Here is a 57,671-nt window from a genome sequence, read left to right as displayed (position 1 = left end):
TTATTATGATCAGGGAATACAGCAAATAGGCGCTATTAACGTATCAATATATCCAACACTATCAGAACATGAGGTCGAATATATCATCAACGATTCAGGCATTAGAGCAATACTTATAGGCAACACCTTCTTATATAAGAAGGTCCTTAAAATAGCCGATAACTGCAGAAACCTTTCTTACATCATACCGGCATTTGCAGAGTATAAAAAAGTAACCGTACCGGAAGATCTAAATGCGCAGATCATAAGTTTTGAAGAAGTTCTAAGTTCTGCACCCAATCTTGGTAACAAAAGAACTGCAGAAATAGCAAATATCCGTCATAGCCTGAGTCCTTCTGATACTTCTTCTTTGATATATACCTCCGGGACTACAGGAACACCTAAGGGAGCTATGCTTTCGCATTATAACTTTGTCGAAAATGTAAAGGTTTGTCTACAGCAAATACCTGTTATCGATGAAACTGAAACTTTTCTTTCTTTTTTACCCCTATCTCATGTTTTCGAACGTACTGCGACCTATCATGTTTGCTGTGCTCAGGGCTGCAAAATAGCATTCGCACAAAGTCTGGAACTTCTGGCTAAAAACATGGGTGAAGTTAAACCTACAGTCATGAATTGCGTTCCGAGGTTGTTGGAAAAAATCCATGATAAAGCCATTAAAAGTGGTACTTCTGCTGGCGGATTAAAGGCAAAGATTTTCCTTTGGGCTTTAGCAACAGGACAGGACTACCGAAAAAAGAAGGCTGATGGCAATAATCCTGGAATGGTCTTATCTACAAAAAAAGCGATAGCTGAAAAACTAGTATTCAGTAAGATAAAAGAAAAAACAGGGGGCCGACTAAAGTTCATGATTTCCGGCGGCGCTGCCTTGCCCAAAAATGTAGGGGAGTTCTTCGGAAATCTTGGCATTAAAATATTAGAAGGTTTTGGATTAACAGAGACTTCTCCGGTAATGGCAGTTACCGAATACCATAGACAAGTTTATGGCACGGTTGGACGTGTAATACCGGGTATTGAAATAGGCATTCAGGATGTAGAAACTAAGGAAATGATCAATATCCAGACCCATGAATCCTTCAATGAAGATTTTAAATGTCCCGAAGGAGAAATCATCGTCCGCGGACACTGCGTGATGCAGGGATATTTTAATAAGCCGGCTGAAACTGCAGAAGCTATTGATAAAAACAACTGGTTTCATACAGGGGACATCGGCAGATTTTATAAAGGTAACCTGCAAATAACAGATCGTTTAAAGAACATGATTGTAAATGCTTATGGTAAAAACGTATACCCCACCCCAGTAGAGAATGTATATCTGAAAAGCCTCAAAATAGAGCAGTTGTTTTTAATTGGCGATAAACGTGAATATCTGACAGCAATAGTGATTCCTAACAAGGAAAACTTACAGGAAGCTTTTAATCTGCCTGAATCATTTTTCCAAAAGCCAGAACTTTTCATTGAAGAAAAAGAGATCATTGACTGGATCGGGCAAGACATCAGGAAGTATTCAAATGAACTGGCGAAATTTGAACGCATAAAGAATTTCAAAGTGAAACGCAATCCTTTTAGCATGGAGGAGGGTGAAATTACTCCCACTTTAAAAGCAAAAAGAAAGGTGATCGAAAATAAATATGCCGCAACTATCAATGAAATGTATACAGAAACTGTAGACGCAGATTAAAAACAATTACCTATTTTTGCATAAATTTTAAAATTTATATACCAATCAGCTTATACGGTCATACCGTATATCACAAAATATGAGTACAGGACTATCAGAATTAGAACTATTGCGTCGCAATTCACTTAATCAACTACGTGAATTAGGTATTGACCCCTATCCTGCCGAAGCTTTTGAAATTAATGCAAATGCAGCGGACATCTTAGCCAACTACGAAAGAGATAAAACAGCATATAAGAACATTAGCATAGCTGGAAGGATCATGACCCGCCGTATTATGGGGAGTGCTTCTTTCGTTGAGCTACAAGACTCTACAGGGAGAATTCAGGTATACCTGAAAAGAGACGACCTGTGCCCTGACGAAGACAAAACCTTATACAATACTGTATTTAAGAAATTATTGGATCTTGGAGACTTTATCGGCGTGAGAGGTTACGTATTTACCACTCAGACAGGCGAAATATCTATTCACGTTACAGAGTTTAAAATTCTTTCCAAATCTTTAAAACCACTTCCCATCGTAAAACGCGATGAAGAAGGAAATATATTTGATGGATTTACAGATCCTGAATTGCGCTACAGACAGCGTTATGTAGATTTAACAGTAAACCCAGGTTTCAAACAGATATTCATCAACAGGTCTAAGGTAATCAATACCATGAGGAATTACTTTGACAATCAGGGATGGATGGAAGTTGAAACTCCTATATTGCAACCGATCCATGGTGGCGCAGCAGCGCGTCCTTTTGCGACACACCACAATACACTGGACATGCCGTTGTATCTGCGTATAGCAAATGAGTTATACTTGAAAAGACTTATTGTAGCAGGTTTTGATGGCGTATATGAGTTTGGAAAAATGTTTAGAAATGAAGGTATGGATCGTACTCACAATCCAGAATTCACTTCAATGGAAATCTATGTAGCCTATAAGGATTACATCTGGATGATGGGAATGGTAGAAGAATGCCTGGAGAAAATTGCTGTTGCTATCCACGGCACTCCTATCGTCAAAGTTGGAGAACAAGAGATTAATTTTGAAGGCCCATATGAAAAGCTAACCATGTATGAGTCTATTGAGAAATATACAGGAATCGATGTTTCTAACATGACTGAAGAACAGTTAAAAGAAACGTGTAAAAGCCTGAATATTGAAATAGATTCGACTATGGGAAAAGGAAAGCTGGTAGATGAGCTGTTTAGCGAAAAAGTTGAGGCTAATCTAATTCAGCCTACATATATAACAGATTATCCTCTGGAAATGACTCCTCTTGCTAAAAAGCACAGAAGTAAAGAAGGCTTGGTAGAGCGATTTGAGTTATTTGTTATGGGCAAAGAAATAGGAAATGCTTACTCTGAACTTAATGATCCTATCGACCAGCGGGAACGCTTCGAAGATCAACTTACATTAGCTGCCAGAGGTGATGATGAAGCTATGGCAATGGACGAGGATTTTGTTCGTGCGCTGGAGTACGGCATGCCTCCTACTTCTGGTTTGGGAATTGGAATAGACAGATTAGTGATGCTGATGACCAACCAATCTACAATTCAGGAAGTTTTGTTCTTCCCTCAGATGAGACCAGAGAAAAAAGCAAAAGCTACCAGTGACGAGGATTTCGTTAATGCTGGCGTTCCTGCTGAATGGGTTCAGGTGATCAGAAAAATGAACATTAATACAATTGAAGAACTAAAAGCTGCAAATCCTAATAAAGTATTTAACGATTTAGGTGGCATGCGCAAAAAGCTGAAACTGGAAATAACCATGCCTTCAAAAGAAGATGTTATGACCTGGTTCGCTTAACATAAAAATAACAAAAGCTTAAAGGCCTGCTACAAAAAATGTTAGCAGGCCTTTTTATTTTTATGGCATATTAAAATTAAAAATTATGAACAGTTCAAGCCTTGAAATAACAGAGAACGAATACTGCATTAAATTGAGTAAAGAAGCATTTGACCTGACTTTGATTCGTCAGCTAATTACTCGGATTCAGTCAGAACAAAAGTTCTTCAGCAGAAAGAAAGAATACATGGATGATGACATCATCAGCAGATCATCAGATTATGAAAACGGGGAAAACTTTGACAGACTTAGTGAAAAATAAAAAAGCCACATGCTAAGCATATGGCTTTTTTAATATCAAAATTAATACTACCTGTACCTCACTTGTTGCTGTTTATCCATCATTCCCATCTGGTCTTTCATCTGTTTAATCTGATCAGCAAGCAATTTGTTCTTATCGGCCTTTTTTGCTTCTGTCAAATACATTTGTGCTTCTCTTTTATTTCTTTTTGCCATCGCAATACCTGCAAGACTTAATTTTGCAAGGGCAATATTGTGATCCATGTGTAATCCCAAAGAAAGAGACTTCTTAAAATACTTTTCCGATTGCATCGGAGCTTTTCTTGATTCGATCAAACCTATTAGCAGATTATAATAGCCGTGTTGCACACGGATCAATTCCTTTTCATAATTGATTATTTTTCTTAAATAAACTTCAGCTTTAGCCATATTGTCCTTTCTCAAAAACCATTGTGCCAGTAACATGTTTTCATGAAAGAAAAACGTAACGACAACCAATACGCTTAACAAAACTCCTAATATGCCCCAACCCCAAAAACTGGTAAAAAATATAGCTATTGAAGCTCCCAACAGCACACCCCCTATAATCAAACGAACGAAATTTGGCATATTCTTTTATAATTTTTCTGCAAATATCGTGTTTAAATACCAAAAATCAGATTTAAAATTATAATTTCAACAAAAAAAGAAACACCATTAGCGTATGACTTTTCGTTCACCGTTTTTTAGTGATCATTAATGTAACAAACCCAAAACCCTATACTATTGGGAAGAATATTTACAATTGTAATATTGCTATTTACTATGAATGCGAACTCGCAAAATTTGAATAAAAAAATAGAAGATATTTCCCGAGGGAAAACGGTCATGATCAACAAATGTACCCGGGATGCACTTATTTCATTTCCGGATATGAAACCACAATATGATATAGAATACCCTACCTATAAACCAGATTCTGTAACCATCTCCAGGTTAATACCTCTGATAACGGAAAAAAAAGTAACGATTGTATTAGGCACCTGGTGTGGAGACAGCAAGCTGCAGGTTCCGAGGTTTATCAAACTAATGGATGTGCTTAAAGTAAATGAAAATGACATTACCTTCATTTGTGTTAACGGAGCTAAAAAGGCAGAGAATGGTTTGATCGACAACCTTAATATCACCAATGTACCTACCTTCATTCTTTATGAGAAAGAAGAGGAACTTGGCAGAATAATTGAAAGTCCCAAAACGAGTTTAGAAAACGATTTGCTACTAATTTTAGAAAAATAATATGTCTGTAACGTTAGAAAAAAGCTGGCTGGATGCATTGGGAGATGAATTTGAAAAAGATTACATGAAACAGTTGAAATCCTTTTTACTGGAAGAAAAACAAAAAGGAGCAACCATATACCCAAAAGGAACCGATATTTTTAATGCGCTTGACCATACACCTTTTGACAAAGTAGGAGTTGTTATTCTGGGTCAGGATCCATATCATGGGACAGGACAGGCTCACGGTCTTTCCTTTTCAGTGCAAAAAGGCATTACAGTCCCCCCATCATTAAAAAACATCTACAAGGAACTCAATGAAGATATTGAAGGTTTTATAATCCCTCGACACGGAAATCTTACGAAATGGGCTGATGAAGGCGTATTGCTTTTAAATGCGACACTAACTGTCAGGGCACATGAAGCAGGTTCACACCAGGGCAAAGGATGGGAAATATTTACCGATAAAATAATAAGTACCCTATCGGAAAAAAGAAAGGGCATTGTATTTCTGTTATGGGGCAGATTTGCTCAAAACAAAGCTACGCTGATAGATGATACAAAACATACCATTCTTAAAGCAGCTCACCCCTCTCCTTTTTCTGCTTACAACGGCTTTCTTGGTTGCAGGCATTTTTCAAAAGCGAATGAGATTTTAGTAAAACAGGGGCAAAAGCCAATAGACTGGCAAATTACGGATTAATATTCAAGCGGAACGATCGGCTCCTTTTTGGTAGTCGACATGATCATCATGGTCTGGAAAGTTTTAACTACAGAGATCTTACTGATCTTATCCATAATTAAACGTTCATAAGACTTGATATCATTGACATAAACTTTTAAAAGAAAATCTGCCTGACCGGTAACATGGTGGCATTCTGTAACTTCCTTAATCTGATTTACTTCATCAAGAAAAATCTGTATAGTATTATTTTTATGAAAATCCAATTGGACCTGTATAAACGTCTTAATTCCTAATCCAAGCTTTTCCTCGTCAACTAAAGCATGATAACTTTTAATATAACCCGACATTTCCAGCTTTCTCACCCTTTCTAAAGTCGGAGCCGGCGAAAGGCCTATCTCCTGAGATAAAAGTAAATTGGTAATCCTACCATTTTCCTGTAATAATTTCAAAATCTTAAAATCCGTTTTATCTAGTTCTGCTGCCATCTTAAAAAATAATAAGCCCAAAGGTAGAATAAGAAAGCATTAATTACCAAATTTTATTCTAAAAAAGTTGTAAAAATTTATAGTTTATTTCTCTATTATTTTTTTAGATTTGTCTAAACTTTTAGTTAGACAAACAGAAATGCAATCCTTTACAGAAGAGAATTACTTAAAGATCATTTACCATCTCTCATTAAACAACGAAGGGAACGTTCAAACGAATGCAATAGCAGAACGAATGCAGACCAAAGCTGCTTCAGTTACCGATATGATAAAGAAACTGGCCGATAAACAGTTGATAGACTACAAAAAGTATCAGGGAGTCAAGCTCACTGAATCCGGACGATCTTTAGCGATTAATATCGTCAGAAAACACAGGCTGTGGGAGGTATTTCTCGTAGAAAAGCTGCATTTCAAATGGGATGAAGTCCATGACATTGCTGAGGAATTGGAACATATTAATTCTCCGGAGTTAATAGAACGTCTGGATGAATTTCTTTCTTTTCCCAAAAACGATCCTCATGGCGACCCTATACCAGACAAAAATGGAAAATTTGACACCGCAACATTCATCAAATTAAGCAAACTAAAAAAAGAAGAGACAGGGATTATAATGGGGGTTAGCGATCACTCATCTTCATTTTTAAAACACCTTGAAAAATTAGGGCTCACTCTAGGCAAACCATTAAAAATCATAGATGTAATAGATTTCGACGGATCGGTGGAGTTACTTCTTGAAACCAAAAAACTAAATGTCAGCAGAGAGGTTGCTAAACATGTACTTATTAAAACATCAATTGATAACCCTGCCTCCTAGTATTGGCGCTTCAAAAACTATTAAATGAAACCATCGAGATGTTAAAACCACAAGCGGCATAAATAAACCTGATAGCTTCATCACAAAACAAATTTATACGGATGAAAAAAACCGAACCAAAAAAGAATACCGAATCCTTAAGCGAAGTACATCAGAGCGTAGATACAAGTAAGCGCACCGGGTGGAGACGAATCCTTTCATTTATTGGCCCTGCATATCTCGTAAGTGTCGGTTACATGGATCCTGGAAACTGGGCAACAGACATCGCCGGAGGAAGCAAGTTTGGATACCAGTTGATCTGGATATTGTTGATGTCTAATCTGATTGCCCTGCTGCTACAATCTTTAAGTGCCCGCCTGGGTATTGTAAGAGGGCTCGACTTAGCTCAGGCATCTAGAAATGCCTATCCAAAATGGGTAAACATCCCTTTATTTGCTTTAGCCCAGACTGCAATAGTTGCATGCGACCTGGCAGAAATCATTGGAATGGCTATCGGCTTAAATCTGCTTTTTGGCTTACCCCTGATCTGGGGTATTAGCGTTACTATTTTTGATACCGTTCTGCTTTTATTCCTCTTGAATAAAGGTATGCGCAAAATGGAAGCCTTTATTGTATCTATGGTCTTCATTGTCGGTGTATCTTTTTTGGTTGAGATGTTCATCGTTGAGCCCTCACTTAACGAAATAGTGAAAGGTTTCGAACCCTCTATGCTCTCAGGCGAAGCGCTGTACATTGCTATTGGAATCATCGGGGCCACCGTTATGCCACACAACCTCTATCTCCATTCCTCTTTGGTCCAGACAAGAAAATTTGAGAGGGATACAAAAGGTATAAAAGAAGCGATCAAATTCAACTTTATAGATACCGCCGTAGCTTTAAATCTTGCATTTTTTGTTAATGCAGCGATCCTGATACTCGCGGCAGCAGCATTTTACAAAAATGGTTTACATGAAGTGGCAGAGATACAGGATGCACATAAACTTTTGCAAAACATCTTTGGCAATGTTGCTCCCGCTTTATTCGCTATTGCATTGATTGCTGCCGGACAAAGCTCAACGGTAACAGGTACTCTTGCCGGGCAAATCGTAATGGAAGGGCATTTAAAATTGCGCATACAACCCTGGCTTCGACGCTTAATTACGCGTTTACTTGCCATTATACCTGCATTTTTTACCATATTATGGTTTGGAAATGAAGCACTTGGCGGTTTGTTAATTTTGAGCCAGGTAGTGCTCAGCCTGCAACTGGGATTTGCAGTCATTCCATTGATCCACTTTACTTCCGATAAAAAAACCATGAAAGGTTTTGCGATAAAACCATGGGTTCAGATTCTTGCCTGGGTGAGTTCAATCGTCATTGTTTCATTAAATGTAAAGTTAGTGATAGAAGAGATCTCCAATTGGGGAGCAGAAGGCGGATGGTATGTATATGCCATTATAGTTCCTTTAGCAGCCCTTATAGGGATGTTGTTACTGTACATCTTTATTTATCCCCTGGTAAAATCAAGAATACAGGACAACAATGTAGCGCCCCATGGCAATGCACTTAATATTTCAGAAATAGAAAAAATAAACTATATCAGAATCGGCATCACAGTTGATTTCTCTAAAAATGACAGAACAACCATCAGACATGCCCTCATTCAGGGTGGTAAAGATGCACACTATCATTTGATTCATGTGGTTGAAACTGCTGTCGCGAGGTATCATGGCGATTCCGCAATGGATTATGAAACTCAAAGTGATACTAAAAATCTGGAAAAATATCAGGCTAACCTTGCTGAACTAGGCTATAATTCGACCATACATATAGGTTATGGCGGGACAGTCAAAGCAATTGTAGACATTAGTAATGAGACCAATCTGGAATTGCTGGTGATGGGAGCGCATGGACATAAAGGACTGAAAGACCTCATTTTAGGCACCACCGTGAACTCTGTACGTCATAAAGTCTCCATTCCAGTGCTTATAGTAAGATAAAATTCGGATATTAGCACCTCAATGAAAAATGATATCCAGATTAAAAATAAAAGAGCCTATTTTGACTACCACATTGTCGAAAAATACAATGCCGGACTTGCATTGCTAGGCACTGAAATAAAAGCTATAAGACAAGGTAAAGCCAATATGTCCGATGCATTTTGCATGTTCATTGGAAACATCCTGTACGTTCGTAACCTGCATATCTCCGAATATAGTCACAGTTCATTTTACAACCATGACATCAAAAGAGACCGCGCATTACTACTTCAAAAAAGGGAACTCAAAAAGCTTAAAGTAAAAAGTGAAGAAAAAGGTTATACCATCGTTCCGCTTAGAATTTTCACCAATGAGCGGGGTTTTGCCAAAATAGAAATCGCGCTCGCACAGGGTAAAAAAGAATTCGATAAGAGAGACAGCATTAAAGACAGGGAATCGAAACGTGAGATGGATCGGGCCATGAAGATATAAAACTACCAGGCCTGATCTCCTACCAATGGCACAAATCTAAAAGTATCCAACTCGATCCTTTCATAGTCAGTTTCACTGACACGAATTACAGTAACCATTTTCTGAGAATGCTCATCTCCTACCGGTATCACCAATATGCCCCCGATTTTAAGTTGCTTTAACAAGATTTCCGGTACAAATGGCGCTCCCGCAGTCACGATGATCTTGTGGTAAGGTGCATGTTCAGCAATACCTTTAGATCCATCACCAAAAAAGAAATGTGCGTTGTATCCCATTCCAGGAAGCACTCTGATGGTGTGTCTATAAATGCTTTCCTGACGTTCTATCGTATAAACGTTTGCCCCAAGTTCCATCAAAATACAAGTCTGGTATCCTGAACCTGTCCCGATTTCCAATACTTTATCGCCCTTTTTTATGTGGAGCAATTCACTTTGATATGCAACAGTGTATGGTTGTGAAATGGTTTGACCATCTCCTATCGGAAATGCAATATCTTTATACGCCTGGTTCCAGAATGTTTCATCAAAAAAGAAATGACGCGGAACTTTACCTATTGCTTTGAGTACATTTTCATCTTCAATACCTCTTGCTTCCAGATGAGCCACCAACTTCTTCCTAGCTCCCTTTTCCCTATAATTGTCAACAAATTTGTATGCCATACTGTTCCAAAAATAGCCTTTTGAAATCTAATCCGGTTAAATATTTATCCCCAATCCTTCAAAAAACAGCTAATCAACACAGAATCAATTGCAATAAAATCAGTAAGGATCAACGTCAACTTGTATGTTCAATCCCCTAAAGTCCTTTTCGGCCTGAAATTGTAATATGACTTCTTTTAACAGTGATTTAACCTTAGGTAATGAGGTTGTTTTATCACTCTTAATAATTACCTGTTTGATATAGTAATTCCTTACACGAGCCACCAAAGGTTGTTCAGGCCCCAATACCCGTCCTCCCAAATGAGCTCTCAGTTCATTAGCGAATTTCTGGGAAGCCATATTTAGCAAATCAGAATCTTTATGCTTGATATTTATGAAAATCAGCCTTGTAAATGGAGGATAATTAAACTGCCTGCGTTCAGATAATTCCTCGTTGTACATTTCAAGATACTTATTCTCTATCACCTGGTTAATGATGCGGTGGTTGTCATCATAAGCCTGAATGATCACTTTACCCTGCTTATCCCTCCTTCCTGCTCTTCCGGCTACCTGGGCAAGCAATTGATAACTCCTTTCAAAAGCCCTGAAATCAGGGTAATTCAATAGTGTATCTGCATTAATTACGCCTATAAGCGTAACATTATCAAAATCCAGTCCCTTAGCGACCATCTGAGTCCCAATCAGGATATCAGTTTTTTTCTCCTGAAACTCAGAAATGATCTGTTGCAATCCATTCTTAGTACGCGTACTATCCACATCAAGCCTGGATATCTTTGCCTCAGGAAAAATCAGGCTCAATTCTTCTTCCACCCTTTCCGTACCAAAACCCTTTTGCTCAACGTGCACTGACCCACATGCAGGACAAATATTGATGCTGCTCTGATGATAACCACAATAGTGGCAGTGTAATTTGCCGCTGGTTTTATGATAAGTTAACGAGACATCGCAATTCACACATTTAGGTGCATAGCCACAGGTCGCACAAATCAGTATTGTCGCGTACCCCCTCCTGTTTTGAAAAAGTATCACCTGCTCTTTATGCTCCAGCGTAAAAGCAATCTCATCGATCAATTTACCTGAAAAATAAGAAACCATTTTTTTCTTCTTCGTCTCTTCGGAAATACTGATCACTTCCTGAAGCGGCAACTCCACACCTCCAAAGCGCTCATTTATGGTAACCAACCCATATTTTCCACCCTTGGCATTAAAATAACTTTCTATAGATGGGGTAGCTGATCCCAACACCACTTTGGCTTTGTGTAAATGTGCCAGATATACAGCAGCATCACGTGCCTGATAGCGTGGCGCCGGATCCTGCTGTTTATATGATGATTCATGTTCTTCATCTACAACAATTAGCTTTAATTCCTTAAAAGGAAGAAAAACTGCAGAACGGGCGCCAAGTACAACCCTGTATTTTCCATTCAACACCTTATTCCAAATCTCTACACGCTCATTATTATTGAATTTGGAATGGTAAACACCTATAGAGTCCCCAAAATATCGTTGGATTCGCTCTACGATTTGCGTAGTCAGGGCAATTTCAGGCAGTAAAAACAGCACCTGTCCGCCTTTTTCAATTGCATGTTCAATGAGTTTAATGTAAATCTGTGTTTTACCTGATGCCGTAACACCATGTAGCAGCACCACATCCTTTTCAACAAACTCCTGCTCAATTTTCTTTAATGCTCCATCTTGCGCAGCGCTCAATTCAAAATTGAGAATAAAGTCATCGCTATGATCTCTAAGCCTGCTTACGGGTCTTTTGTATATCTTGAATATCTCCTTATCCAATAAAGATTTTAACGCCCCTGGGCCACAATTACTGTCTTCAAGCAACTCTTCTTTAGATATTACATCTTGTTGCTTAAAAAGCTTTAAATAAGCCAAAAGAGCATCCAGCTGTTTAGGTGCTTTTTCTAGAATACCGAAAAGCTGTCTTAGATTTTCTTCGTCCTGATAAAAAGAGCTTAAGCTGACAAACGATTTCAATAAAGGTTTATATTTCTCAACTACTTCTTCAGCAATATAAACCATTCCTTTATCCAGCAAACCATTGATAATGGGATAAACTGTTTTCTGGCCTAATATGGCAGATACATCATCTATAGTTAAGCGCGGCCTGCTCCTTAGCGCTGTAAGCACCACCTCCTCTTTTTCAGTAAACACAACCCCTTCCTCTGGAACTGCATCTTCTTTCAATACAATGATGGTCTCGCTGGCAAGCTTCAAGCCTGCCGGCAAAGCAGCCGACATGACATCACCTTCATTGCACATGTAATACAAAGTCATCCAATCCCACAACTCCAATTGTTCATGAGTAATGATTGGATAAGCATCTACTACGTCTATGATGTACTTGGCTTCATATATTCCGGGAGCTTCGTTACTAACACTTTTAATGAGTGCGGTATATATTTTATTTTTACCAAACTGAACTACTACTCTTTTACCTACTGCCACCTGTCCGTTTAATTCGAAAGGAACCCGGTAAATGTAATTTTTAGCAAGTGACAGCGGAAGTATCACTTCAATAAATAAAGTTTCCCTTTCTACAAACTCTTCATCATCAAACCCAAACATCATCTACCTTTTACTGCTGCTAAAAATAATGATAACCAACCCAATATAAATAAAAGACCACCAACAGGAGTTACAGGACCTATATAGCTAACAAAGGCAAAATTTAAAACACTTCTTGTTGCCAGCAGATAGAGGGAACCTGAAAAAAACAGAATGCCCAATGTAAAAAACCAGTAAGCCAGATTAACAAGCCTGGTTTGCTCAGTTTTAAATTGTGAGAGAAATAACAAGGCAAAGACATGATAAAATTGATATTCTACACCCTTTGCCCATATCTCCAGCGATCCTTCATCTACAACCCTCTTCAATCCATGTGCACCGAATGCACCAAACATCACCGCAACAGCACCCAACAGAGCTGCTGTTAATAATATACGTCTACTCATTATAACCAGCTTTTTTTCAAAACAAACTTAGATAAAATTGGCTATATTTTAACAGCTGTTGCATGGATACTAACATAACTTTATCTAAGTTTGCTTAAACGACAGATGAAAAAGATTTTAGCCATAATAATCACCCTCATTGCTGCCATCATTACCATGGCATATCTATATTTTTCAGGATTAAATTCAGAACTAAAGAACAACGACAGTAGTCTCTATGCTGCTACTACGAATTCAGCCTTTGTTTTCTCCTTCGAAAATGACAAAAGTGTCCTCGATATTCTCAAGGCGCAGGATCTGTTCAAAGAAATAGCGGGAGATGACAAATTCTCAGAACTTGAGTCTTTAAAGACCTATATTTTATCTGTCCCGGAAATTAACTACGCTATTGACAAGCAAGCTGTTTATATCAGTTTAATTCCAGGAAGCGACAAAAATGTAGACTTCCTATACAGTACGCAGGTAAAATCAGGAATCAGCATTGACCAGCTGCGTAAAGTTTTAAAAGACCATTCAATTGAAATAGTTAATAAAGAAAATCTGATAAGTATACGATTGCCAGACAGCAATATTTTTTATCTGGGCATAAAAGACAACCTATTGCTATTATCCAGTACTACAAAACCAATCATCAATGTGCTCTCATCTTCTATCAATAAGAGCAGTAAATTTGTAGATTATATAAAATCAAACAGCCGGATTACAAAAAATAGCGTCGCAGAAGTATATATCAATTTTGAGCTCATGCCTTCACTTTTGAAAGCCGTGATGCCCGGAAAACTAACTGGTGAACTCTCTGTATTAGACAATCAGCATGCATTTGCGAATCTAACTTACAATTTCAGTAAGGAAAAAATACTTCTTACAGGCACGACAACTCCGAATGACGACAACAGTTTTCTCCATTTATTTGCCGGGTTAAAAGCGCAGAAGATCAGCATTACGAATATACTTCCTGAAAATACTGCCAACTATTCGGTTTTTGCAATAGACAATTACACCAACTGGAAAAAGTCATTAAATGAATGGTTTACCGTCGTAAAAGATGACCAGAGTACTTCAAAAATCATTAAGACCTTTAATGAGAAATATAGAATTAATCCAGACCAAATTTTCCCAAAATACTTTAAAAATCAATTCATTACGTTCCAACTAAATACTGCAGAAAAAATCGGAGCAATAGAATTAAGCAATGGAGATAAAGTAACCCAGCTCCTTTTAGATTTAAGCACAGAATATAGCCAGGATATTAAAGTATTAAAAGAAGACAATCTTCTATATGCTTATTTTGGTGAGCCTTTAAAAAAATTCAAAAGACCATTTTATTGTATCATAGACAACTATATGGTTTTTTCCAATAATGCCAGCAGCATACAGTCATTCTTAAATAGCTACAAAAACAATAAGCTTTTAATTAATAACCAGGATTATAGTACTGCAATAGACCAATTAGCAAATACAGCCAACATCAGTTACTTCATAGGTTTGAAAAATTCTTCTGATATTTTCTTAAAGAACTTATACCAACCCTATTATAAACAAATCAAAAATGAAAATGGCTTAAAAAACTATACTTCATTTATCTACCAACTAAGCGGCGACAACGGAAAATTCCAGACCAATGTACTGATTAATAAAAAGATAAAACTATCACCAGATAGCAATTCACTACAAACCGATTCTATAATAAGTATTCCATAGCTACATTATGAACAGAAGATACCTGGTTATTTGCATCGTATTTTTCACAATACAATCAAAAGCACAACAATATGGTTTGTTCAACACAAAGACCCTGTTTGATGGCTTTGAAAATCCTGCACAGAAAACATTCGTACTGGACTCGTCACGTAAATTTGCATCCAACTTTTTCCTTCCATACCTCGGATTTAATGCCTCAAGTAAAGGAAATGAAAGCACTATCCGACGTCTGATCAATGAAGGAGTATATTCAGCCAAAGACATCACAATAGGAAACAATGAAGTAAATCATATTTTTGAAAGCAGCAACATCTACCTGTTTAATTTTAAAATATTCAAATCTTATAAATTTCACAAAGAAATAGGTCTCTCCTGGCAATTGCGTACTGATGGCAATGTGGATTACACCAATGAAACATTTGCATTATTAGACAATTATAATCGATTTGACGCTTATAAAGGACAAGATTTTGATGATGCTTTTAACAACAATGGCTATGCACAATCTTATCACCAGTTTAGTGTAAGCTACCGGGAAAACTACAATAAGAGATTGGCATTTGGTGTCAAGTTAAGTTTACTAAGTGGCATCACGTACAACAAACTCCAAATCGACGAATCTTTCTTCAATCCAGGATCAGATACCCAACCCCTCGTAGCTGCGCTCAAAGGAACATACAGAGCCAACTTCCTTGAAACAGATGAACTCTCCAAGAAAGATTTGGTACCAACATTTAAAAATCCGGGACTTGCCATTAGCTTAGGTACAAGCTACACTTCAAAAACCGGAGTATTTTTAATGGCTAATGTAAAGGACCTTGGTATCATCAGATGGACTAAAAACTCTTATTACAATCGGTTTAACAACATCAATGACCCCTTGATTATTATGGATCCAGAGACCAGCCCTTCATCCATTGAAAGCAGGATAACAGAAATTGCCACCGATGGCGAAACACGAGAGCGTTTTTATAGCGTTACAAATGCAAAAGCTGATTTCATGATCTCAAAGGCATTCAGTATTTCAGTCCCTTACTTCACCTATACTCCTGCCTTAATTGTATCAAAAAACTTGTTTTATAAAGGGGGCGATGCAGCTTTCGTCAACAAATTTAAGTATGATCAATTTTCACTAACAGCTATTCCTTCTTACAATTTCAACAACTTGTTTTTATTTGGTATGCAGGGAATGTATCAAACACCCAATTTCGAAGTCTTCCTCGGATCTGATGATCTTTTTAAAACAGTATCACAAGCCAAAGGAGCAATTAAACAAGACATTACTATTGGAAAAGGATACAATGGTGCCTCATTTTATTTGGGAGTTGGAATCAAGTTTGGAAATACCGTAGAGCACCCTCAGAACAGCAGTACAATGCCGGGAATTAACGATGGCGAATCAAGTTTTTTCAAACGTCTGTTCAGTGTATTCTCAAAGAAGAGATAACACACCTCCAATCTTGATCCTGAATAAATTCAGTGTTAGGGCGTTACCTATACTATTTCTTTTTGGGCGTAGTCAGCACAAAATCTTTAAGATAAAATGGTTCAAAATACGCCACATCCTCAAATTTTGAATGCGAATAAGCGTTATATGCCAATGCACTCATGTTGCTGGCAGAATTAAAATTAGCCCCCGAGAACGAAGCATTTTCATGTCTGATCACATCTTTACACTTTGCAGCACCATCACCAATGAACATCAATACTCCGGAATTCAGTTCTTCTGCAAAGCTGTGCTCGTCAATTATCTTAGCACTCGTATCCACTATCGAATCGAGTTTGGCATTATATACCGCAGTAAAAACCTCCATTCTCCTGGCATCAATCATTGAACAGATGGCTCCCTCATATTCAGGTCGACTTTGCATAAAACCCGCAGCCATCATTTGAAGCGTATCCACGCCAATCAATGGTTTATCCAGTGCAAAGCATAGTCCCTTCGCGGTAGAAACACCTATTCGAAGTCCGGTATACGAACCAGGACCCTTGCTTACTGCCACAGCATCCAGATCTGAAAACTGAAGACCGACCATCCCCATTACTTCCTCAATGAACAAAGTAAGACTGCCTGCATGAATGTTACTTGCCATAAGCTCCTTCACAGCTATAGTCTTACCATCTTTTGATAGTGCAGCAGAACAAACTTGTGTAGCGGTTTCGATTTGAAGTATAGTAGCCATTGAATAATAAAATATAATTAAGGAACTGGGTCATGACCGTGCCCACCCCAAGGGTGACATCTGCCAATACGTTTCAAAGTTAACCAACCTCCTTTAAAAGGCCCATGTTTTTTTATCGCTTCAATCCCATATTGCGAACACGTTGGTGTATACCTGCAACTTGCACCCAACAGCGGCGACAAAAGCCACTGATAAAGCTTGATCAGTCCGAGGAAGAACCAGCCAATAATTTGCTTAAGAAGGCTGATCATTTTCCTGAGTCATTTTAACCTGCAATTCAGTTGTCAGCTTTTTAAAAACTCCTGACAACTTCTTTTCGAAAAAAGAATAATCATAAATCTTCTTGCCTATAAATTGGACGGAAAGTAATAAGAGCTTTTCAGATTCAGGAATCAAAGCGTACAAATCCTTTTGCTTCTGCAGGCGGTAAGCTTCTCTGGTCAGCCTTTTAATGCGGTTTCTATCTACAGCTTTTTTAAAGCGCTTTTTAGATACATTAATTACAACCTGAACGGGAAATTGATGAGAAGTAGCTGTAAGCAAATAAGATACCCTATAGGGGTATAATAAAAAAGAAGAACCGTCTTTAAATAGCAAGTCAATTAACTTCCTGCTACACAACCGTTCTTCTTTGTTAAATGTGTTCATGTTTTTGATCGCAAATTTGCAGATATTCTGATCTGCCAACACTTAAAGTGTTGCAATCAAAAATTATGCTTTATGACGACGCTCGTCAGAAACTGATAATCTTTTTCTTCCTTTTGCACGACGAGAAGCTAATACTCTTCTACCGTTTGCTGTAGCCATTCTTTCGCGGAAGCCGTGTTTGTTTCTTCTCTTTCTTTGCGAAGGTTGGAATGTTCTTTTCATAACTGTATTATATCTTGACTATTTTTTTAAATAAGAGGTGCAAATATAGTTTGATTTTTTTCTAATTGCAAATAGAATTAGAATTTTCTACATGCCTAAGGCTGCTTTTAGTTTAACATATCCTGTTTTGCTCACTGGTAGCCAGATATCAGACTTCAGCAGCACTACATAACTATCTTTTTCCTTGAGCTCTATACGGGTTACTTCCGCCAAATTTATAATATAAGAGCGATGTATTCGAATAAATTGTCCCGGATCCAGTGTCCGTTCAAAAAAGCTCATAGTCTTATTCTTGTGAAAAATTCCTTCCGTAGTACTTAATTTAACATAATCATCATCTGCTTCCAGGTAATGAATATCTCCCACAGCAACAATTTTGATTACTCCATTTTTCTTTACCACCACCCTGTTATTCTGGGCAGGGCTCAACGCTGCTGAATTCAGAAGCTCCTGCGTGGCCTCAGTATCTGCACTATTCAACCGTGCCGGTATTTTTTTAATGGCCTGTTCAAATCTAACCTGTTCAATCGGCTTCAGCAGATAATCCACTGCATTTACTTCAAAAGCTTTGATAGCATATTCATCAAATGCAGTTGTGAATATCACAGCGGGAGGATTCTCTACCAGTTCCAACATTTCAAACCCATTGATTTTAGGCATTTGAATATCCAGAAAAATAAAATCAGGCTGATGCTGTGTGATTGCCTTTAATCCTTCAAAACCATCACTACATTCTGCTACGACTTCAATATCGGGAAAATCACTCAGATAATGCTTTACAATATCCCTTGCAAGGGATTCATCATCAATTAGTATCGTTCGTATCATCAGCTTGAGGTATTTTAAGAGTAGTTATATATATATTTTCCTGAGTAGCCTGGGTATGCAACAATTGTTCATCAGCAAACAGCAAGTACAGGCGTCTTTTAATCGCAGTTAATCCAAATCCTGTTCCTCCAGTAGCTTTCATTTCCGGGTCAAAGGGATTTTTAACTTTTACGACAAGTACTCCACTTTCGACATTAACAGTTATAGCTATTGTAATTGCCGCAGCGGTATTGTACAAGCCAAACTTAATCGCATTTTCCACAATAGGTTGAAGTAAAGTACCGGGCAATTTCAAATTTAAAGTTTCTTTGTCTATTTCAATATCGACACTCAGCCTGTGGCTGAACCTTACTTTTTCAATATCAAGATAAAGCTGTATGTACTCCATCTCCTCACCAACACTCACCCAAACCTCGTCATCCCGTTTCAAAGTACCTCTTAAAAATGCCGCCAGTTTAGTAATCATAGTACCAGCTTCCTTAGGATTTACAATGGTAAGTGCATAAACTGAATTCAGACTATTGAACAAAAAATGGGGCTGCAGCTGATGCCTCAGCTTATTCAATTCGGCTTCCTTAGAAAGGTTCTGCGCCATCAACAACCGCTCCTGAGTTTCTGACTGCTCCTCTAGCCTGTACCACAAAATATTGGCCAGTGCGCACCAGGCCAGGAATACAAACACGATAATAAACCGGACAAGCAGCGACAACCTCAAAAAACTCCTGTATGTTAAATCACTGGGAAATAACATATTCAGGCAGAATTTACTGATAAAAGTGACAATTAAAGCCAACACCAGCGTGAGCATGAGCACAAAAAGAATGGTTTCTTTTTTTGGCTGATAATACCCGAGCATATTGCTCAAAATAAAACACCCCATCGCCATGAGTCCATTGGTAATTAAACTATCAGCAATTGAAACCTCAATACTAAAGTTCAGCGTCACGTAAAAAAGAATTATAAACAAAGAAGCCCAGGCTAAAAAGATAGCACCGGCAACTCTCTGTATTCTTAATATTGATAACGGACTTGTTGTCAAAATAGATTATTTAAGCTGATTTATTTATAACACGCCAATAGCATTATCCAAAAATTCTTTTCGTTTGTCTATTTGTGCTCTAAAATCAAGGGCATCATGTGGTTCGTGTAATATTGAAGTCACCTCTGCACCATCAGTTGGGGTCTGTATTTCATGAAGTCCGGCAATACAAATGAATTTCCACTCTACGAGTTCGCCTTTATAGTTTCTAAAGGGCGGATGAAAATCATCGGCCATACCTTCGGCTTTGCAAATTGCATCATTACCAGTGTCTGCACTAATTAATCTTAGTTGCTCATCAAACTGCACCCTATATCCCCCATCGCCACTAATAATTTCATAAATATACCTTACTAAAAACCATTTCATAACATAGAATTTAAAAATTTCTGATATCCACCCCGCCGAATAAAGCTACCCCTTTAATTATTATCGTCTTTTTGGGCTCAGAAAGCACTTGCCCAAGTGCACGTTTGTCATCTATACCACCAAATATTGCAGTGACTTCTGATTTCACATCCCAGCTTGGAGGAACAACAATTTTAACTCCGCCAAAGATCGCAACCACATCAAGCGATATAGTCCCTTCAAAATCTGCCTGCGAAAGATTGATATCCGATCCACCAAAAATTGCTATAGCATCACCGCCTCTAAAATTTTTAGAATAGATGTTCTGATGACTACCGCCAAATACGTTCACCGTATCCAATATGTCATTCTTGTCTATATCATATGGAGTTTGTGCATTGTCTTCAGCCTGATTACCTAAACCTTCAAAGCCAGCACACTTTTGCGCCCATTTCTTTTTCCAGCGCTTCCCCTGAAAACCACGTCCTTTTGGTTTAATGATCAGAAAAACACCAATTGCGATAAAGATTAGTGCAAAATAATATTTTGAAAAATCTACATTAACAATTGACTCAATCGTAAGAAAACCTCCCACGGCAACAAAAAACATCCACAATCCAACCTCAAATTTGCGCTTATACCCGACCAACAATCCGATCGCAATCAACAATATCGGCCAATCGAAGATCCATTTCGGAATATTAAGCCCTATATTGTCTAGCAGAAAAACTACTCCAATCAAAAGAACCACTAGTCCTGTACATATTCTGCTGGAGTTATTTGTTTTCAAATTTCCCATTTCCTTTCTAATCTAAATATGGCTAACCGCTATTGTTTCCATTTATTTAATTGTATTTGCTTCATCAAAATTATAGACAACTTGTACTATTAACAACACAGCAGCTATGTAGCTATTCTAATCGTCGGTAAACGACACTATTTTATCGGTAAAAAACCAATCAATACAAAAAAAGGCCAATTACTTTTGTAATCAGCCTCTTTTCACTCAGCAAAATTCTCTTATTTATTTTTAAGTAAATCTCTGATCTCTGCCAATAGCACTTCTTCTTTTGAAGGTGCAGCTGGTGCCACAGGCTCAGCTTCCTGTTTACGTTTCATAGAATTAATACCCTTTACCAGCATAAATACAGCCAGCGCTAATAATAAAAAGTTAATGGCTACTGTAATGAAGTTACCATAGGCAAAAATAACAGTATCAGGCACCTTACGTGCCTCCTCCAGTGCGAGATTAGCGGCAACCTCCCCTTTCAGTACAATATAGAGATTACTGAAATCTACGGAACCGATGACCGCTGATATCAACGGCATGATCAAATCCTTTACCACACTATCGATAATTTTACCAAAAGCGCCACCGATGATTACACCGACAGCTAGATCCATTACACTGCCTTTTACAGCAAATTCCTTAAATTCTTTTACAAATCCCATATAATAGTTGTTTTAGTTTATTCTAATTTATAAAAATCGTACCAAAAACAAGAATATTAAAGGCATAATTTATTTCATTATTCTATCATCAAATTAACACGTAAGATAACACAAGTATTGAACTTCTTTATCTTGAGCCCACGATGAGCCCACAGTGACCCCACGTTTTTGATGGTAAAATGTGGGGTCACCGTAGGATTAACTTATGGTTAACATGGAGTTATTTAATAGATCTTATTTATTTTATGTAAATCTAGACTAAGTTGAACCAGTAGGTATGCCAACGTCCACAACCATACCCCTAAATTTAAGAATATACCTTAGGGAAATTGCTTTTATCTGTCCGAAATGTGTATTTTTGGAACGGGTACATAAAATACCTGCTCATCACCTTATGTTAAAACAGCACCTACAACAAAAATTACTACAGAAACTCTCTCCTCAGCAAATCCAATTTATAAAGTTGCTGCAAGTACCGACTGTTGCTTTGGATACGCGTATTAAAGAAGAGCTCGAAGAAAATCCAGCTTTGGAAGACCCAAGCTTAATGATTGCAGAAGAGCCAAAAAGTGAATATGATGATTTGAATGATGGTCCTGAAGATTATGATGCAGGAGCCAAAGAGGAAAGTACTGATGAATTTAATGTAGATGATTATCTGCAGGACGATAGTGTAAACGATTACAGTACATCCTACAATAACAGTGACGATGATGAAGAAAAAAAAGAAACTCCTATAGCTATAGAAAGTACCTTTTTTGAGAGCTTACAGGAACAGCTGGACCTGGTTCCTCTTTCTGACCAGGATTTTATTATAGGAAAACAAATTATCGGAAGTTTAGATGATGATGGATACCTAAGAAGACCTATTACTTCTATGATAGATGATCTTGCATTTTCACAAAATGTGATGGTGGAAGAAGAAGATGTGCTGGAAATGCTGAAAGTAATACAAAGTTTTGATCCTCCTGGCATTGCGGCAAGAGACTTACAGGAATGCCTTACTTTGCAGCTAAGGCGTAAGGATCCTAACAATCCAATCATTGTTAAGGCTATCGAAATCGTTGAGAATTACCTCGATGAGTTTACACGTAAACATTACGATAAACTGGAGAAATCATTGGGACTTAACAGTGAGGACCTGAAGGAAATCATCGCAGAGATACTCCGTCTGAATCCTAAACCGGGGGACTCCAATCAGGTGACAACGAAACAGTTACAAATTATACCTGATTTTCATGTTTCTAACAATGATGGTGTATTAATACTTACTTTAAACTCAAAAAACGCACCTGAATTAAGGGTTAGCAGGTCGTACATCGACATGTTTGATCACTACGATAAAGCATCTCAAAAGGATAAAAAATTAAAAGAAGCAGTTCAGTTCGTAAAGCAAAAACTGGACTCGGCAAAATGGTTTATCGATGCCATAAAGCAAAGGCAGCAAACTTTGTTAAAAACTATGAATGCCATTATGCAGTATCAATATGAATATCTGCTTACCGGAGATGAACGGAAAATGCGTCCAATGATCCTGAAAGATATAGCCGACAAGATTGATATGGATATCTCTACAGTATCAAGGGTGGCAAACTCTAAATATGTGCAAACCGAATTTGGTACTTTCCTATTGAAATCTTTCTTCTCTGAGGCCATTCAAACTGAAAGCGGTGAAGAGGTTTCTAACAAAGAAGTAAAGAAGATATTAGAAGATTGTATTGGCAATGAAGACAAGCGCAAGCCTCTTGCTGATGAAAAGCTAACTGACATCCTAAAAGACAGAGGGTATAACATTGCGAGGAGAACGGTAGCTAAATATAGGGAGCAAATGAATATTCCTGTAGCACGTTTAAGAAAAGAACTTTAATTAGTTGACTTTCGTCATTACCACATTTTGGTGGTACTTAATACTTCGTAAATATTATTGAGCTGGACACCTAATACAATTTCATGACTTCCATTACTTACTGTATTCAATTCGGAGGTAACGAAATCATAGGAATAGGTAAGGTTAATCAGCTTACTGATATTTACGCCAGCCATTGCGGAGAAGGAATCATTTTTACGGTAGCTACCTCCTATCCACAGCCTGTCTTTAAATGCAATTTTTACATTGGCATCAATAGATATTGGTGCGGGGGTTACTTTTTTAAACATGACTGAAGGTGTTGCACTGATCTCGTCATCGATAAAGAGTTTATATCCAGCTGTGGCAAAGAAATGAGGTACATCTCTACCAGTATTGTATTTGGGATCGCTCGTAAACTTCAGCTTCTGCGGCAGCACCTGCTGCACAGAGGCTCCTGCAAAAAAACGCGCGCCATAAAGCCACACACCTAATCCAAGATCTGGTTTTACCTGGCTAATGATTGCGTTCTGAACCGAAGGATCGTTTTTCACATCAAAATCAAGCTGGTTTACATCCAGCCCAATCCTGCTCAATCCAGCGGCAACACCTACCGAAAAGTTAAGAGTACCGCTCATCTGTAAATGATAAGCATAAGTTACACTCGCATCCAGTCGGGATAACGGCCCAACATCATCTAATACAGCGATAACACCCATTCCATGGTGAGAGGGTGAAGCGGTGTAATTCTGCATGTAATTCCTACTCATCGGATCATCACCATTCTCTGGTAATGAAAGTGCATTTTTCCATAAGTAATCACCGCCCAATTTCCACTGTGCCGAGAGAAATGACGTTTGAGGAGCATTTTCGATTCCAGTCCACTGCTTACGGTAGCCAAGCTTCACGTCTGTATAATTTTCTATTCCGCTTAGTGCAGGGTTGAGTAAATAATTATTAAAAATGTATTGGGTATACTGAGGTCGCTGTTGCGCACCAGCCGCCAAAGCAAATAGCATAAATGGTAAAAAGTATATGGAGCGTTTCATCTATCTGATCAAAGTTAAAGATCCGGTAACATTTTTCCTTCCGTTTCTTGGGTTAATAATATAATAATAAGTTCCGACCGGCAACGCCTCATTTTTAAAATTTCCGTCGAAAGGGTTACTGTACCCTACACTATGAAAAACTTTTTCCCCGTAACGATTAAATACATCTATTGTAGCACCTGGATACGTATCAATATATTTCAGCACCCAGGTATCATTTATACCATCTCCATTCGGAGAAAATGCATTTGGTGCTTGTATTAATTGCAATACATGCAGCGTTATCCTTTCAGATATCACGCAGCTTTGTGACGAACTTATAGTTAAAGTGTACACTCTGTCCACATCTCCTGACATTACAGGTTCTAGTACATCATCACTACTTAAACCCGTTGCCGGGCTCCATTTATAAGTCAGGCCAATACCCGTAGCCGTAGCATTTACTTTCTTCTCGCCACCTGCAAGGATATAGATATCCCTGTCTATGATCAGATCAGGGATGGGATTTACGGTTATGGTCTGCGTACTAATCTCTTCGCAGCCTGTTGCTGTTAAAAACCGGGCAGTTAAGGTATGAGTGCCCACACCAGCGATTACAGGATTAAAATCACCGTCAGCATTGATGATCCCGGCGCCCGAGTAAACGGGATGACCTGCTAAACCCAGAGTTTCCCTGGCATTGGTAAGTCTAAATATACCTGCATTCAGACATACTGGATCTACAGGATCGAACACCAGGGCTGGCGTAGCATGCACTATTACTTGTTGGACAAGTGGTTCCTGACATTTAAGTCCTGAAAAGGCAATTAATTTAATATTAATAAGTTTGTCCTTGGCATCGGTGGCTACCGGTGCATCCAGTAAATAAGTACCTACAAGATCTGGATCATCGACTACCAGTTTTTCCACATCATCAATATACCAGACCAATTTAATGATCCGTCCTTCATCAATAGTTGATGAATTTTTCACGGTAATCTTGCTACCACTGCAAAGTTTGTCTTTATTGAGTACCTCAAAAACAGGAATGATCTGAGAACCATTTACGGTAAAAGACTGATTCTGCGTATAGGAACAGCCATTGGCATTGGTAACTGTGAGGCTAACGATATAATTGCCTGCACGACTATATTTGTGACGACCATCTCTTTGGAAAGAAGTATTGTTAACCGCTGTAGCAAATGCATCACCAAAATTCCAGGAATAGGTTAAGCCTGTTATGGTCTGATCTTCATTAGTTGTGTTGTTTTCGAAAAATGCTACATCATCCCCTACGCATACTTTTGGCAGAGAAAATTTAACAATTGGCAGGTCGTAAATGATGATATCTAGCTTAACAGGCAGACTTTGGCATCCATTTGCAGTCTTAGTAATCAGGGTAACAGAAAATGGGCCTGTCTGGACAAAGGTATGTTTTGGATGTTGCGCTGTAGAGGTGTTCCCATCACCAAAATCCCACAGCCAAGATACCATTGGTCCTGCTGCCGAGCTAGAAGCATCTGCGAAAGTGATCTCATTATTGATACACCCTTTTACCGGGGCATTGATTGCAGCATTAATCTTAGGACGAACACTCACACTAAAGGTTTCAGGATCAGACATACACCCCTCATCTAGTCCGGCGGAAAGCTTCACTTCAAAAATACCCGAAGAAGAGAAGATATGCTTAGGATGCTGCTCTCTGGAAATATTACCATCGCCAAAGTCCCACAACCACTTGTTTATGGGCTTATCAGGTAAGTTTGACAAGCTCTCGTCGGTAAACTGGATTTCAGTATCGGGGCATACTTCTGAATCAACTAAAAAAGCTGATTTAGGAATAGGATACACATCAAAGTTAAAATTGTATTCAATTTCTGCTCCCAGACAGTTATCTAGGTTAGGCATCTGTGCCTTAACCTGCATGCGGTGAGTTTCAAGCTGCGAAAAGCTAATTTCCCTAACATAAGTATACGTGTAGAGCGTGCCGGTCGATCCGTTGCTGATTTCAGGCTCAGGAGTGTAGTCTACAGAACCTTCATCGTCCAGTTTCCAGGTGATTTTTAGCGCCTTATACGGCAGCGTGATTTTGAAGTCAGACGGTTGGTCAATACAAGCGTTCGGAGCATCTATATTGGTTGCGCGGTTATGAACCAGCAGATAGTTGCTGGCCGCGAGATTGGTACCAGCCGAATAGGCGTAAGATTCTGTCTGCCCAAAACCATAAGCAACAGCATTAAAGCCCTGATTGGCCGTCAGATATGAGACTTTGTCTGATATTTCGACCTGTATACAAGAATAATCAGGTCGGTCAGGAATTACTCTCCAGCCTACCGGAGCTACGCCGTTGATCATAAAAGAATGAACTGCAGACGTTTTTATGCTTACGTTTATGTATCTGTTTGCAATGGCTTGGTCGGTAGAAGAAAACAAGGTTACAGCTTTGACATTAAATTCTACAGGATTGAGCATTACCATTTCCGGATCGCCAGGCAATCCACCCCCATTTGCTGCTGAACAGTTTTGTGTGAGCGAATACTGGGCGACACTGATCTGTTTGTCTGCAGAAATGAAAACCGGTTCGGTCAATTGCTGGCTCTCAAAATGCTCTCCCTCCATCAACGTCAGAGATTGCCCATTAAACTGAACATTGGTATTGTTCTCTTGCGCAAGGATTCGGAGTATATATTTTCTATTCATAAACGGCACAACACCATACTCCTTCCCCCAGCTGATGGTCGGATAAAGTTGCTGAAATAAAGGATCTCTTGAGGTGTTACATCCAATGGATATCGATGTACTACCGGAAAAAACAGCGATTCGTTTGTTACAGTTGTCGGGCGACGACGGATCGATGTACACGGAAGCCCCGGTAATATCAGAATTGTCTCCTGGCATATACTCATACACATCACCTTGATTTGCCAGATTAATACTACGTATTGCACCGGTTTTTTCTTTGACCAAAATCTGGGTATTGGGCTGAGCAGCAACAATGACTAAAAAATTCTGCGCGATATTTCCGCCTCTGACATCCTGGGTATAATTCATAGAATAATACTTTTGCCCCAGCGATTCAACAGGAAGGATAAGAGAAGCGGCCGAACGAAAACCAGCAAATATATGTGCATATACCGCTACCTTGTCCCCTTCATCAACTTTAATATGTATAGCCCTGCCTGACAGATTACTATTTCTTTCATTATAATCGATGTAGGACTGATCTCTTGTGACATTAAATTCTACAGGATTGTTTGCAGGAATATCCTTTTTTTCTGAATATCCTCCGCAGCTCACAGTGACTGTAGAACCAGTTTTCGACGTAATCCAAATGCGGATATTGGCCAGCGATGAACCGGCGGAGGGATCATGTGTAGGAAATACAGCCCAGAAGTCTGTTCCCTCATTAGATATGTTTTGAGCGTTCGCACGAATAAATGGGAAAAACAATAATGCCCATATAATTACACTCCACCTGTTCATAATCTTAGATATTCCCTTTTAGAATATCTAAGATAACAGATTTTGACGTAATAAAAACTCTAATTGCTTATTAGCTAGTAATAATTGTTCAGTAAGCTCTCTGTTTTCTTTTCTAAGTGCATAGATCTCGTATGCCTTTTCAATGTTGATCCTTAGATCCTCATCCATCCAGGGTTTTTGAATATATTTATAAACCTGTCCTTTGTTAATGGCATCGATAACTGCATTGATATCTGCGTAACCGGTCAAAAGAATTCTTATCGGATCAGGAAAATCAGGGATGATGGATTCCAGAAACTCAATACCCGTCATTACCGGCATTCTCTGATCAGTAATAATGACCTGAATATCCTGCGATTCAAGAATCTTTCTTCCTTCAGCAGCAGACTCGGCAACGAAAATATTAAAAAGCCTTCTGAATCCAGCCTTAAAAGAGTTCAGGTTATGAACCTCATCATCTACATACAAAACGTTAATCATTACATCTGAACTCATGCTTTTTAGATTTTTTGTTAAATATATTGCTTTTCTAAGTTCTAAAGAACTATTTACGCTGAAAAAATTATTTAACGGAATAATTATATGAGTCATTATTTTTTAAATATCACTCATATTCAGCCACTAATAAACTTTAGAAATTTTATAGTAAAATAAAAGTTAAAGATACATTTTCATTATAGCCCCGAAAACCATAATTTTATTAGAAATTTAGAATAGGGCTAAATTCAATATACCTTAAAGGTAAAACGTTATACTTTTTCAAAAACAATGTATTTAAATAAAGATATAAATAAGTTTATAAAAGAGTTTACTTTAAAAAATGAGTTGTATAGGAATAGCTACACGCCTGTTTTTTACAGAATAAGCAACGTTGAGGAAGAAGTTAAATTTATTTCTCTGCTCAAGGAAAAACCATATATTCAAGTTTTCGATACCATCCAAAATCAATTAACTGATTTAGTAAAAGGATTAAGCCCTTCAACCATTTTTAACGAAAACTTAATTAAGGAAACGATAGTAAATCATTTAGACGGCGCAGACATTACAAAGTATGGCGTATGGGCTTATTACCCATGGATGGAGAAAGTAGTACATATATTGGATGAGGAAGAATATGTATTGGTGCGCACCAATAGGAATAAACATAAAATCACACAAGAGGAACAGGATCATCTATCCAAAAAAAAGATTGGAGTCATGGGGCTATCAGTCGGCCAGTCTGTGTCATTAACAATTGCTATTGAACGGGGTTGCGGAGAATTGCGAATTGCAGATTTTGATGTACTGGATCTGACTAATCTGAATCGCATCCGCTCTGGTATTCAAAATATAGACCTTAAAAAGACAGTAATCGTAGCCAGGGAAATTGCTGAAATAGATCCTTATCTTAAAGTAACCTGTTTTCATGAAGGCATTACAGAAGAAAATATTGATACATTCTTAACGGCTGGTGGTAAACTTGACCTCCTGATCGACGAATGTGACAGTTTTGACATTAAAATCAGCAGCAGGGAAAAAGCAAAATCGCTTGGTATCCCAGTATTAATGGAAGGCAGCGACAGGTGTACCATTGACATTGAACGTTTTGATCTGGAGCCGGACAGGCCGGTATTACATGGTTTTGTGAAAGATATGGACATGCAGGTTTTTAAATCGCTAAAAACCATGGATGAAAAAATCCCATATATTGCTCCGGTAACCGGAGTGGAAACTTTATCTCCAAGGATGAAAGCTTCTGCTATTGAGATCATGAGCTCCATATCTACATGGCCACAACTGGCGAGTGCGGTAACTTATGGAGGTGGAATATCTGCAGATATTTCAAGAAAGATACTGTTGGGCCAACTAAAGGTATCCGGTAGATTTTGGATTGATATGGATGAGCTGATCTTTGATGCGGAGAATGAGAGTGGCGATAAAGAAATCGAGGTGCAGAAAACACCAGATTTCGCTACTTACATTAAAACCCACTTATCTGACGATTCAACAGGAGAAGAGTTGACTGAGGACTTACTCAATCTGTTAATCACAGCGGCAAATAAAGCGCCATCCGGAGGAAATAACCAACCTTGGTTATGGCATTATGGCAACAAAACCCTTCACCTGTTCTTAAACAAACCGGTGTCTGGCGCTTATTTAGATCCTGATTATATTTCATCTTATATCTCGCTGGGTGCTGCAATTGAAAACTTATTGCTTGCAGCTTCGGTAAATGAGCTTAAGGTTGAATGGAAACTAACGCCCGAGCTATTACCTGATCATGTTGCTTTATTTAAATTCAGCAAAGGTAACGTCGCAACTTTATTTGAAAATCAGCTCGCAGCTCAAATTGAGAGCAGGCATACCAACCGCAAATCCGGCATCAAACATGATTTGGATGTCAATGAGTTAAAGCTACTTGAAACAATTGCATCTGAAAATACCGATGTTTCGCTATCCTGGATTACCGACAATGATGCGTTAAAAACGCTGGGGGAAATTGCGGGCGACGCAGATCTTTTGAGAATGTTCATTCCCGATGCACACTCCGATTTCATTGAAAAGGAAATGAGATGGACTATCGAAGAAACCAATGACACAGCAGATGGAATCAGTATTCATTCGCTGGACTTAACAAATAATGATCAGATTGGACTTAGGTTAATGAAGGATAAAAAAGCCATCTCTTTTCTAAAAAGTATAAACGGTGGATCAGCATTCAAAAAGCTGGCACTTAAGCAGTTTTTAAATTCATCTGCAATTGGCCTGATAACTATACCCCAAGTTTCTCCTTTGAGCTACCTGAAAGGCGGTATCGCTGTAGAAAAACTTTGGCTGAAGGCAGCTGACCTGGGATACCAGATACATCCGATGAACGTGCCTCTTATATTCTTTTACAAAAACAACTTTGAGCAAAGTTCTGATCTATCTGACGAAATAAAAGCAAAAATTTCTCAAATGCACGGAACTTTCAGAGGAATATTCAAAATATCTAATGATATTGCCGAAGTATTTTTATTCCGATTATTTAAAGCAGAATCATCTCCAGTAAAAACGATTAGAAGACCCTTAAACAAGACATTATCTTTTGGAACAGCAGAAACCACATATTGACAAACTTTACTTTAAAGCTTTTAGGGCGATAGATGATCCTGAATCATGCATGAAATTCATTGAGGGGCACAGGCATGTATTGGAAATTTTTGGTATAACCCAGATTTCTTCAGCTAAGGTAGACTGGATGCACAATCCGAACGTACATGTCATCCTTGTAACTATAGAGGAAAATGGGAAGGCCATGGCAGGGTCAAGAATCCATCAGGCAGATGGGGTTACTCCCCTTCCGATAGAAGATGCTGTAGGATTTATGGATACGCGTATACACGATATGGTAAATGACCGAATGGCAGCAGGAACCGGCGAAATGTGCGGTGTATGGAACTCCTGGGAAATCGCCGGACTGGGAATTGGAAGTTATTTCTTAAGCCAGGTTGGCCTGGCGGTATCCAGTTCGATAGGGCTCACGACTTTATTTGGCCTTACTGCGCCAGCCACGTACAGAAATGCGGTAAGAGGAGGCTTCAGGGTAATTACCGAAATTGGCATCAACGGCAGATTTTATTACCCTAAGGAGGATCTAACAGCAACAGCTGTACTTACAGACGAGTTGGAGACACTGCCTACTGCAGTAGAAGAAGTGAGAAATCATGTACATTCTTTTAGAAAAAATCCCAGACAATCTTTTCAGATTCCGAACAAAACTAATGATGGTTTTATAGATATATTTATTGACATCACACTGGAATGAATAAAAATTTAGTGAGATTATATTTGCTGATACTGGCATTTATAATGCCTTTTATTGCCAATGCCCAGGTAGAAAAACCTGGTGATTCATTGATCAACATTCTACACAACTCAGAAATCTATATCCCAAATAATGACCTGGTTTCCGTAAATCAGGTAATTGATAAGACTAATGAATTTAAAAAACTAGGCTCGGGATTAATTAACCTTGGAAATTATAAACATGGCGTATGGATAAGAGCCATTCTGCCTCAGGGTACCGATACTAAAAAGTATACAGAATTATTAATAGATCAGAGCAGGATAAGGGAAGCGGAGGTATTTTTTGTAAGTGATAGAAAGATAATTAGTCAGACAAAGTATACCAATTATGGCATTATTACTTCTTCGTCCCAAATAGGCAATCTTAATACTTTCAAAATACCAGAGGCATATGACAATTCAAATGCTTCTATATATATCAAATTAAGTACTGAGGAAGTAGTGATGACTCCGATTTTCATAGGTAGCACTCAAAAAATATCGAATATTTTCTCCATAAGGGATGTTTTTTTCGGCATCTATACAGGCATTATGCTGATCATGTTTGCCTATAACCTTTTCTTATATTTCAGTATAAAAGACACCAGTTATCTGAATTACATCTTTTGCATCCTGTTCACCTGGATTACCCAAACTACCTTACAGGGTTATTTCACTAAGTATTTCCCCGTTGAACTACCCATATTTAATGAGATATCGGTGGTGTTGTTTTCTAATCTGGGGCTTATAGCCTCAATTATGTTCACGAAATCTTTTCTGAATACTAAAAAGAATTCTCCAAAGAATAACACACTTTTTAATATCATTTTACTTTTTACAACTGTCAATACTATTCTTCTTTTCTTTGGATCAAGAAATTTGTCATTTATAGGCATGCAAATTTCTATAGTTGCCAGTTCCATCATTGCTTTTATAGCTGCTTTTAATACTTATTTTAAAGTACATTTTAAGCCAGCTGGATATTACCTGGTATCGTGGACATTTCTGTTTATTGGAATGATGATCTTTATTTTAAAAGATTACGAGGTCATTGGTTATTCGTTATTTACAACTTATGCGGCACAGTTTGCCTCAGTTCTGGAAGTATTATTACTTTCATTTGCTTTGGCCGACCGGATCAATTTCTTTAAGGCTGAGAATGAGCAATATCAGAAACAAGCCCTCAAAATATCGATGGAAAATGAGGAACTCATAAGAGAGCAAAACATTGTCCTGGAACAACGGGTTAACGAAAGAACACTGGAATTACAAGATGCAAATTCTACTTTAAGTGTAACACTTAATAATTTAAAATCTGCACAATCCCAATTGGTAGATCAGGAAAAAATGGCCGGACTTGGTCAGCTCACAGCAGGTATAGCACATGAGATCAACAACCCTATTAACTTTGTGACCTCTAACATTAAGCCGTTGGAGCTGGACATCAATGACCTTAACGAGGTCATTCATATGTACGAAAAATTAGATCTCAACGATGACATTCAAAAACAGATCAGCAATATCGAATCATTCAAAAAACGTATTGATATTGATTTTGTAAGAGACGAGATCAAATCCTTGCTTGCCGGAATTGGTGAGGGAGCAAAAAGAACCGCTGAAATTATCAGAAGCTTGAAAAACTTTAGTAGATTGGATGAAAATGACACTAAGCCAGTCGCCATTGCTGAAGGCCTGGACTCAACATTGGTATTGATAAGGAGTACCTTCCCTTCTAATCTTAAAATCGTAAAAGATTACCAGTCTGTACCTGAAGTAGAATGTATGCCGGGCAAAATAAACCAGGTATTTATGAACCTGATCACGAATGCGATACAGGCGATAAAGTCGAAAACAAATCCTGATGAAGAGGAATATCTTTATATAAAAACCTGGCAAGAGGGCACTGATGTAAAAATCAGTATAAGAGATTCAGGTACAGGAATGCCTGATGAAGTTAAACAAAAGATATTTGAACCGTTCTTTACGACTAAAGATGTGGGTGAAGGAACAGGGCTAGGCTTATCTATTGTATTTAGAATAATAGAGAACCATCATGGCAATATAGATGTTGTAACAAAATTAAATCAAGGTACAGAATTTATTATTACCTTGCCTGTAAACTAAACTAACATTCTGCTATGAATTCGTCTACCATTCGAGTTTTGTACATTGATGATGAAGAAAACAATCTAAATGCTTTTAAGGCCGGTTTTAGAAGGCAATATGAAATTTATACTGCTATTTCTGCTGCTGAGGGCTTAAAAATACTCGAGAATGTAATCGTGCATGTAATTATAGCAGATCAGAAAATGCCGCAGACTACAGGGGTTGAATTTTTCAAGAGCATCGTAAATACCTTCCCTGATCCTGTAAGGATTTTATTAACGGGTTACACAGATATAGAAGCCTTGGCAGACGCGATTAATCACGGTGATATATACAGATACATCACAAAACCGTGGAATGATCTGGAGTTGCATAACTCTATAAAAAATGCATATGATGCATACAAAGCAAAAATTGACCTAAGAGAAAAAATTGCTGAGCTTGAAAAAACGAATGATGAATTAAACCGTTTTATATATAGCATTTCTCATGAATTACGTGCCCCTCTTGTTTCTGCGATGGGCATAGTGAATGTTGTTAAAATGGAGAATCTTTTTCACTCAAGTGGCGAATATTGGGGCATGATAGAGACCTGCTCAAATAAATTAGATTACTACATCCAAAAAACACTTCAATATTATAAAAACAACAAACTCGTTCATGAAAAATCTCCTGTAGATTTTAAAACTATCATCAATGAGTTGATTGAACTCTATTCGTATTCGGATAAAGAAACCCATTTCACTGTTGATATTATCCAAGATATTCCTTTTTATGGTGATGCTTTTAGAATAGAAGTAATTTTAGGCAACCTGATTTCTAATGCGATAAAATACCAGAAAAAAGAAGAAAAGAATAAAAAGGTAGAAATCCATATTGAAGTTACAAAAGATATCGCGGAGATTACCATTAGTGATAATGGAATGGGTATTTTAAATGAGCATCTGGAAAAAATATTTACCCAGTTTTTCAAGAGTAAAACCAACCACGGCAGTGGACTGGGACTATTCATAGTCAAAGAAGCCTTGAATAAAATTAGCGGTAAGATCTCTGTGAGCTCAAATACAATCGACGGTACAACTTTTAAAATAATAATCCCCAATGTTAAATAAACCCAGAAAAGTAATGCTGATAGATGACAATGAAGTTGATCTGAAAATCAACTCAAAAATCATCACTATATCGAAATTATTTGATGACATTATTCTATGTAGATCCGGAGAAGAAGGCTTGTCTTACCTCAATCAGCATGTAGACAATGAAGCTGAATTGCCAGATTTCATTCTTTTAGATATACAAATGCCAGAAATGGATGGGTTCGATTTTTTAGAGATTTATAAAAAATTTCCAAAGTCAATCAAGGATAAATGTCTGATTGCGATACTCTCATCAACACTGGATTTTGGAGACATAAAAAAGGCAGAAGCAAATCCTTACGTTATTAAATTGCTAAAAAAACCACTATTCCCAAAAGAACTTGAAGAGGTCTTGAAGAAACATTTTCTAATGTAAGAAGTCTGTACTACAAGTCTCAACCTCTGCCTCCTGATTAAATCTCGGGAGGGCGTCGGGATAATTCCTAATCTCTGATCCCCTCTATTGTTAGGTTACTTATAGTTGCAATGTCAAATATAGCTTATATCTAAATATTCAGTAGCTTAATCAAACAAGCCTGTTATGTTAACGCGCTAACACCAAAAGATCTGAATTAAGATTAGTAATTAAAAATGATAAAAACAAAAAAGCCGGCTCTATTAGATAGAAACGGCTTTTTATTTAGTGGGCCATGATGGGCTCGAACCATCGACCAAAAGATTATGAGTCTTCTACTCTAACCAACTGAGCTAATGGCCCCTGAAAATCTTATTAGATTTTGCGAGTGCAATGTTACATATTTGTAATGAATTATGGAAACAGTTTTAGCACAAAAAATAAAAAATATTATTTTTGATTATGGCAATGTGATATTCGAAATTGACTTCAACAAGGCACAAAATGCTCTGATACAATTAGGTATATCTAACATTAATGAGTTTTTTACACATAAAAGCCACAACGACATTTTCAACAATTTTGAGACCGCGGCAATCACACCAGCTCAATTCAGGGATGGAATACGTAATGCAGCAGAAAATAATACACTTACAGATCGGCAAATTGATGATGCCTGGAATAGTTTATTGATAGGTGTCCCCTCCGCTAAGGTTCATGATACGCTTATAAAAGCAGGGAAAAAGTACCGCACTTTTCTGTTGAGTAACAATAATGAGATTCATTACAACTGGATTGTTGATTACCTTAAAAGAGAGTTTAACGTATCTGACAATAATCACCTCTTCGAAAAGACATATTATTCGCAGCAAATGTTTCTTCGAAAACCACATGTAGAAATCTTTGAGCAGGTCATCAAAGAAAATAACTTGAACCCCGAAGAAACACTATTTATAGATGACAGTCCGCAACATTTGGTTGGTGCCAAACAAGCTGGCCTGCATACACTCTTGATGGACAGACATCCAATAGAACTTGAACAATTTCTAATTGATCATAAAATTCTATAATGACATGACTGACAAAAGATTTAAATCATTGGCAGAGTTTTATCCTTTCTACCTAACAGAACACCAAAATCTGATCAGCAGGGTACTCCATTTTATAGGCACTGGGTTGGTTGTATTGGCGCTCTTTGCTGCAATACTGTTCCATGAATGGCGTTTTCTACTGATCGCACCACTAACAGGATATAGCTTTGCCTGGGTGGGGCATTTCTTTTTTGAGAAAAACAAGCCTGCTACCTTCAGGTATCCGGCCTACAGCCTGGCCAGCGACTTTATTTTGTTCTGGGATTTGCTAACAGGTAATCAGCCATTTAAAACCGATAAAAATAGATAACAATTAGCAAAAGAGGCGACCCTTTCAGATCGCCTCTTTTGTTGTCGCTAAAGTTTATAGCTTTCTGCGTTTCTTTTCTTTCATAATCAAACCAAGCTCTCTGCTCGTTTGTCCGGCAATAGAAGTATTCTCCTGCGCTCTTCTGAATAGGTACGGCATAACTGCTTTAACAGGCCCGTAAGGCACGTACTTAGCTACATTGTATCCGGCATCAGAAAGATTAAAACTAAGGTTGTCACTCATTCCCAATAATTGTGCAAAATATACATGAGGGTGATTATGATCAATGTTGTATTCATCCAGCAGTTGCGCAAGTAATCTGCTGCTCTGTTCATTATGTGTACCGCACACAATAGCAATATCATTGATATTAGCCATAGAATATCTCAGTGATTCATCATAATCCTTATCGGAAGCTTCTTTGGTTGGTTGTATAGGTGATGGATATCCCATTTCTTCTGCACGTTTACGTTCCTTCTCCATATATGCACCACGAACCATCTTAACTCCCAATATAAAGCCCTCTGCTTTTGCGATCAGGTGATCTGCTTTAAGATCCGCTAGCTTATCATGACGATACATTTGATAAGTATTGTAAACTATGATACTTTCTTTATTAAATAAACGCATCATATCTAAGGCCAATAGGTCAATCGTATCCTGAATCCAGGTCTCTTCGGCATCTACCATTACCGGAACATTTTTATCAAAAGCTGCTCTGCAGATTTTTTCACAACGCTGTTTCACTTTTTCAAACTCAGCAGTTTCAGCTGCATTCAGTTCCTGTTTTGCATCCAGTTTTTCCAGCAAACCAAACCTCCCAATTCCTGTAACTTTAAATACTGTAATTGGAATACGATTATCTCCCGCGGCACGTTCTATAGTTCTGATAATTTCTTCACACGTAAAGTCAAAAACTTCTTCTTCTTCCTCTCCCTCTACTGAATAATCTAAAATAGTACCTACCTGCCCCGAATTTAGTTGAGCAATAGTATGCTCACACTCTGCTATTGTTTCTCCTCCACAGAAATGTTTAAAAATGGTAGCTTTAATAATTCCCTTAATCGGCATTCCAATATTCATAAAGAAATTCGTGATCGGGGGACCTACTTTAGTGAGGAAATTACTGCTGATAATCTTAAAAAGCCAATACGCAGCATTTAATTCACCATTAGACTTGTTGCGAAAAGCAACTTCTGTATTGTCAAAGTTCAGTGTTTTTTTGGGGGATAGTTCCATTTAAAAATTTCTATTAATAAAATCGTCCGCAAAAATATAAATTCCATTGCTATCAGTGGTATAACACTTTATAAATAAATGCATTTTATATTCAATAAATTGTAAAAGCATTTTTCTTAAGTTTGCCATACAATGATAAAATTCAAATTAGAAGGCGAATTTATTCCCCTTATTCAGCTGCTAAAGGCAACTGCACTGGTACAAAGCGGAGGAGAGGCACAAACTGTTGTTGAAGATGGTTTGGTGAAATACAATGGAAAAGTAGACTACCGTAAGCGTCTAAAAGTACGTGTGGGAGATGTAATTGATTTTATGGGTCAGAAAATAAATGTAATTTAATGAACAAACTTGATAGTGCTGGACACACCATACATTTCGAAACTCAACTGAATCCGCTTACTGAAATACTGGAATCTGGCAAATACAGCAAAATATTTGTCTTTGCAGATGGAAATACTTCTCAATTCTGTTTACCCGTATTTCAAGAGATGCTCGATGATTTTACAGGTTTCGACCTGATTGAAACTGATCCGGGTGAGGAAAATAAAAATATAGATTTCTGCATTGGCATCTGGAAAACATTACTTGATTTTGGGGCTGACAGAAAATGTTTGATGATCAATCTTGGTGGCGGTGTAGTTACAGATCTTGGTGGATTCGTAGCTTCCACTTATAAAAGAGGAATCGACTTTATCAATATCCCTACTACACTACTATCTCAGGTAGATGCTTCCGTTGGCGGAAAAACAGGAATAGATATCGATAATGTAAAAAATATGGTTGGTACTTTTACCCTTCCGAAGTCAGTATTTATCGAAACTAAATTCTTAAAAACATTGCCTGAAAGAGAAATGTTGTCAGGATTTGCAGAAATGATCAAACACGGCCTTATCGCCGATAAAAGTTATTACGAAGAGTTAAAAAAAGGAAATCACAAAGAGATCGAAGCACAAGCCATTTACACTTCTGTTAATATAAAAAATGACGTAGTAACTGAGGATCCGCATGAAAAGGGATTAAGAAAGATTTTAAATTTCGGCCATACTATAGGTCATGCCGTAGAAACCTACTCCTTAATTAATGACAAAAGCCCACTTACACACGGAGAAGCCATAGCAATAGGAATGGTTTGTGAAGGATTCTTGTCCGTTAGCAATAATACACTAACTGGTGATGAATTAGAGGATATCAGCAATTATATCCTTGAAACTTACCCATCATATCAAATTAAAAAGGAAAGCTTTAGTCAATTGTTAGAATTTATGCAAAGCGATAAAAAGAATGAAAACGGAGAGATTATGTTTTCCCTTTTGAATAGCATCGGCTCCTGTGCGTTTAACTGTAGAGTAGCTGAAGGGGATATTCTAGCAAGTTTAAACTACTATAATACCTTGGCAAAATCACCTTCATAAGGTTAAATTCTGTATGAGATTTTAAGCTCGTTACAAACAATAAATAATTTTTTTAAATTAACTATTGACAAATTAAATTTTGTTGCTACATTTGGAAAAATAAAAAAAGAAATTTTGAACAACATCACTACATATTGGTTTGGTTACTTTTACTACTTTAGTAAGAGCCGGGACTAATATGCAATATAATCAAACAAGATAAATGTATACGAAAAGTCCCGGTCAAAAACCGGGACTTTTTTCGTTTAAAGCAAAATGCAAAAACAGCAAATGAAAAAAGGAACAAGAGTAGCAATCCAGGGTATTAAAGCATCTTTTCACGAAGAGGCAGCCTTCAAATTTTTCGGAAGAGATATTCAAACCATTGAATGTAACTCTTTTAAACAGACATGCGAAAGCCTGGAAAAAGGAAATGCTGATTTTGTAATTATGGCCATTGAAAATTCAATTGCAGGTAGCCTTTTGCCAAACTATACATTGATCAGAGAATACAATTTCGCTGTTGTAGGAGAGGTTTACCTTGCAATACAGCTTAATCTTATGGCTTTACCGGGAGTAAAATTTGAAGATATTAAATTTGCAACCTCCCACCCTATTGCTTTGCGTCAGTGCGTTGATTTTTTTTATGACTATCCAAATATTCAGGTAATTGAAGGTAGCGATACAGCCGCATGTGCTAAAAAGATCAGAGATGAACAACTTACCGACACTGTAGCTATCGCTAATTCTCTTGCTGCAGAATTATACGGATTGAATATCATTGAAAGAAGAATAGAATCCAACAAAAAGAATTATACTCGTTTCCTAATTCTTAAAAGTGATAAGACAGAGGAATTAACTGAAATCAACAAGGCCTCCATCTGTTTTCAGGTTGGAAACCATGTAGGTGCATTATCTAAGGTGCTGAATATTTTTGCCGAGCAACAGGTAAACCTAACTAAAATACAGAGTATGCCAGTTTTGGGAAGAAGAAATGAATATTATTTCTATGTAGACATGGAATGGAAGGACATGGAGAAATATGACAAAGCAATACGTCAGGCACTTAAGTACACCGTAAACTTCAACATTATGGGTGAATACCAAAAGAACGACAAAGTATAACATCAGAAAACAAATAAGAATTTAAAATATAACACAATATCAAACCCCAAAAACAATGAAATTACAATTAAACATTCAGCCATTAAACACCTGGCTTAACATCAACAACGAGCCCCTAATCATTTCAGGACCTTGCAGCGCAGAAACTGAAGAACAATTACTAACTACAGCTCATCTATTAGCTGCAACAGGAAAAGTATCTGTATTAAGAGCAGGAATCTGGAAGCCACGTACCCGTCCGGGAGAATTCGAAGGTATCGGAAGTATTGGTTTAGAATGGTTAAAAAGAGCTAAAGCAGAAACAGGATTACCAACTGCAGTTGAGGTTGCTAATGCCAAACACGTTGAAGAAGCTTTAGCCGCAGGGGTAGATATCTTGTGGATTGGTGCGCGTTCTACAGTAAACCCTTTTACAGTTCAGGAAATTGCTGATGCATTACAGGGTGTAGACATTCCTGTTTTAGTTAAAAACCCGGTTAATCCTGACCTTCAGCTTTGGGCTGGTGCTCTTGAACGTATCAACCGTGCGGGTATTACTAAATTGGGTGCAATCCATAGAGGTTTCTCTTCTTTCGAAAAGAGTTCGTTCCGCAATGAACCTATGTGGGAGCTTGCCATCCAGTTGAAAACACTATGTCCTGAATTGCCAATCATTAACGACCCAAGTCACATTTGCGGTAATAGGGAACTGATTCCTTACATCTCTCAAAAAGCATTAGACTTAGACATGCAGGGATTAATGATTGAGTCGCACGTAGACCCTTCCGTTGCATGGACAGACGCGAAGCAACAAGTAACGCCCGCAGCTTTAGCTGAGCTTGCAGATCGTCTAACTGTACGTGAGCCTGAATCTAAAAACGAAGCATTTACTGATCAATTAGCTGAATTACGTAAGCAGATTGACAAAATCGATGATTTGCTATTGCAAAAATTAGGTGAGCGTATGGCTATCGTTGGAAAAATTGGTGAATTTAAACGCGACAATCAGGTAACTATCTTACAAGTAAATCGTTGGGATGCCATCATCAAAAAAGGAATATCATTTGCAAAAGCATTGAAATTAGACCTCAATTTCACTGAAAAATTCCTTGAGCTTGTTCACGGTGAGTCAATCCGCAAGCAAACTGAAATCATGAATGCTGGTAAAGCAGAACAAGGAATCGCAGCAGAAGCACATACAGAAGTTAAATCTTAACAATGAGTAAACATGCGGTTGTTTCTTTTAACGGAAACAAACATATCAATACAGAGATTACACTCACAGGTTCTAAAAGTGAATGTAACAGGGCATTGATCATTAGTTCCTTAAGTAAAGGCCTGGTGGACATTGACAACATGTCTAATGCTGCTGATACGGTAACCTTAAATCGCATACTAAATAATATTTCGCAGAATGATCCACATCAACAAACTGTTGATGTGGGACCTGCGGGCACTGCTATGCGTTTTTTAACAGCTTATCTTTCAACTCTTCCCGGAAATTTTATATTAACAGGAACAGAAAGAATGAAACAGCGTCCCATTGGTATTCTTGCTGAAGCATTGAAAAGTATAGGCGCATCACTTTCTTATCTGGAACAGGATGGCTATCCACCAATATCTATAACAGGGCCATTGCAACAGCAAATGGATTCCGTAAAGATTAAAGGTGACATTAGCAGTCAATACATTTCAGCACTGTTAATGATTGCTCCAACATTAACACAAGGTCTTACTTTAGAAATAGAAGGTGAACTTACCTCGCTTCCATATGTAAAGATGACGCTTGATATGTTAGAAGAAACAGGAATCAAGCACAGTTGGGATGGAAATAACATCACCATCAAACCGCAGCAATTCAACGCATCAACGCTTGCAGTTGAGCCGGATTGGAGTGCTGCTTCCTATTGGTATAGCATTGCTGCATTAAGTGACAAAGCTATTATAGAATTGCCTTACCTGAAAGACAAAAGCTTGCAGGGAGATAGCAGAATCAGGAAAATCATGGAAGCTTTTGGTGTACAAACAAATAAAACATCAAAAGGAATAGTACTTAGCTCTGCTGAGAAAAGTTTCGATGACCAGGTATTAGATCTAAAAGACTGCCCTGACCTTGCCCAGACTATCATTGTTTGTGCAGCGGCAATTGGCAAAAACTTGTCATTCACCGGCCTGGAAACACTTAAAATTAAGGAAACAGATCGTGTTAAGGCTTTACAGAATGAACTTGCAAAAATCGGTGTGGTTTTAAAAGAAGACAATTTAATCTATACTTTAAATTGTGAGGGACTTCATTTCCCTGAAAAGGTTACTTTTGAAACGTATGAGGATCACCGGATGGCCATGGCTTTCGCTCCGCTTAGTCTTATGATTAAAGAGGTTGAACTGGAAGACATGAATGTAGTTGAAAAATCATATCCTGATTTCTGGAAAGATTTACAAAAAGCAGGATTTACAGTCAAAGAGATTTAATTTTTAACAGAACAGCAAAATGGCAGGCAATACATTTGGTCAATTATTTCGAATCACAACTTTTGGCGAGTCCCATGGAATAGCCATCGGAGTTATATTAGACGGTTGTCCGGCACAATTACCGATAGATCTGGATTTTATACAATCGGAGTTAGACAAGAGAAGACCGGGGCAATCCAAAATTACAACACAACGTAAGGAAAGTGATACTGTACAGATTCTTTCAGGAGTTTTTGAAGGTAAAAGTACAGGAACACCTATCGCAATGCTGATTCCAAATGAAGATCAGCGCAGTAAAGATTATAATCACAATACAGATGTTTACCGTCCTTCACATGCTGATTATACTTATGATGCGAAATATGGCATTAGAGATCATCGTGGTGGCGGACGTTCTTCAGCGCGTGAAACAGCTGCTCGTGTTGCAGCCGGAGCAATTGCCAAACTATTGCTAAAACATCATGGCATTGAAATATTTGCACATGTATCTTCAGTCGGGCACATTCAGGCACCAAACTTAACACATGACAATATAGATGAGTTACTGACTACCAGGGAAGAAAACATAGTGCGCTGTGCGGATCCTGCAACGGCTCATCAAATGATTGAATTTATCGATGGTATACGCAAGGATGGTGATACCGTGGGTGGTAAGATCAGCTGCATCATTAAGAATTGTCCCGTTGGACTTGGGGAGCCTGTTTTCGACAAACTACACGCAGATCTGGGCAAAGCAATGTTAAGTATCAATGCGGTACATGGCTTCGAATACGGCTCCGGATTTGCCGGAAGTGAAATGCGCGGATCAGAACACAATGATATTTTCCTGGTAAATGAGGGTCAACCTAAAACACTGACCAATTTCTCTGGGGGTATACAAGGTGGCATCTCTAACGGCATGGAAATTAATTTTTCAGTTGCATTTAAACCTGTAGCAACAATTATGCACAATCAGCAAACAATTAATGCTGCCGGTGAAGCTGCTGAAATTAAAGGAAAAGGAAGGCATGACCCTTGTGTTGTACCTCGTGCTGTCGTTATTGTCGAAGCGATGGCTGCCTTAGTAATTGCAGACCAATTATTAAGATCTAAGACGAATAAACTAGACTAGATTTACCTTTATAATTTAAAAGCCCGTAACCTGTTTATGAAACAGGTTACGGGCTTTTTCTATGACAATTGGTTATTCCTTCTAAAATATGGCCGGAAATTTTGACGAATTGTGTTCATTCATCATCTGATATATAGTTTCTACAACATCATCCACCGACGGCTTACTGAAGTAATCTCCGTCAGAGCCATATGGAGGACGATGGGCTTTAGCTGTTAATGTCTTCGGCTGACCATCCAGATGATAATAGCCATTTTGCTCTTCCAATATCTGCTGCAAGATAAATGCGGCACCTCCACCAGGAACATCCTCATCTACTACCAATAATTTATTTGTTTTACTTAATGACTGTGCACATAAGTGATCTTTATCAAAAGGAAGCAACGTTTGCGGATCAATAATCTCAACAGAGATGCCAAATTGAGCAAGTTCTTCCGCTGCCTCCTCTACTATTCTTAAAGTAGAACCATAAGAAACAACTGTAATATCAATACCTTGTCTAAGAACTTCTGCTTTCCCTAAAGGAACAGTATACGCCCCAACATTTTCCGGAAGTTTCTCTTTTAATCTATAACCGTTCAAACATTCGATCACCAATGCTGGCTCATCAGATCTAAATAAAGTATTATACATACCAGCGGCCTGTGTCATGTTACGTGGAACGCAAATATGCAATCCCCTTAACGAACCTAAGATCATCCCTATTGGAGATCCTGAATGCCATACCCCTTCTAACCTATGTCCCCTGGTCCTAATGATTACAGGTGCTTTTTGCCCTGCTTTGGTCCTATATGATAAACTGGCGAGGTCATCACTTAATATATTCAAAGCATACAAGAGGTAATCGAGGTATTGAATTTCCGCAATGGGTCTCAATCCTCTTAAGGCAAGCCCTATCCCCTGACCAACAATAGTCATCTCCCTAATTCCTGTATCTGTTATTCTTAAATCACCGTATTTGGCCTGTAGACCAGCAAAACCCTGATTTACGTCTCCAATGGCCCCCAGGTCTTCACCAAAAGCTACCAGGCGTTCATCACGTGAAAAATTTGCATCGAAACATGCGTTTAATAGTTCACGACCATCAACCATTCGGCTATCTTCATTGTATTCAGCGTTAACCGTACGAACTAAAAATGGACTCTCTTTTCCGTCAGTAAACAATTTAGAATTGTACCTGTCTATATTTAATGCGCTTTGAGATGCATACCAATTCAGTAATTCACTTCTTTCAGAAGAAGGATTTTGCAAAGTTAGACGCAAGGTCTTGCGTGCAGCAGAAATCACTTCCTTACGGAGCGCATCCGGCGTTCCCGCCAATTGTCCTGCAATCTTTAAAAGCGATTGATTGCCTTTTGCAATCGAATTGATCATCGCGATTACCTGATCCTTCTCAATTTTTATAGTTGCCAAAAACTCATTCCAAGCTTCCCTTTGAGTTTCTCTCACCAATTTCTTGGCTGTCGCCTCAAGTTCAGCAACCTCCTCTTCTGTCGCAATGGCCGATTCAATCATCCATTTACGCATTTGAAGAATACAGTCATATTCGCGTTCCCATTCCAAACGCGCCTTATCTTTATACCGTTCATGAGAACCCGAGGTAGAGTGACCTTGTGGCTGAGTTACTTCAGTTACGTGAATCAATACGGGTACATGTTCAGTTCTGCAAACATCAATTGCACGTTGATAAATTTCACATAAAGCAGGATAATCCCAGCCTCTTACTTTATAAATTTCATATCCAGCTGCGTTTTCATCACGTTGAAATCCTTTAAGTATCTCCGAAATATCTTCTTTTGTAGTCTGATATTTTGCAGGAACTGATATTCCGTAAGCATCATCCCAAATGGACATAGCCATAGGAATTTGAAGTACCCCGGCAGCATTGATCGCTTCAAAAAATACACCTTCAGAAGTTGAAGCATTGCCGATAGTACCGAAAGCAACTTCATTTCCGTCGACAGAAAAATTCTTCAAATAACTAAGTTCAGGATTTTGTCTGTATAATTTCGAAGCATAAGCCAGTCCGACCAAACGTGCCATTTGTCCACCTGTTGGTGCAATATCCGATGAACAATTCTTAATTTCTGTCAGGTTTTTCCAACTTCCATCTTCATTAATAGAACGGGTAGCAAAATGACAGTTCATTTGCCTGCCTGCTGATGCAGGGTCTGCTTCAACACTTGGATTTGCATATAGCTGTGCAAAAAATTCTTTCAGCGTACAAATACCGGTAGCAAATGCAAATGTCTGATCACGATAATAACCTGATCTCCAGTCACCGTTTTTAAATGCCTTCGCCATTGCAATCTGCGGAACCTCTTTACCATCACCAAAAATACCGAATTTGGCCTTTCCTGTTAATACTTCTTTACGCCCTAATAAACTTGCCTGCCGGCTTTCAAAGGCAATTTTATAGTCCTTGATAACAATCGTCTTGAAGTCGTCAAAACTTAACTCTGAAGCATCAATAGGGTTGGTAGTCAGTTTCACATTTGGCATCATAAGCAAATCAGTTATGTAGCAAAGATACACAAAATATAAAGTATGACTTAACTGTGTAATGGAATTTATATGTTGGAATACTTTTTGTATTACCAACGAAAACATTAAATTTGTTCTAAAACTCAATTAAAAAGATGAAAAAGCTATTAGTATTATTTACACTGTTTATAGGATTAAGTGTCGCTGCAAATGCTCAATCTAAGCCCGCTGAATTTAAATTTGATAAGGAAACTTATGATTTCGGAAAAATCTCTTTGAACAAACCTGCATCTGTAGAATTTAAATTTACCAACATAGGAGATCAACCTTTAATTCTGAGTAAAGTTGAGACTACTTGTGGATGTACTGTACCTGAATATACACAGACACCAGTAAAAAAGGGTGAAACAGGAACCATCAAAGTAACTTACAATCCGACAGGCGCAGCTTTACCTTTTAGCAAAAGCATCACCATCACTTCGAATGCAAAAACTACTACAAAAGTACTTTACATAAAAGGCGAGACCGTAGCGGGCAATAGCACTAAATAATTTCCACAAGATATTTGCAATTAAAACCTCGTTAATCAACGAGGTTTTTTATTTTTGTGCCATGCCAAAGATATCAGAAAAAGGGACACAAATGCCCGCTTCACCAATTAGAAAATTAACTCCATTTGCTGATCAAGCAAAAAAAGCGGGTAAAAAAGTATATCACCTAAATATAGGGCAACCAGACATCGCCACTCCTGAAGGCATGCTCAACGCTATTAAAAATATAGATTTCGATGTATGGGCCTATACCCCGTCAGAAGGTACTTTAAGCTATAGAACAAAGCTTGCAGAATACTATAATAAATTAGGATACAACATCACTCCTGAAGACATCCTGGTAACTGTTGGAGGCTCAGAAGCCATCACTATAGCCATGCAGACTTGCGTAAACGAAGGTGATGAGATCATTATCCCTGAACCTTTTTATGCAAACTATAATGGTTTTGCCTGCATGAGTAATGTAGTTGTAAAGCCTATCCTTTCTTATATCGAAAATGGATTTGCTTTACCTCCCATCGCTGAGTTTGAAAAATTAATCACCGACAAAACAAAGGCCATCATCATATGTAATCCGAATAACCCTACTGGCTATTTGTATTCAAAAGAAGAACTGGATGCGTTGAAGGCCTTATGCCTGAAATATGACTTATTCTTATTTTCAGATGAAGCTTACCGCGAATTCTGTTATGATGGTAGGGAATTTATTTCTCCAATGCATCTTGAAGGACTAGACCAGAACGTAGTAGTAATGGATACGGTATCTAAACGTTACAGTGCTTGTGGTGCCAGATTAGGATGTCTGATCACCAAAAACAAAGAAGTGATTAAATCAGGATTAAAATTTGCGCAGGCAAGATTAAGCCCTGGAATGGTAGAACAAATTGCCGGCACTGCAGCAGTAGATACACCTGATAGTTATTTTGAAACTGTAAATAAAGAGTATACGCTAAGAAGAGACACTTTAGTAAAGAGATTAAATGCAATTGAAGGTGTTTTTTGTCCCAACCCTGGTGGCGCATTTTATGTGGTTGCTAAATTCCCAATTGATGATGCCGATAAATTCTGTCAGTGGATACTGGAAAGCTTTGAACATGAAGGAGCAACTGTCATGATGGCGCCTGCGACCGGTTTTTACTCTACTTCAGGATCTGGAAAAAACGAAGTTAGAATGGCTTATGTTCTTAACACAGAAGACCTTAACAAAGCCATGGATTGTCTGGATGCAGCTTTAAAGCAATATCCCGGTAAAACTGTGGCATAATTTTAGTACTTTTGTACGCATCAGACTTAGCGTTTGATACATACAATGGGGCCGTTTTGGATTTGACAGGGTGGCGCTGAGTATGTTAGCATGCAGTGCGTTGTACGGAGAGCACTTAAAAGAGAACGTTCACACTATAATTGGCGAAAATAACTACGCCTTAGCTGCCTAATTTAGAATTAGCTTAGCTTTTGTCCCTCTAACTGCTGCGATGTTAGGTTAGAATATGGGGCATCGAAATAACAACGCTGGCAATTGTAAGGTGTGATACAATTGTGAGATAAAGCACCTAAGGTGAACGGTTAGGTCGGTTTCCAGCCCGCCAGATCCCTACAATTAATTGGAAAATAAGCATGTAGAAGGCATAATTTATCACACAACTGGACAAGGGTTCGAACCCCTTCGGCTCCACAAAACGTAAAAGCAGCTCTTTAGGAGCTGCTTTTTAAGTTTTGTATAATTAATAACTTTGATACAAATCACTTCTCTCATTAATATTTTATATATTTATACTAAAATAGTATTAGTTATTGCCAAATAAATCATATTACTACTATTATGATATCACTTATATCTCCATCCAAAGCACAACAAAAATTAGCCGAGAATGTTCGGAATAGAAGACTGTCCATGGAGTTGACCCAAGAGGGCTTGGCTGAACGATCAGGTGTGCCTCTTGCTACTTTACGCAATTTCGAACAAAAAGGATCTATTTCTCTGGAGTCCTTTTTGAAGCTTTTGATGGTTGTTGGTGGCCTTGAAGAGACCATCAACGTGTTGAAACCGTCAAAACCGAATTTCACATCAATAGATGAAGTATTAAAAGGCACAAATAGTACCACCCGAAAAAGAGGACGTAAAAAATGAACCAGCCTATTACAGAAGTCAAAGTCGGGTTAGATTTTGGATTTAAAATTCAATCCGTGGGACGTTTAGCCATACGTGACCGTATTATTTATTTTGAATACAACGATGAATTCAGACAAAGGAACATAGAAATATCACCGTTGCGTCTGCAATTACAAAAAGGTGTTATTGAATTACCAACACGCCCCTTTGAAGGCTTAGCAGGTGTTTTCAGCGACAGTTTGCCCGATGGATGGGGACGTTTGCTTTTTGACCGCATGATGAGGTCACAGGGAATCTCTCCAGCCAATATTTCCGCTTTGGATCGTCTAGCCCATGTCGGGTTATTTGGTATGGGCGCTTTAGTTTATGAGCCTGATAATAGTCCATCTGATGTCCATGAATTCATAGATCTCGATCATCTGGCAACACAAACAGAAGAAGTTCTCCAGGGTAATTCAGAAGAAGTCATCAAGGAATTATTGGCTTTAAATGGATCTTCTGCTGGCGCACGTCCAAAAGCACTTATCGGTGTAGATACTGACTACAAAAATATATCTTATGGAGCACAGCTGCTTCATGAAGGATTCGAGCCATGGCTAGTTAAGTTTCCCAATTCACAGGACGGTTCCAGTGCCGGAGCAATTGAATACATTTATGCCTTAATGGCCAAAGAAGCAGGTCTTCTAATGCCAGAGGTACATTTGTTTTCATCACAGAAAAGTGCAGGTTATTTTGCCGTAAAACGCTTTGATAGATCAGGAAACAAAAGATTACATATGCATACCGCAAGCGGCCTATTACATGCTGATTTCCGAACCCCTTCACTAGACTATGAAGACCTGCTCAATTTAACTGCCGCGCTCACAAAAGATATTCGTGAAGTAGAAAAAATGTATCGTCTGGCAGTTTTTAATGTATTATCCCATAACAGAGATGATCACGCAAAAAACTTCAGTTTTCTTATGAGTGAAAATGGCCAGTGGAAACTTGCCCCTGCTTACGACCTTACTTATTCAAGTGGACCGAACGGTGAACAAAGTACAATGGTCATGGGTGAGGGTAAAAACCCTTCTACTCATCAGTTAATTAAACTTGGTACGGAGGCGAAAATATCAAAAAAACATATAGATGAAATTATCGAGCAAACAAAGGATGCTTTAGGTAAATGGAAATCTCTATCTAAAAATTACAACGTAGGAAAATCCCATATTGATTTGATAGAGCGCATAATTAATAAAAAATAAAGCAATTTATTCATCAAGCTTAATATAAAGCCCCTAATTTATCACACAACTGGACAAGGGTTCGAACCCCTTCGGCTCCACTTAAAGAGACGCAACTTTTGGCGTCTCTTTTTTTGAATTCAATTCTCCGTTTCTCTGGCGTTCTAAATTACATACCTCCCCAAATACCGACTATCTGCCACCTCAGTCCGATCCTCCGAAATCACAGAAACATACACCTCTATTGGCTTGCCTGCAATGTAGAAGGGTAGCTCCAGTACATCCTGACCCGTATTACGTTCCGCACCAGCGATTGTAAAACACGCCGGATTATCCTCCAACTCTTCCGGAAAATAAGCCATGAGCATCACCTGATCATCACACCTCGGCCATTCCCTTTCTTCAGCAGATACCTCCCAATCAAACCGCAAAGAGAAACCCTCTTCTAGATTGCCAACCAGACTTACCGAAACACTGGTCAACCCTTCTAGCTTCCCTATACTTAGCACTGCATTTTCATAGTCGATCTCCATCTCCGGATAATCACCCTTCAAAGCTTGTTTCTTATTTACACCAACCGCCAAATGATATGGCACTTTATTCTTTTGATGTGCTTCTACGCTGAAACCAGCCTGTATAAAGCTCATAATCGGCTTCAAAAAATCTACCACCAATTTCATCGCCTGTAGGTTCGCAAGTTGTTTAGGCGTCTTAGGCACACTTCCACCCACCATCCTCACCACCTGTTTACCCTTATACATATAATATATACGGTTTCCTACCCTGCCACTGATTCCACCCCATATTCCATTTTTTAAAACACCCATAACCTTCTAATTTTACTTTATCCAATCCGCATATTTAGCAATCGTCCTCTTATGCCTAATTTTCCTGTAAACTCCCTGCCCTTCTCTGCTCCCTACTACATTCGTATTGGCCTCCAAACCGTAAACCCAATCATTTCTTACACTTTCAATTATCCCACAATGACCTATGCGACCCAGGCCCGAATAATAAATACCAAATACAACTCCTGGTTTAGGCTCCTTAACCAACCTTGAAGTTGGAAACAAGCTAGGACTCCAAGCCGTTTTAGGCTGTGAATATCCTGCTTGCCCAAAGCACCAACTTACCCAGGCCGCGCAGTACGGCGCCGGCGATTTAATATTGCAGTAATTAAGATATTCAGCAATTCTGGCACCATCGTTTTTACCAGTTCTTTCCACCACGCCGATTTCTTTTCTGGCGATTCTAATAACCTTTTCATAATCTACAACACTGCGACTATAACCCCTACTGCCGCAAATACAAATAATGCAAACAGCCCAAAAAAAACCTTTACTTGCTCCCATAAAGTCAATTCGTTAAAACATAAAACCATATCACCAATACCTGGCAGGGCCAACGCCACCAACATCCTGTTCAGCAACCACCAGCAAACTGCTAGGACCACCACAAACGCCACCAGTGCCAACACCAGCATCAAGCCTATGCTCTTTGCTATCTCAATAGAATTCCCTAGCGGCAACTCAAACACCAGCGGTGCCGTATACCAAACCAGCAATACGATCACCAGCTGTAAAACCCTTTCTATACTTTTCCTCGTCGGCATCCATACCGACTTCAAACTCAATACTTTCATAATTTTTTTGATTTAAATTTTTTGTGTGGACTTCTCCTCCTGTACACTCAATTATGTGGGACTCTGCTCGACAAGTAGCTTAGTTCGCTTGCAGAAAAAAGTCAGGTGTCTCTGACGGGCATTTGTCAGGTTTGCGAAGCTTAGCTGGCGCCAGCCCGGAAGAGATCACCTACTTTTTTCAGAACTAAACTACAGTCAGCTGCCCCACATACTTAGTGTCACTTACTCTCTTACTATCAGCACTCACTACAAGCACCCAGCAATGAACCACGTCCCCTGTCCAATCCAGTGGCAACTGCAACTCATACTCCTCCGCAGAACGAACAGCAGCGTTCATCAGCGCCACAAATTCATCCTTAAGCGGATCATAAGCAATCACCCCTACCTGGTCATCAGCCTTAGAATAGCTCTGACCAATCACACTTCCCCATGTAAACTCTATTGCTGCCCCGGCTGTTGTTGCTATTTCCGCATCTGAGACCTTCCTCAGCACACCTTTACTAAACCGAGCCTCAGAATAGTTGATCGTAAAGTTGGGCGACACACCAGTTACCGCATACTTCATGTTCTCAGACACCGCCATATTATAAGCCGACATTTCAGCTTCATAATGCTGATACCCGATTTCCAGTATCGGCAAGGCCGACCTCAGCCAGTGCGTAAACAACCCAAACTTTAAGCGCTGCGCCAATTGAGCTGCTGTTGGCGGCTTGTTAGATTTGGCTGGACGCATGGAGATGATGTTCTCCCCTTTCACTCTTCTGCCTACGTGATTCCCTAAACGACCAATCAAATCATTGTCGATACCACCTGTTAATTTTCCCATGTTTTCTAATTTTTAAATGTTTATCAATTTGTTAATTATTAAGTCCGGCCGAACTCTTGAAGCAAACATAAACACCTAAGAAACAACCTCCTAGAACAGAAATCACTTTGGCACGGTTTGGCACAATTATGTCACAGATTGACATAAATACTATCAATTTCCACACTTATTCCTTTAACCTTTACAAGATAAATTTGTAATTTGGGATATAATTGACAACTCAATAAAAATATGGGAAAATTTAACGGAACTCTTTCAGACCTCCAATCCATTCTGTCTGAAAACGAAATAGAAGGAAAATGGTCATAAATTCTCGGCCTCTGACGGTGCAATACTGACATTTTTTAACACCAAATCACTATTAAGTCAAGGCAAAGGAAGTTCGAAAGATAAGATTGACCTCTTGATAGAGAAGATAAATGCTAATAAATATGAAATTCCGGTAATCACAAAAGAAGTTGCAGTTATTGCACCTAAACTTTTTGTTGTGTATGGACATGACGAAACGAGCCGTGACCAATTAGAACTTGTACTTAGTAAATTAAACATTCAACCTTTTATTCTGGCAAAATCAGGTGGAGGTGGATTAACCATCATAGAAGCGTTAGAACAACACGTTGGAAAAGACGGATCAGCGCAGGCTGGAATAGTTCTATTAACCCCTGATGATATGGGATTCGCTAAAAAGGATGGGGACCAAGCTATGAAAGAAAGGGCAAGACAAAATGTTATTTTAGAAATGGGAATGTTAATTTCTAGATTAGGAAGACAAAACACAATAATACTAGTTAAAGGCAAACTAGAAAGACCTTCCGATACCGACGGCATCATGTATCATGCGTTCAACAGTCATGTAAAGGAAGTCGGCTCTGCATTGGTAGATAGATTAGAAGGCTCTGGCTTTCTTATTGATCACAAAAAAGCTTTAGATGCCTTAAAGTAATTATAGATGGCAAAGAAAAAGCAAAAGTTTTATACTGTTTGGGTAGGTCGCAAACCTGGTGTCTATTCAACCTGGGAAGAATGCAAAGAACAAATTCATCAGTTTGAAGGTGCTGTTTACAAAGGCTTTTATAGCTTAAAGGAAGCACAACAAGCATTTCTAAGTGATAGCACAAGATTTATTGGTAAAAGCGCGGGCGAAAAAAACGAACCAAATTCTAGACAACTTTCTGATGAACCGGAGAAAAACAGTATTTGTGTTGATGGCGCATGGAATACAAAAACAAACGCTATGGAATATCAGGGCGTATTATTTCCCAGCAGAGAAAGGGCCTTTCATGCGGGCCCCTTTGCTACAGGGACAAACAACATAGCAGAATTTTTGGCAATCGTACATGCTTTAACTTACTGCAAAGACCATCCAGAAATTTTGATTATATATTCTGATAGTAATACTGCAATAACGTGGGTTAAGAATAAAAGACCAAAGACAAAAATAGCCGATATTGGTAAAAATTCTTCCATTATTTCAATTATGCAAAGAGCTGAGAATTGGCTCTTAAATAATAATTATCAAATTCAAATACGTAAGTGGGAAACAAAAAAATGGGGAGAAAATCCAGCTGATTTCGGAAGGAAATAAATCAACTGATATTAAAAAGATTTAAACGCCCATATTTAGTGGCTTAATCCCAAATTCATACAGTTGCTGTCCAAGTGGTGTAATTAGGAATGTACCTGAATGCGTACCGGCTATACCTGCTGACATCAACAATGTTCCCTCATATCTAGCTTTCCAACTCGTTGATAAGAATTGATGCCATTTGCCATTCAAAGGATAAAACTTATTTAGCTCTTCAATTCCCTTAGGATGCAATATATCCAAAACAACTGCGATGTCATCGAATTCATCCTTTGAAATCAATTGTTCAATATGAGCTTTGAGTAAGTTGGCTAAAATTCTTGACTTCAGTATATGTAAGAAACGTTCGTTGTAAAGAATTATGGTTTCAAGCACGTGTCTTTGATACTTTTTATCTTGATTAAACTTGATTTTAAAAGCCTCGAATTTATCCTCGAGAATACTGCCGCTATGAAACTCCTTAAAAAAAGCAAGAATTTTATTGATTTTATGTCTGTCAATTACCGACCTAGTGACATCATAAAAAGACAGCAATGATTTAACCATAGGTACCTCACGTAAAATTCCGTCAGTTAAAAGAGCATCTAATGCGATCTCAGTATAATCAGTTGTAAGATCGATTGACTTGTTTAAAATCTCTTTCTTTACAATATCATTTATGTCAATTTTATCTGAGTCTTCAACAACCATATTCAAATATAATAATAAGGTGAGTATTAACTCACTCCATATACATTACCTCCTCAAAGAAGCTTTTAAATAATAAACCTGCCCACCACTTACCTTAGTTTCCCAATTCTCAGTCACCCTTCTTCTGTAAAAAGTGCGCGACGTAATACAAAGCTCATCCATTACCGCAGCCTTTGTCAACCACACCTCTTCTTGCTCCGGCAACAAAACCTTATGGCTTATTGCTGTCATCATTACATTCAACTCTCGTTGCAACTCCATTAGGTTTCCCAGTTTTTCTAAAATTTCCTCGTTCATATTTTGATTCATAGTTATGATTCAAAAATAAATGGAGTATCAAAAAACATAGTGGACATATTACCCACTAAAGCCTTCTTTTTAAAGAAGGCCCTTTTTCCGTAATTTCCTTCTAATTCTTCTGAGCACATCTATACTCACCAAAAGATAAGATGCGATGTCAACATCTGCAATCAAGCTTGTCCTGGCCGGAAGTAATCCTTTGAAGGCCTTATAGAATTCCTGCACCCTTTCCTCTACCGGCATGGCCAAAAAAGAATTGCGCCGTTTGCGTTTCATTTCCAGATAATTCAGCGCAGTCTGCAATGCCATGCTCTTTAGAGGTGGCCATCTCCTGTAGATTTCTTCCATTGCCGCATGACTGATACTCCATACCAATGTGTCCTTGGTGGCGGTTATCGTATGTACGGCATCTTCCTGCTTCATAAAAGCGTTCATTGCAACAATTGTATGCTCACGGTAAATGCTTTCAGTAAAAGGCAAACCACTTACATAACCATGCACAGTGACCAGCCCACTCACTACAAAATAAGCTTTCTTAGGCTTCTGACCCTCAAACTCCAGGGTTCTGACTTTGGAGTAAAGCGGTTCTACAGTCATATTATTCCATAAAAATTCCTCAAAGCCTTCCGGCAATGGGACATCAGGATAGATATTACGTAATAGATTCATTAGTTTTTCAAAGGTTTTTCTGTTGTTTAACATGTAGATTGAAAAGGTTAATTTATTTTATTCTTATTCCTGTTTTGTATCAGTTAATCGTTATCTATTCGTAACAGCTCTGTTCATTTTGTCTTCTCTTAGGTAATTAAGCATTCATTTTATTCATTAAGGATATTTCATTAGTTTATTATATAATAATTTTCACACCTAAATATTGTCGCTAAAAAAACCGCATTCCCATGCGGTTTTTTCTTTGCCTGTCCCGAACTCGCTTCGGGAGCATCGCGAAGGATCTCAATTCCTTGCAGTCTTTCTCAAAAAATTGATTGGTTTGCCCCAGCCGCCATGCCAATGCTCTCAAAAAAGCATAGCTAAGCTGGAACATAACCAAATTGGCACGCCCAGCACCAAATTCATTATCTAAGCCTTCCCCCTCACTCTTTTTCTATAATCTTTAGGACTACACCCCTCATACTTCTTAAAACACCTCGCAAGCCAACTCGGGTCGCTCAACCCCAACACATCCGCAATCTCGATCACCTTCAGATCCGTAGTCCTCAACAACAGCAGTACTTCATCATGAACCCTATACTCTATCACCCCATGCACCGTCTTATCCAAATAAAAACCAGTATGTTTATTCAACTTCTTAATAGAAATACCCAACCAACCAGCATATGCACGCGGATGACGCTCTACCTTAAACGAACCTTCCAGCAGCTCTAAAAAATCTTTTACCATCTTCATATCCGGCTGCAAATGCTCTACCGCAAAAACTCAATTCCCTTTATTTTTAACATTCTTATCTCATTATAAAAAGCTAGCGGGGACTAAAAAAATAAATTATGTCAAAAACGCCCCCGCTGCTTTTATACCTTACCCCCCATGTCCTTTATCTTCTTTTCTCTCTTCAACAAATGCTCGGTCTGAATCATCCTAATCGTTTCCAGCAAATCATTCTCTGCCTTCAGATTCTCCCTTTCCTTCTTTAAAAATTCCAGCTCGATGATCAACGCTTCGTATAAACTTTTATAATCTAAGCCCATAAACTAAATCCTTTCTTTCCAATCAACCTCACTCAACTCCATATATTTGCCAAACCTCTGCTCCAGCATAGCTCTTGTTTCCGCATCCATTTTTTCTTCCAACAGCAACGTCATAAAACTACCTGCATCATCCAGAATACGTCCAAACCGCCTACTTCCATATCCTATGCTTACAAACTCAGGCTTTATCACCTCCATTATTGAACACATTAAATCCGCAGACTGCAAAAGCTTACCTGTAAACAAATAAATTTCCGCTTTCATCACCACCGCATCTACCATATCCTCCACTACTTCTTCTGACACATCATTCCAGCCACCAGAAGCTTCCCTTATCTCCACCATTAGCACATACAGCAACTCCTGTGGTTTCAAATGCCCCTCAATCAACTTGAAATATTTACTAAAATCAAATCCTGCTTTAAGTATGTCTGTTTTCATAATATTTTAATAGAGAGCTGGGAGGTTGATCAACAATCTCGCTCTTTTAAGTTTAAGTTATATCCTCCCAAGCTCTCGTTTTTTCATAGTTATTCTTAAATCCTCTCCTTAGTCCCCTCCTTCGCAAGGAGGG

Annotated in this window: 59 protein-coding genes, 1 tRNA gene and 1 other RNA gene (1 of these 61 running past the window's edge); 31 read left to right on the top strand and 30 right to left on the bottom strand. The window is 38.4% G+C overall.

The window, feature by feature from the left end; translation table 11 throughout:
• From FA047_RS02805 to FA047_RS02795, 3 genes are all read left to right on the top strand, one after another.
• Positions 1 to 1,681: the 3' portion of an AMP-dependent synthetase/ligase gene (locus tag FA047_RS02805; protein ID WP_136834458.1), read on the top strand. The gene continues 233 nt to the left of window position 1, outside the view; only the last 1,681 of its 1,914 coding nucleotides appear in the window; its start codon lies beyond the left edge, outside the window; it ends in the stop codon at positions 1,679 to 1,681.
• Between the two features lie 79 nt (positions 1,682 to 1,760).
• Complete coding sequence (gene lysS, locus FA047_RS02800) at positions 1,761 to 3,482, top strand: lysine--tRNA ligase (protein WP_136834457.1); 1,722 nt, start codon at positions 1,761 to 1,763, stop codon at positions 3,480 to 3,482.
• Between the two features lie 85 nt (positions 3,483 to 3,567).
• The gene (locus FA047_RS02795) at positions 3,568 to 3,783 is read left to right on the top strand and encodes a hypothetical protein (RefSeq protein WP_136834456.1); all 216 of its coding nucleotides are present in this window, start codon (positions 3,568 to 3,570) and stop codon (positions 3,781 to 3,783) included.
• A 47-nt stretch (positions 3,784 to 3,830) separates the two neighbouring features.
• Here the strand turns inward: FA047_RS02795 and FA047_RS02790 are convergent, their stop codons facing one another.
• The gene (locus FA047_RS02790) at positions 3,831 to 4,370 is read right to left on the bottom strand and encodes a DUF2892 domain-containing protein (RefSeq protein WP_136834455.1); all 540 of its coding nucleotides are present in this window, start codon (positions 4,368 to 4,370) and stop codon (positions 3,831 to 3,833) included.
• A gap of 216 nt (positions 4,371 to 4,586) precedes the next feature.
• On the opposite strand from FA047_RS02790, the gene FA047_RS02785 reads away from it, so the two are divergent.
• Positions 4,587 to 5,036 carry a thioredoxin family protein gene (locus FA047_RS02785; RefSeq protein WP_225872610.1) on the top strand — a complete coding sequence of 150 codons (450 nt, stop codon included), beginning with the start codon at positions 4,587 to 4,589 and terminating at the stop codon, positions 5,034 to 5,036.
• 1 nt (position 5,037) lies between these two features.
• Entirely contained in the window at positions 5,038 to 5,718 is a 681-nt protein-coding gene (gene ung, locus FA047_RS02780; protein WP_136834453.1) for a uracil-DNA glycosylase, read from the top strand.
• On the opposite strand, the gene FA047_RS02775 is transcribed toward ung, so the two are convergent.
• Complete coding sequence (locus FA047_RS02775; protein WP_136834452.1) at positions 5,715 to 6,185, bottom strand: Lrp/AsnC family transcriptional regulator; 471 nt, start codon at positions 6,183 to 6,185, stop codon at positions 5,715 to 5,717. The genes ung and FA047_RS02775 overlap by 4 nt on opposite strands.
• Before the next feature lie 139 nt (positions 6,186 to 6,324).
• Here FA047_RS02775 and FA047_RS02770 point away from each other — a divergent pair, with 139 nt between their 5' ends.
• The 3 genes from FA047_RS02770 (at position 6,325) to smpB (ending at position 9,449) form a co-directional block, all read left to right on the top strand.
• Positions 6,325 to 6,999 (top strand): metal-dependent transcriptional regulator, encoded by a 675-nt coding sequence (locus tag FA047_RS02770; RefSeq protein WP_136834451.1) that lies wholly within the window; start codon positions 6,325 to 6,327, stop codon positions 6,997 to 6,999.
• Between the two features lie 101 nt (positions 7,000 to 7,100).
• A complete protein-coding gene (locus tag FA047_RS02765) occupies positions 7,101 to 8,978 on the top strand; it encodes an Nramp family divalent metal transporter (RefSeq protein ID WP_136834450.1) in 1,878 nt (625 codons plus the stop codon).
• Between the two features lie 21 nt (positions 8,979 to 8,999).
• Entirely contained in the window at positions 9,000 to 9,449 is a 450-nt protein-coding gene (smpB, locus tag FA047_RS02760; protein WP_136834449.1) for an SsrA-binding protein SmpB, read from the top strand.
• Positions 9,450 to 9,451: 2 nt separating this feature from the next.
• Here the strand turns inward: smpB and FA047_RS02755 are convergent, their stop codons facing one another.
• The 3 genes from FA047_RS02755 to FA047_RS02745 form a co-directional block, all read right to left on the bottom strand.
• Positions 9,452 to 10,108 carry a protein-L-isoaspartate(D-aspartate) O-methyltransferase gene (locus tag FA047_RS02755; RefSeq protein WP_136834448.1) on the bottom strand — a complete coding sequence of 219 codons (657 nt, stop codon included), beginning with the start codon at positions 10,106 to 10,108 and terminating at the stop codon, positions 9,452 to 9,454.
• A 99-nt stretch (positions 10,109 to 10,207) separates the two neighbouring features.
• Positions 10,208 to 12,691 carry a replication restart helicase PriA gene (gene priA, locus FA047_RS02750; protein ID WP_136835138.1) on the bottom strand — a complete coding sequence of 828 codons (2,484 nt, stop codon included), beginning with the start codon at positions 12,689 to 12,691 and terminating at the stop codon, positions 10,208 to 10,210.
• Positions 12,691 to 13,044 carry a DUF423 domain-containing protein gene (locus tag FA047_RS02745; protein ID WP_317130906.1) on the bottom strand — a complete coding sequence of 118 codons (354 nt, stop codon included), beginning with the start codon at positions 13,042 to 13,044 and terminating at the stop codon, positions 12,691 to 12,693. Before FA047_RS02745 ends, priA begins: the two co-directional genes overlap by 1 nt.
• A gap of 138 nt (positions 13,045 to 13,182) precedes the next feature.
• Here FA047_RS02745 and FA047_RS02740 point away from each other — a divergent pair, with 138 nt between their 5' ends.
• Entirely contained in the window at positions 13,183 to 14,778 is a 1,596-nt protein-coding gene (locus tag FA047_RS02740) for a hypothetical protein (RefSeq protein WP_136834446.1), read from the top strand.
• 7 nt (positions 14,779 to 14,785) lie between these two features.
• Positions 14,786 to 16,225, top strand: coding sequence for a DUF5723 family protein (locus tag FA047_RS02735; protein ID WP_136834445.1), 1,440 nt, complete (start codon positions 14,786 to 14,788; stop codon positions 16,223 to 16,225).
• Positions 16,226 to 16,277: 52 nt separating this feature from the next.
• Here FA047_RS02735 and tsaB read toward each other — a convergent pair whose 3' ends face one another.
• The 9 genes from tsaB to mscL form a co-directional block, all read right to left on the bottom strand.
• Complete coding sequence (gene tsaB / locus FA047_RS02730; RefSeq protein WP_136834444.1) at positions 16,278 to 16,961, bottom strand: tRNA (adenosine(37)-N6)-threonylcarbamoyltransferase complex dimerization subunit type 1 TsaB; 684 nt, start codon at positions 16,959 to 16,961, stop codon at positions 16,278 to 16,280.
• Positions 16,962 to 16,978: 17 nt separating this feature from the next.
• Positions 16,979 to 17,212 (bottom strand): membrane protein insertion efficiency factor YidD, encoded by a 234-nt coding sequence (gene yidD / locus FA047_RS02725; RefSeq protein ID WP_136834443.1) that lies wholly within the window; start codon positions 17,210 to 17,212, stop codon positions 16,979 to 16,981.
• A complete protein-coding gene (locus tag FA047_RS02720) occupies positions 17,196 to 17,609 on the bottom strand; it encodes a ribonuclease P protein component (RefSeq protein ID WP_136834442.1) in 414 nt (137 codons plus the stop codon). The genes yidD and FA047_RS02720 overlap by 17 nt, the downstream gene beginning before the upstream one ends.
• 63 nt (positions 17,610 to 17,672) lie before the next feature.
• Positions 17,673 to 17,831 (bottom strand): 50S ribosomal protein L34, encoded by a 159-nt coding sequence (gene rpmH / locus FA047_RS02715; protein WP_055133745.1) that lies wholly within the window; start codon positions 17,829 to 17,831, stop codon positions 17,673 to 17,675.
• Positions 17,832 to 17,918: 87 nt separating this feature from the next.
• Positions 17,919 to 18,659: a LytR/AlgR family response regulator transcription factor gene (locus FA047_RS02710; RefSeq protein ID WP_136834441.1), complete on the bottom strand. Its 741-nt coding sequence runs from the start codon at positions 18,657 to 18,659 to the stop codon at positions 17,919 to 17,921.
• Positions 18,637 to 19,698 carry a sensor histidine kinase gene (locus FA047_RS02705; RefSeq protein ID WP_225872609.1) on the bottom strand — a complete coding sequence of 354 codons (1,062 nt, stop codon included), beginning with the start codon at positions 19,696 to 19,698 and terminating at the stop codon, positions 18,637 to 18,639. The genes FA047_RS02710 and FA047_RS02705 overlap by 23 nt, the downstream gene beginning before the upstream one ends.
• A 24-nt stretch (positions 19,699 to 19,722) precedes the next feature.
• Positions 19,723 to 20,067 (bottom strand): DUF4288 domain-containing protein, encoded by a 345-nt coding sequence (locus tag FA047_RS02700; RefSeq protein ID WP_136834440.1) that lies wholly within the window; start codon positions 20,065 to 20,067, stop codon positions 19,723 to 19,725.
• A 10-nt stretch (positions 20,068 to 20,077) separates the two neighbouring features.
• On the bottom strand, positions 20,078 to 20,845 hold the full coding sequence (locus FA047_RS02695; protein ID WP_136834439.1) for a LiaF transmembrane domain-containing protein: 768 nt from the start codon (positions 20,843 to 20,845) through the stop codon (positions 20,078 to 20,080).
• A gap of 221 nt (positions 20,846 to 21,066) precedes the next feature.
• Complete coding sequence (mscL, locus tag FA047_RS02690) at positions 21,067 to 21,498, bottom strand: large conductance mechanosensitive channel protein MscL (protein ID WP_136834438.1); 432 nt, start codon at positions 21,496 to 21,498, stop codon at positions 21,067 to 21,069.
• Positions 21,499 to 21,892: 394 nt separating this feature from the next.
• Here mscL and rpoN point away from each other — a divergent pair, with 394 nt between their 5' ends.
• Positions 21,893 to 23,365: an RNA polymerase factor sigma-54 gene (gene rpoN / locus FA047_RS02685; RefSeq protein ID WP_136834437.1), complete on the top strand. Its 1,473-nt coding sequence runs from the start codon at positions 21,893 to 21,895 to the stop codon at positions 23,363 to 23,365.
• Positions 23,366 to 23,382: 17 nt separating this feature from the next.
• On the opposite strand, the gene FA047_RS02680 is transcribed toward rpoN, so the two are convergent.
• Genes FA047_RS02680 through FA047_RS02670 form a run of 3 tightly spaced genes read right to left on the bottom strand, consistent with a single transcriptional unit; the run spans position 23,383 to position 28,350 of the window.
• Positions 23,383 to 24,393, bottom strand: a complete 1,011-nt coding sequence (locus FA047_RS02680; RefSeq protein ID WP_136834436.1) for a PorP/SprF family type IX secretion system membrane protein — start codon at positions 24,391 to 24,393, stop codon at positions 23,383 to 23,385.
• Entirely contained in the window at positions 24,394 to 27,855 is a 3,462-nt protein-coding gene (locus tag FA047_RS02675; protein ID WP_136834435.1) for a PKD domain-containing protein, read from the bottom strand. It abuts the gene before it with no gap.
• 27 nt (positions 27,856 to 27,882) lie between these two features.
• Complete coding sequence (locus tag FA047_RS02670) at positions 27,883 to 28,350, bottom strand: response regulator (RefSeq protein WP_136834434.1); 468 nt, start codon at positions 28,348 to 28,350, stop codon at positions 27,883 to 27,885.
• 273 nt (positions 28,351 to 28,623) lie between these two features.
• On the opposite strand from FA047_RS02670, the gene FA047_RS02665 reads away from it, so the two are divergent.
• Genes FA047_RS02665 through FA047_RS02645 form a run of 5 tightly spaced genes read left to right on the top strand, consistent with a single transcriptional unit; the run spans position 28,624 to position 35,280 of the window.
• Positions 28,624 to 30,948, top strand: a complete 2,325-nt coding sequence (locus FA047_RS02665; RefSeq protein WP_136834433.1) for an Rv1355c family protein — start codon at positions 28,624 to 28,626, stop codon at positions 30,946 to 30,948.
• On the top strand, positions 30,923 to 31,642 hold the full coding sequence (locus tag FA047_RS02660; RefSeq protein ID WP_136834432.1) for a hypothetical protein: 720 nt from the start codon (positions 30,923 to 30,925) through the stop codon (positions 31,640 to 31,642). Before FA047_RS02665 ends, FA047_RS02660 begins: the two co-directional genes overlap by 26 nt.
• Complete coding sequence (locus FA047_RS02655) at positions 31,639 to 33,786, top strand: 7TM diverse intracellular signaling domain-containing protein (protein ID WP_136834431.1); 2,148 nt, start codon at positions 31,639 to 31,641, stop codon at positions 33,784 to 33,786. Before FA047_RS02660 ends, FA047_RS02655 begins: the two co-directional genes overlap by 4 nt.
• 14 nt (positions 33,787 to 33,800) lie before the next feature.
• Positions 33,801 to 34,880 (top strand): hybrid sensor histidine kinase/response regulator, encoded by a 1,080-nt coding sequence (locus FA047_RS02650; RefSeq protein WP_136834430.1) that lies wholly within the window; start codon positions 33,801 to 33,803, stop codon positions 34,878 to 34,880.
• The gene (locus FA047_RS02645) at positions 34,870 to 35,280 is read left to right on the top strand and encodes a response regulator (RefSeq protein ID WP_136834429.1); all 411 of its coding nucleotides are present in this window, start codon (positions 34,870 to 34,872) and stop codon (positions 35,278 to 35,280) included. The genes FA047_RS02650 and FA047_RS02645 overlap by 11 nt, the downstream gene beginning before the upstream one ends.
• 268 nt (positions 35,281 to 35,548) lie before the next feature.
• Here the strand turns inward: FA047_RS02645 and FA047_RS02640 are convergent.
• Positions 35,549 to 35,622, bottom strand: a tRNA-Ile gene (locus FA047_RS02640).
• Positions 35,623 to 35,675: 53 nt separating this feature from the next.
• On the opposite strand from FA047_RS02640, the gene FA047_RS02635 reads away from it, so the two are divergent.
• Together FA047_RS02635 and FA047_RS02630 are read left to right on the top strand one after the other, a co-directional pair.
• Positions 35,676 to 36,329 (top strand): HAD family hydrolase, encoded by a 654-nt coding sequence (locus FA047_RS02635; protein ID WP_136834428.1) that lies wholly within the window; start codon positions 35,676 to 35,678, stop codon positions 36,327 to 36,329.
• Positions 36,330 to 36,333: 4 nt separating this feature from the next.
• On the top strand, positions 36,334 to 36,660 hold the full coding sequence (locus FA047_RS02630; protein ID WP_136834427.1) for a DUF962 domain-containing protein: 327 nt from the start codon (positions 36,334 to 36,336) through the stop codon (positions 36,658 to 36,660).
• Between the two features lie 54 nt (positions 36,661 to 36,714).
• Here the strand turns inward: FA047_RS02630 and FA047_RS02625 are convergent, their stop codons facing one another.
• A complete protein-coding gene (locus FA047_RS02625; RefSeq protein WP_136834426.1) occupies positions 36,715 to 37,899 on the bottom strand; it encodes a proline dehydrogenase family protein in 1,185 nt (394 codons plus the stop codon).
• A gap of 132 nt (positions 37,900 to 38,031) precedes the next feature.
• Here FA047_RS02625 and FA047_RS02620 point away from each other — a divergent pair, with 132 nt between their 5' ends.
• The 6 genes from FA047_RS02620 (at position 38,032) to aroC (ending at position 43,977) form a co-directional block, all read left to right on the top strand.
• Positions 38,032 to 38,238: an RNA-binding S4 domain-containing protein gene (locus FA047_RS02620; protein ID WP_136834425.1), complete on the top strand. Its 207-nt coding sequence runs from the start codon at positions 38,032 to 38,034 to the stop codon at positions 38,236 to 38,238.
• On the top strand, positions 38,238 to 39,311 hold the full coding sequence (aroB, locus tag FA047_RS02615; RefSeq protein WP_136834424.1) for a 3-dehydroquinate synthase: 1,074 nt from the start codon (positions 38,238 to 38,240) through the stop codon (positions 39,309 to 39,311). Before FA047_RS02620 ends, aroB begins: the two co-directional genes overlap by 1 nt.
• A gap of 270 nt (positions 39,312 to 39,581) precedes the next feature.
• Positions 39,582 to 40,415 carry a prephenate dehydratase gene (locus FA047_RS02610; RefSeq protein WP_136834423.1) on the top strand — a complete coding sequence of 278 codons (834 nt, stop codon included), beginning with the start codon at positions 39,582 to 39,584 and terminating at the stop codon, positions 40,413 to 40,415.
• A 55-nt stretch (positions 40,416 to 40,470) separates the two neighbouring features.
• On the top strand, positions 40,471 to 41,610 hold the full coding sequence (locus FA047_RS02605) for a chorismate mutase (protein WP_136834422.1): 1,140 nt from the start codon (positions 40,471 to 40,473) through the stop codon (positions 41,608 to 41,610).
• A 2-nt stretch (positions 41,611 to 41,612) separates the two neighbouring features.
• Positions 41,613 to 42,866, top strand: a complete 1,254-nt coding sequence (aroA, locus tag FA047_RS02600; RefSeq protein ID WP_136834421.1) for a 3-phosphoshikimate 1-carboxyvinyltransferase — start codon at positions 41,613 to 41,615, stop codon at positions 42,864 to 42,866.
• Between the two features lie 19 nt (positions 42,867 to 42,885).
• A complete protein-coding gene (gene aroC, locus FA047_RS02595) occupies positions 42,886 to 43,977 on the top strand; it encodes a chorismate synthase (RefSeq protein ID WP_136834420.1) in 1,092 nt (363 codons plus the stop codon).
• An 81-nt stretch (positions 43,978 to 44,058) separates the two neighbouring features.
• On the opposite strand, the gene FA047_RS02590 is transcribed toward aroC, so the two are convergent.
• Positions 44,059 to 46,482: an alpha-ketoacid dehydrogenase subunit alpha/beta gene (locus tag FA047_RS02590; RefSeq protein ID WP_136834419.1), complete on the bottom strand. Its 2,424-nt coding sequence runs from the start codon at positions 46,480 to 46,482 to the stop codon at positions 44,059 to 44,061.
• A 134-nt stretch (positions 46,483 to 46,616) separates the two neighbouring features.
• On the opposite strand from FA047_RS02590, the gene FA047_RS02585 reads away from it, so the two are divergent.
• The 5 genes from FA047_RS02585 (at position 46,617) to FA047_RS02565 (ending at position 50,369) form a co-directional block, all read left to right on the top strand.
• Positions 46,617 to 47,012, top strand: coding sequence for a DUF1573 domain-containing protein (locus FA047_RS02585; protein ID WP_136834418.1), 396 nt, complete (start codon positions 46,617 to 46,619; stop codon positions 47,010 to 47,012).
• Between the two features lie 61 nt (positions 47,013 to 47,073).
• Positions 47,074 to 48,276 carry a pyridoxal phosphate-dependent aminotransferase gene (locus tag FA047_RS02580; RefSeq protein WP_136834417.1) on the top strand — a complete coding sequence of 401 codons (1,203 nt, stop codon included), beginning with the start codon at positions 47,074 to 47,076 and terminating at the stop codon, positions 48,274 to 48,276.
• Positions 48,277 to 48,323: 47 nt separating this feature from the next.
• Positions 48,324 to 48,690: a transfer-messenger RNA gene (ssrA, locus tag FA047_RS02575) on the top strand.
• Positions 48,691 to 48,834: 144 nt separating this feature from the next.
• Positions 48,835 to 49,143 carry a helix-turn-helix domain-containing protein gene (locus tag FA047_RS02570; RefSeq protein WP_225872608.1) on the top strand — a complete coding sequence of 103 codons (309 nt, stop codon included), beginning with the start codon at positions 48,835 to 48,837 and terminating at the stop codon, positions 49,141 to 49,143.
• Positions 49,140 to 50,369, top strand: a complete 1,230-nt coding sequence (locus tag FA047_RS02565; RefSeq protein WP_136834416.1) for a type II toxin-antitoxin system HipA family toxin — start codon at positions 49,140 to 49,142, stop codon at positions 50,367 to 50,369. The genes FA047_RS02570 and FA047_RS02565 overlap by 4 nt, the downstream gene beginning before the upstream one ends.
• A gap of 143 nt (positions 50,370 to 50,512) precedes the next feature.
• On the opposite strand, the gene FA047_RS02560 is transcribed toward FA047_RS02565, so the two are convergent.
• The 4 genes from FA047_RS02560 to FA047_RS02545 form a co-directional block, all read right to left on the bottom strand.
• On the bottom strand, positions 50,513 to 51,175 hold the full coding sequence (locus tag FA047_RS02560; protein WP_136834415.1) for a DUF6266 family protein: 663 nt from the start codon (positions 51,173 to 51,175) through the stop codon (positions 50,513 to 50,515).
• A 12-nt stretch (positions 51,176 to 51,187) separates the two neighbouring features.
• Positions 51,188 to 51,574, bottom strand: coding sequence for a CHAP domain-containing protein (locus FA047_RS02555; RefSeq protein ID WP_225872607.1), 387 nt, complete (start codon positions 51,572 to 51,574; stop codon positions 51,188 to 51,190).
• A 44-nt stretch (positions 51,575 to 51,618) separates the two neighbouring features.
• Positions 51,619 to 51,990 (bottom strand): hypothetical protein, encoded by a 372-nt coding sequence (locus tag FA047_RS02550; protein ID WP_136834413.1) that lies wholly within the window; start codon positions 51,988 to 51,990, stop codon positions 51,619 to 51,621.
• Between the two features lie 184 nt (positions 51,991 to 52,174).
• Complete coding sequence (locus FA047_RS02545; RefSeq protein ID WP_136834412.1) at positions 52,175 to 52,816, bottom strand: DUF6266 family protein; 642 nt, start codon at positions 52,814 to 52,816, stop codon at positions 52,175 to 52,177.
• A gap of 403 nt (positions 52,817 to 53,219) precedes the next feature.
• Between FA047_RS02545 and FA047_RS02540 the strand changes: the two genes are divergently transcribed.
• Both FA047_RS02540 and FA047_RS02535 read left to right on the top strand, forming a co-directional pair.
• Positions 53,220 to 53,759 (top strand): TIR domain-containing protein, encoded by a 540-nt coding sequence (locus tag FA047_RS02540; protein WP_169304301.1) that lies wholly within the window; start codon positions 53,220 to 53,222, stop codon positions 53,757 to 53,759.
• A gap of 6 nt (positions 53,760 to 53,765) precedes the next feature.
• The gene (locus FA047_RS02535; RefSeq protein WP_136834410.1) at positions 53,766 to 54,401 is read left to right on the top strand and encodes a ribonuclease H1 domain-containing protein; all 636 of its coding nucleotides are present in this window, start codon (positions 53,766 to 53,768) and stop codon (positions 54,399 to 54,401) included.
• A gap of 21 nt (positions 54,402 to 54,422) precedes the next feature.
• Here FA047_RS02535 and FA047_RS02530 read toward each other — a convergent pair whose 3' ends face one another.
• From FA047_RS02530 to FA047_RS02510, 6 genes are all read right to left on the bottom strand, one after another.
• On the bottom strand, positions 54,423 to 55,091 hold the full coding sequence (locus tag FA047_RS02530; RefSeq protein WP_136834409.1) for a hypothetical protein: 669 nt from the start codon (positions 55,089 to 55,091) through the stop codon (positions 54,423 to 54,425).
• Positions 55,092 to 55,136: 45 nt separating this feature from the next.
• A complete protein-coding gene (locus FA047_RS02525; RefSeq protein WP_136834408.1) occupies positions 55,137 to 55,388 on the bottom strand; it encodes a hypothetical protein in 252 nt (83 codons plus the stop codon).
• 81 nt (positions 55,389 to 55,469) lie between these two features.
• Complete coding sequence (locus FA047_RS02520; protein WP_169304300.1) at positions 55,470 to 56,060, bottom strand: Crp/Fnr family transcriptional regulator; 591 nt, start codon at positions 56,058 to 56,060, stop codon at positions 55,470 to 55,472.
• A gap of 411 nt (positions 56,061 to 56,471) precedes the next feature.
• Positions 56,472 to 56,798, bottom strand: a complete 327-nt coding sequence (locus FA047_RS02515; RefSeq protein WP_136834406.1) for a helix-turn-helix domain-containing protein — start codon at positions 56,796 to 56,798, stop codon at positions 56,472 to 56,474.
• 122 nt (positions 56,799 to 56,920) lie between these two features.
• Positions 56,921 to 57,097 (bottom strand): hypothetical protein, encoded by a 177-nt coding sequence (locus tag FA047_RS20380; protein WP_169304299.1) that lies wholly within the window; start codon positions 57,095 to 57,097, stop codon positions 56,921 to 56,923.
• Between the two features lie 3 nt (positions 57,098 to 57,100).
• Entirely contained in the window at positions 57,101 to 57,538 is a 438-nt protein-coding gene (locus FA047_RS02510) for a hypothetical protein (RefSeq protein WP_136834405.1), read from the bottom strand.
• Positions 57,539 to 57,671: the final 133 nt, after the last annotated feature.

The sequence above is a fragment of the Pedobacter frigoris genome, from assembly GCF_005116445.1.
GTDB classification, from domain to species: Bacteria; Bacteroidota; Bacteroidia; order Sphingobacteriales; family Sphingobacteriaceae; genus Pedobacter; species Pedobacter frigoris.
Note: the sequence above shows the minus strand (reverse complement) of the source record. Positions and strands in the feature narration are given on the sequence as shown.

Coding starts and splice junctions, on each gene's coding strand:
- FA047_RS02530 (WP_136834409.1), bottom strand. CDS start 55,091: ATGGTTGTTGAAGACTCAGATAAAATTGACATAAATGATATTGTAAAG.
- FA047_RS02545 (WP_136834412.1), bottom strand. CDS start 52,816: ATGGGAAAATTAACAGGTGGTATCGACAATGATTTGATTGGTCGTTTA.
- FA047_RS02565 (WP_136834416.1), top strand. CDS start 49,140: ATGAACCAGCCTATTACAGAAGTCAAAGTCGGGTTAGATTTTGGATTT.
- FA047_RS02720 (WP_136834442.1), bottom strand. CDS start 17,609: ATGAACACATTTAACAAAGAAGAACGGTTGTGTAGCAGGAAGTTAATT.
- FA047_RS02520 (WP_169304300.1), bottom strand. CDS start 56,060: ATGAATCTATTACGTAATATCTATCCTGATGTCCCATTGCCGGAAGGC.
- FA047_RS02635 (WP_136834428.1), top strand. CDS start 35,676: ATGGAAACAGTTTTAGCACAAAAAATAAAAAATATTATTTTTGATTAT.
- FA047_RS02795 (WP_136834456.1), top strand. CDS start 3,568: ATGAACAGTTCAAGCCTTGAAATAACAGAGAACGAATACTGCATTAAA.
- FA047_RS02515 (WP_136834406.1), bottom strand. CDS start 56,798: ATGAAGATGGTAAAAGATTTTTTAGAGCTGCTGGAAGGTTCGTTTAAG.
- FA047_RS02605 (WP_136834422.1), top strand. CDS start 40,471: ATGAAATTACAATTAAACATTCAGCCATTAAACACCTGGCTTAACATC.
- FA047_RS02590 (WP_136834419.1), bottom strand. CDS start 46,482: ATGATGCCAAATGTGAAACTGACTACCAACCCTATTGATGCTTCAGAG.
- FA047_RS02740 (WP_136834446.1), top strand. CDS start 13,183: ATGAAAAAGATTTTAGCCATAATAATCACCCTCATTGCTGCCATCATT.
- ung (WP_136834453.1), top strand. CDS start 5,038: ATGTCTGTAACGTTAGAAAAAAGCTGGCTGGATGCATTGGGAGATGAA.
- FA047_RS02680 (WP_136834436.1), bottom strand. CDS start 24,393: ATGAAACGCTCCATATACTTTTTACCATTTATGCTATTTGCTTTGGCG.
- aroA (WP_136834421.1), top strand. CDS start 41,613: ATGAGTAAACATGCGGTTGTTTCTTTTAACGGAAACAAACATATCAAT.
- aroB (WP_136834424.1), top strand. CDS start 38,238: ATGAACAAACTTGATAGTGCTGGACACACCATACATTTCGAAACTCAA.
- FA047_RS02585 (WP_136834418.1), top strand. CDS start 46,617: ATGAAAAAGCTATTAGTATTATTTACACTGTTTATAGGATTAAGTGTC.
- smpB (WP_136834449.1), top strand. CDS start 9,000: ATGAAAAATGATATCCAGATTAAAAATAAAAGAGCCTATTTTGACTAC.
- FA047_RS02655 (WP_136834431.1), top strand. CDS start 31,639: ATGAATAAAAATTTAGTGAGATTATATTTGCTGATACTGGCATTTATA.
- tsaB (WP_136834444.1), bottom strand. CDS start 16,961: ATGGCTACTATACTTCAAATCGAAACCGCTACACAAGTTTGTTCTGCT.
- FA047_RS02790 (WP_136834455.1), bottom strand. CDS start 4,370: ATGCCAAATTTCGTTCGTTTGATTATAGGGGGTGTGCTGTTGGGAGCT.
- yidD (WP_136834443.1), bottom strand. CDS start 17,212: ATGATCAGCCTTCTTAAGCAAATTATTGGCTGGTTCTTCCTCGGACTG.
- FA047_RS02620 (WP_136834425.1), top strand. CDS start 38,032: ATGATAAAATTCAAATTAGAAGGCGAATTTATTCCCCTTATTCAGCTG.
- mscL (WP_136834438.1), bottom strand. CDS start 21,498: ATGGGATTTGTAAAAGAATTTAAGGAATTTGCTGTAAAAGGCAGTGTA.
- FA047_RS02710 (WP_136834441.1), bottom strand. CDS start 18,659: ATGATACGAACGATACTAATTGATGATGAATCCCTTGCAAGGGATATT.
- FA047_RS02570 (WP_225872608.1), top strand. CDS start 48,835: ATGATATCACTTATATCTCCATCCAAAGCACAACAAAAATTAGCCGAG.
- rpmH (WP_055133745.1), bottom strand. CDS start 17,831: ATGAAAAGAACATTCCAACCTTCGCAAAGAAAGAGAAGAAACAAACAC.
- FA047_RS02735 (WP_136834445.1), top strand. CDS start 14,786: ATGAACAGAAGATACCTGGTTATTTGCATCGTATTTTTCACAATACAA.
- FA047_RS02645 (WP_136834429.1), top strand. CDS start 34,870: ATGTTAAATAAACCCAGAAAAGTAATGCTGATAGATGACAATGAAGTT.
- FA047_RS02670 (WP_136834434.1), bottom strand. CDS start 28,350: ATGAGTTCAGATGTAATGATTAACGTTTTGTATGTAGATGATGAGGTT.
- FA047_RS02580 (WP_136834417.1), top strand. CDS start 47,074: ATGCCAAAGATATCAGAAAAAGGGACACAAATGCCCGCTTCACCAATT.
- FA047_RS02755 (WP_136834448.1), bottom strand. CDS start 10,108: ATGGCATACAAATTTGTTGACAATTATAGGGAAAAGGGAGCTAGGAAG.
- FA047_RS02675 (WP_136834435.1), bottom strand. CDS start 27,855: ATGAACAGGTGGAGTGTAATTATATGGGCATTATTGTTTTTCCCATTT.
- FA047_RS02765 (WP_136834450.1), top strand. CDS start 7,101: ATGAAAAAAACCGAACCAAAAAAGAATACCGAATCCTTAAGCGAAGTA.
- lysS (WP_136834457.1), top strand. CDS start 1,761: ATGAGTACAGGACTATCAGAATTAGAACTATTGCGTCGCAATTCACTT.
- FA047_RS20380 (WP_169304299.1), bottom strand. CDS start 57,097: ATGGGCTTAGATTATAAAAGTTTATACGAAGCGTTGATCATCGAGCTG.
- FA047_RS02650 (WP_136834430.1), top strand. CDS start 33,801: ATGAATTCGTCTACCATTCGAGTTTTGTACATTGATGATGAAGAAAAC.
- aroC (WP_136834420.1), top strand. CDS start 42,886: ATGGCAGGCAATACATTTGGTCAATTATTTCGAATCACAACTTTTGGC.
- FA047_RS02550 (WP_136834413.1), bottom strand. CDS start 51,990: ATGAAAGTATTGAGTTTGAAGTCGGTATGGATGCCGACGAGGAAAAGT.
- priA (WP_136835138.1), bottom strand. CDS start 12,691: ATGTTTGGGTTTGATGATGAAGAGTTTGTAGAAAGGGAAACTTTATTT.
- FA047_RS02775 (WP_136834452.1), bottom strand. CDS start 6,185: ATGGCAGCAGAACTAGATAAAACGGATTTTAAGATTTTGAAATTATTA.
- FA047_RS02510 (WP_136834405.1), bottom strand. CDS start 57,538: ATGAAAACAGACATACTTAAAGCAGGATTTGATTTTAGTAAATATTTC.
- FA047_RS02625 (WP_136834426.1), bottom strand. CDS start 37,899: ATGGAACTATCCCCCAAAAAAACACTGAACTTTGACAATACAGAAGTT.
- FA047_RS02700 (WP_136834440.1), bottom strand. CDS start 20,067: ATGAAATGGTTTTTAGTAAGGTATATTTATGAAATTATTAGTGGCGAT.
- FA047_RS02695 (WP_136834439.1), bottom strand. CDS start 20,845: ATGGGAAATTTGAAAACAAATAACTCCAGCAGAATATGTACAGGACTA.
- FA047_RS02560 (WP_136834415.1), bottom strand. CDS start 51,175: ATGGGTGTTTTAAAAAATGGAATATGGGGTGGAATCAGTGGCAGGGTA.
- FA047_RS02770 (WP_136834451.1), top strand. CDS start 6,325: ATGCAATCCTTTACAGAAGAGAATTACTTAAAGATCATTTACCATCTC.
- FA047_RS02665 (WP_136834433.1), top strand. CDS start 28,624: ATGTATTTAAATAAAGATATAAATAAGTTTATAAAAGAGTTTACTTTA.
- FA047_RS02525 (WP_136834408.1), bottom strand. CDS start 55,388: ATGAACGAGGAAATTTTAGAAAAACTGGGAAACCTAATGGAGTTGCAA.
- FA047_RS02535 (WP_136834410.1), top strand. CDS start 53,766: ATGGCAAAGAAAAAGCAAAAGTTTTATACTGTTTGGGTAGGTCGCAAA.
- rpoN (WP_136834437.1), top strand. CDS start 21,893: ATGTTAAAACAGCACCTACAACAAAAATTACTACAGAAACTCTCTCCT.
- FA047_RS02630 (WP_136834427.1), top strand. CDS start 36,334: ATGACTGACAAAAGATTTAAATCATTGGCAGAGTTTTATCCTTTCTAC.
- FA047_RS02610 (WP_136834423.1), top strand. CDS start 39,582: ATGAAAAAAGGAACAAGAGTAGCAATCCAGGGTATTAAAGCATCTTTT.